Annotated in this window: 55 protein-coding genes and 1 pseudogene (1 of these 56 running past the window's edge); 38 read left to right on the top strand and 18 right to left on the bottom strand. The window is 59.6% G+C overall.

The genetic code is table 11. The annotated features are described in order from the left end of the window. From C5L10_RS10120 to C5L10_RS10095, 6 genes are all read right to left on the bottom strand, one after another. Window positions 1-1,463: the 5' portion of an alpha-N-arabinofuranosidase gene (locus tag C5L10_RS10120; protein ID WP_371411932.1), read on the bottom strand. 85 nt of this gene lie to the left of the window's left edge; the window shows 1,463 of its 1,548 coding nt (coding positions 1-1,463); the start codon lies at window positions 1,461-1,463; its stop codon lies off the left edge, out of view. A 45-nt stretch (window positions 1,464-1,508) separates the two neighbouring features. After that, window positions 1,509-2,405: an ABC transporter ATP-binding protein gene (locus tag C5L10_RS10115; RefSeq protein WP_105429549.1), complete on the bottom strand. Its 897-nt coding sequence runs from the start codon at window positions 2,403-2,405 to the stop codon at window positions 1,509-1,511. After that, window positions 2,402-3,391, bottom strand: a complete 990-nt coding sequence (locus C5L10_RS10110) for an ABC transporter ATP-binding protein (RefSeq protein WP_371411930.1) — start codon at window positions 3,389-3,391, stop codon at window positions 2,402-2,404. Before C5L10_RS10110 ends, C5L10_RS10115 begins: the two co-directional genes overlap by 4 nt. A gap of 77 nt (window positions 3,392-3,468) precedes the next feature. Then, window positions 3,469-4,329, bottom strand: a complete 861-nt coding sequence (locus C5L10_RS10105) for an ABC transporter permease (protein ID WP_105429547.1) — start codon at window positions 4,327-4,329, stop codon at window positions 3,469-3,471. Continuing rightward, a complete protein-coding gene (locus C5L10_RS10100; protein WP_105429546.1) occupies window positions 4,326-5,333 on the bottom strand; it encodes an ABC transporter permease in 1,008 nt (335 codons plus the stop codon). Before C5L10_RS10100 ends, C5L10_RS10105 begins: the two co-directional genes overlap by 4 nt. Window positions 5,334-5,397: 64 nt before the next feature. After that, window positions 5,398-7,296, bottom strand: coding sequence for an ABC transporter substrate-binding protein (locus tag C5L10_RS10095; protein ID WP_105429545.1), 1,899 nt, complete (start codon window positions 7,294-7,296; stop codon window positions 5,398-5,400). Between the two features lie 303 nt (window positions 7,297-7,599). Here C5L10_RS10095 and C5L10_RS10090 point away from each other — a divergent pair, with 303 nt between their 5' ends. Then, entirely contained in the window at window positions 7,600-9,696 is a 2,097-nt protein-coding gene (locus C5L10_RS10090; protein ID WP_105429544.1) for a carboxy terminal-processing peptidase, read from the top strand. A gap of 83 nt (window positions 9,697-9,779) precedes the next feature. Here C5L10_RS10090 and C5L10_RS10085 read toward each other — a convergent pair whose 3' ends face one another. The 3 genes from C5L10_RS10085 to C5L10_RS10075 are packed head-to-tail and all read right to left on the bottom strand — an operon-like array spanning window position 9,780 to window position 11,487. Next, window positions 9,780-10,220, bottom strand: coding sequence for a lipocalin-like domain-containing protein (locus C5L10_RS10085; protein ID WP_105429543.1), 441 nt, complete (start codon window positions 10,218-10,220; stop codon window positions 9,780-9,782). 37 nt (window positions 10,221-10,257) lie between these two features. Then, window positions 10,258-10,722 carry a cyclophilin-like fold protein gene (locus tag C5L10_RS10080; protein WP_105429542.1) on the bottom strand — a complete coding sequence of 155 codons (465 nt, stop codon included), beginning with the start codon at window positions 10,720-10,722 and terminating at the stop codon, window positions 10,258-10,260. A gap of 18 nt (window positions 10,723-10,740) precedes the next feature. Next, window positions 10,741-11,487, bottom strand: coding sequence for an SDR family oxidoreductase (locus tag C5L10_RS10075; RefSeq protein ID WP_105429541.1), 747 nt, complete (start codon window positions 11,485-11,487; stop codon window positions 10,741-10,743). 176 nt (window positions 11,488-11,663) lie between these two features. On the opposite strand from C5L10_RS10075, the gene C5L10_RS10070 reads away from it, so the two are divergent. The 12 genes from C5L10_RS10070 to C5L10_RS10015 all read left to right on the top strand — a co-directional run bounded on the left by C5L10_RS10070 (window position 11,664) and on the right by C5L10_RS10015 (window position 22,742). After that, complete coding sequence (locus C5L10_RS10070; protein WP_105429540.1) at window positions 11,664-12,563, top strand: LysR family transcriptional regulator; 900 nt, start codon at window positions 11,664-11,666, stop codon at window positions 12,561-12,563. Between the two features lie 184 nt (window positions 12,564-12,747). Beyond that, window positions 12,748-13,515, top strand: coding sequence for an SDR family NAD(P)-dependent oxidoreductase (locus C5L10_RS10065; RefSeq protein WP_105429539.1), 768 nt, complete (start codon window positions 12,748-12,750; stop codon window positions 13,513-13,515). Between the two features lie 9 nt (window positions 13,516-13,524). Next, window positions 13,525-14,763: a D-arabinono-1,4-lactone oxidase gene (locus tag C5L10_RS10060; protein WP_105429538.1), complete on the top strand. Its 1,239-nt coding sequence runs from the start codon at window positions 13,525-13,527 to the stop codon at window positions 14,761-14,763. 250 nt (window positions 14,764-15,013) lie between these two features. Continuing rightward, on the top strand, window positions 15,014-15,673 hold the full coding sequence (locus C5L10_RS10055) for a transcriptional regulator (protein WP_105429537.1): 660 nt from the start codon (window positions 15,014-15,016) through the stop codon (window positions 15,671-15,673). A gap of 132 nt (window positions 15,674-15,805) precedes the next feature. Further along, window positions 15,806-16,366 (top strand): hypothetical protein, encoded by a 561-nt coding sequence (locus C5L10_RS10050; protein WP_105429536.1) that lies wholly within the window; start codon window positions 15,806-15,808, stop codon window positions 16,364-16,366. 369 nt (window positions 16,367-16,735) lie between these two features. After that, complete coding sequence (locus C5L10_RS10045) at window positions 16,736-17,185, top strand: acetyl-CoA carboxylase biotin carboxyl carrier protein subunit (RefSeq protein WP_105429535.1); 450 nt, start codon at window positions 16,736-16,738, stop codon at window positions 17,183-17,185. Further along, on the top strand, window positions 17,185-18,564 hold the full coding sequence (accC, locus tag C5L10_RS10040; RefSeq protein WP_172716980.1) for an acetyl-CoA carboxylase biotin carboxylase subunit: 1,380 nt from the start codon (window positions 17,185-17,187) through the stop codon (window positions 18,562-18,564). The genes C5L10_RS10045 and accC overlap by 1 nt, the downstream gene beginning before the upstream one ends. Continuing rightward, on the top strand, window positions 18,561-18,986 hold the full coding sequence (locus C5L10_RS10035) for an acetyl-CoA carboxylase (protein ID WP_105429533.1): 426 nt from the start codon (window positions 18,561-18,563) through the stop codon (window positions 18,984-18,986). Before accC ends, C5L10_RS10035 begins: the two co-directional genes overlap by 4 nt. Then, entirely contained in the window at window positions 18,983-19,690 is a 708-nt protein-coding gene (pxpB, locus tag C5L10_RS10030) for a 5-oxoprolinase subunit PxpB (protein WP_105429532.1), read from the top strand. The genes C5L10_RS10035 and pxpB overlap by 4 nt, the downstream gene beginning before the upstream one ends. Then, a complete protein-coding gene (locus tag C5L10_RS10025; protein WP_105429531.1) occupies window positions 19,687-20,682 on the top strand; it encodes a biotin-dependent carboxyltransferase family protein in 996 nt (331 codons plus the stop codon). Before pxpB ends, C5L10_RS10025 begins: the two co-directional genes overlap by 4 nt. 27 nt (window positions 20,683-20,709) lie before the next feature. After that, window positions 20,710-21,477, top strand: a complete 768-nt coding sequence (locus C5L10_RS10020; RefSeq protein ID WP_105429729.1) for a 5-oxoprolinase subunit PxpA — start codon at window positions 20,710-20,712, stop codon at window positions 21,475-21,477. 59 nt (window positions 21,478-21,536) lie between these two features. Beyond that, window positions 21,537-22,742, top strand: coding sequence for a pyridoxal phosphate-dependent aminotransferase (locus tag C5L10_RS10015; protein ID WP_105429728.1), 1,206 nt, complete (start codon window positions 21,537-21,539; stop codon window positions 22,740-22,742). A 46-nt stretch (window positions 22,743-22,788) separates the two neighbouring features. Here C5L10_RS10015 and nac read toward each other — a convergent pair whose 3' ends face one another. Then, on the bottom strand, window positions 22,789-23,694 hold the full coding sequence (gene nac, locus C5L10_RS10010; RefSeq protein WP_105429530.1) for a nitrogen assimilation transcriptional regulator NAC: 906 nt from the start codon (window positions 23,692-23,694) through the stop codon (window positions 22,789-22,791). Window positions 23,695-23,925: 231 nt separating this feature from the next. Here nac and C5L10_RS10005 point away from each other — a divergent pair, with 231 nt between their 5' ends. From C5L10_RS10005 to C5L10_RS09965, 9 genes are all read left to right on the top strand, one after another. Continuing rightward, entirely contained in the window at window positions 23,926-24,708 is a 783-nt protein-coding gene (locus C5L10_RS10005) for an SDR family oxidoreductase (protein ID WP_105429529.1), read from the top strand. Continuing rightward, window positions 24,705-25,412: an amino acid ABC transporter permease gene (locus C5L10_RS10000; protein ID WP_105429528.1), complete on the top strand. Its 708-nt coding sequence runs from the start codon at window positions 24,705-24,707 to the stop codon at window positions 25,410-25,412. Before C5L10_RS10005 ends, C5L10_RS10000 begins: the two co-directional genes overlap by 4 nt. After that, the gene (locus C5L10_RS09995) at window positions 25,409-26,167 is read left to right on the top strand and encodes an amino acid ABC transporter permease (RefSeq protein ID WP_105429527.1); all 759 of its coding nucleotides are present in this window, start codon (window positions 25,409-25,411) and stop codon (window positions 26,165-26,167) included. The genes C5L10_RS10000 and C5L10_RS09995 overlap by 4 nt, the downstream gene beginning before the upstream one ends. After that, window positions 26,164-26,931, top strand: a complete 768-nt coding sequence (locus tag C5L10_RS09990; protein WP_105429526.1) for an amino acid ABC transporter ATP-binding protein — start codon at window positions 26,164-26,166, stop codon at window positions 26,929-26,931. The genes C5L10_RS09995 and C5L10_RS09990 overlap by 4 nt, the downstream gene beginning before the upstream one ends. Before the next feature lie 31 nt (window positions 26,932-26,962). Beyond that, window positions 26,963-27,799, top strand: coding sequence for an ABC transporter substrate-binding protein (locus C5L10_RS09985; protein ID WP_105429525.1), 837 nt, complete (start codon window positions 26,963-26,965; stop codon window positions 27,797-27,799). A gap of 93 nt (window positions 27,800-27,892) precedes the next feature. Further along, entirely contained in the window at window positions 27,893-28,567 is a 675-nt protein-coding gene (locus C5L10_RS09980; protein ID WP_105429524.1) for a 4-carboxy-4-hydroxy-2-oxoadipate aldolase/oxaloacetate decarboxylase, read from the top strand. A 56-nt stretch (window positions 28,568-28,623) separates the two neighbouring features. Next, the gene (locus C5L10_RS09975; protein ID WP_105429523.1) at window positions 28,624-29,391 is read left to right on the top strand and encodes an SDR family oxidoreductase; all 768 of its coding nucleotides are present in this window, start codon (window positions 28,624-28,626) and stop codon (window positions 29,389-29,391) included. Window positions 29,392-29,450: 59 nt separating this feature from the next. Further along, on the top strand, window positions 29,451-30,398 hold the full coding sequence (locus C5L10_RS09970) for a 2-hydroxyacid dehydrogenase (RefSeq protein ID WP_105429522.1): 948 nt from the start codon (window positions 29,451-29,453) through the stop codon (window positions 30,396-30,398). 10 nt (window positions 30,399-30,408) lie between these two features. Beyond that, entirely contained in the window at window positions 30,409-31,440 is a 1,032-nt protein-coding gene (locus C5L10_RS09965) for an L-idonate 5-dehydrogenase (RefSeq protein ID WP_105429521.1), read from the top strand. A 166-nt stretch (window positions 31,441-31,606) separates the two neighbouring features. Here the strand turns inward: C5L10_RS09965 and C5L10_RS09960 are convergent, their stop codons facing one another. Continuing rightward, window positions 31,607-32,890 (bottom strand): aromatic acid/H+ symport family MFS transporter, encoded by a 1,284-nt coding sequence (locus C5L10_RS09960; RefSeq protein ID WP_105429520.1) that lies wholly within the window; start codon window positions 32,888-32,890, stop codon window positions 31,607-31,609. A gap of 198 nt (window positions 32,891-33,088) precedes the next feature. Continuing rightward, the gene (locus C5L10_RS09955) at window positions 33,089-33,544 is read right to left on the bottom strand and encodes a MarR family winged helix-turn-helix transcriptional regulator (protein ID WP_105429519.1); all 456 of its coding nucleotides are present in this window, start codon (window positions 33,542-33,544) and stop codon (window positions 33,089-33,091) included. Between the two features lie 206 nt (window positions 33,545-33,750). Here C5L10_RS09955 and C5L10_RS09950 point away from each other — a divergent pair, with 206 nt between their 5' ends. Genes C5L10_RS09950 through C5L10_RS09930 form a run of 5 tightly spaced genes read left to right on the top strand, consistent with a single transcriptional unit; the run spans window position 33,751 to window position 38,518 of the window. Continuing rightward, the gene (locus tag C5L10_RS09950) at window positions 33,751-34,290 is read left to right on the top strand and encodes a flavin reductase family protein (protein WP_105429518.1); all 540 of its coding nucleotides are present in this window, start codon (window positions 33,751-33,753) and stop codon (window positions 34,288-34,290) included. A 10-nt stretch (window positions 34,291-34,300) separates the two neighbouring features. Further along, window positions 34,301-35,533, top strand: coding sequence for a flavin-dependent monooxygenase (locus C5L10_RS09945; protein WP_105429517.1), 1,233 nt, complete (start codon window positions 34,301-34,303; stop codon window positions 35,531-35,533). A 46-nt stretch (window positions 35,534-35,579) separates the two neighbouring features. Next, window positions 35,580-36,560: a gamma-resorcylate decarboxylase gene (tsdA, locus tag C5L10_RS09940; protein ID WP_105429516.1), complete on the top strand. Its 981-nt coding sequence runs from the start codon at window positions 35,580-35,582 to the stop codon at window positions 36,558-36,560. 31 nt (window positions 36,561-36,591) lie between these two features. Beyond that, complete coding sequence (locus C5L10_RS09935) at window positions 36,592-37,650, top strand: maleylacetate reductase (RefSeq protein WP_105429727.1); 1,059 nt, start codon at window positions 36,592-36,594, stop codon at window positions 37,648-37,650. Between the two features lie 19 nt (window positions 37,651-37,669). Beyond that, window positions 37,670-38,518: a dioxygenase gene (locus C5L10_RS09930; RefSeq protein WP_105429515.1), complete on the top strand. Its 849-nt coding sequence runs from the start codon at window positions 37,670-37,672 to the stop codon at window positions 38,516-38,518. A gap of 135 nt (window positions 38,519-38,653) precedes the next feature. Here C5L10_RS09930 and C5L10_RS09925 read toward each other — a convergent pair whose 3' ends face one another. Next, complete coding sequence (locus tag C5L10_RS09925) at window positions 38,654-40,648, bottom strand: PhoX family phosphatase (protein WP_105429514.1); 1,995 nt, start codon at window positions 40,646-40,648, stop codon at window positions 38,654-38,656. A 333-nt stretch (window positions 40,649-40,981) separates the two neighbouring features. Then, on the bottom strand, window positions 40,982-41,872 hold the full coding sequence (locus tag C5L10_RS09915) for an alpha/beta fold hydrolase (protein WP_105429512.1): 891 nt from the start codon (window positions 41,870-41,872) through the stop codon (window positions 40,982-40,984). Between the two features lie 197 nt (window positions 41,873-42,069). On the opposite strand from C5L10_RS09915, the gene C5L10_RS09910 reads away from it, so the two are divergent. Then, entirely contained in the window at window positions 42,070-43,623 is a 1,554-nt protein-coding gene (locus tag C5L10_RS09910; protein ID WP_105429511.1) for an MFS transporter, read from the top strand. A 580-nt stretch (window positions 43,624-44,203) separates the two neighbouring features. On the opposite strand, the gene C5L10_RS09905 is transcribed toward C5L10_RS09910, so the two are convergent. Next, window positions 44,204-44,422: a hypothetical protein gene (locus C5L10_RS09905; protein WP_105429510.1), complete on the bottom strand. Its 219-nt coding sequence runs from the start codon at window positions 44,420-44,422 to the stop codon at window positions 44,204-44,206. Between the two features lie 86 nt (window positions 44,423-44,508). Between C5L10_RS09905 and C5L10_RS09900 the strand changes: the two genes are divergently transcribed. Together C5L10_RS09900 and C5L10_RS09895 are read left to right on the top strand one after the other, a co-directional pair. Beyond that, window positions 44,509-45,120, top strand: coding sequence for a TetR/AcrR family transcriptional regulator (locus C5L10_RS09900; RefSeq protein ID WP_105429509.1), 612 nt, complete (start codon window positions 44,509-44,511; stop codon window positions 45,118-45,120). 148 nt (window positions 45,121-45,268) lie between these two features. Further along, window positions 45,269-45,628, top strand: coding sequence for a VOC family protein (locus C5L10_RS09895; protein ID WP_105429726.1), 360 nt, complete (start codon window positions 45,269-45,271; stop codon window positions 45,626-45,628). Between the two features lie 108 nt (window positions 45,629-45,736). Here C5L10_RS09895 and C5L10_RS09890 read toward each other — a convergent pair whose 3' ends face one another. Beyond that, a complete protein-coding gene (locus tag C5L10_RS09890) occupies window positions 45,737-46,387 on the bottom strand; it encodes an MSMEG_1061 family FMN-dependent PPOX-type flavoprotein (RefSeq protein WP_105429725.1) in 651 nt (216 codons plus the stop codon). Window positions 46,388-46,730: 343 nt separating this feature from the next. On the opposite strand from C5L10_RS09890, the gene C5L10_RS09885 reads away from it, so the two are divergent. The 8 genes from C5L10_RS09885 (at window position 46,731) to C5L10_RS09850 (ending at window position 55,507) form a co-directional block, all read left to right on the top strand. Next, complete coding sequence (locus tag C5L10_RS09885) at window positions 46,731-47,702, top strand: tripartite tricarboxylate transporter substrate binding protein (RefSeq protein ID WP_105429508.1); 972 nt, start codon at window positions 46,731-46,733, stop codon at window positions 47,700-47,702. Window positions 47,703-47,755: 53 nt separating this feature from the next. Beyond that, entirely contained in the window at window positions 47,756-48,229 is a 474-nt protein-coding gene (locus C5L10_RS09880; protein ID WP_105429507.1) for a tripartite tricarboxylate transporter TctB family protein, read from the top strand. Between the two features lie 12 nt (window positions 48,230-48,241). Continuing rightward, on the top strand, window positions 48,242-49,741 hold the full coding sequence (locus C5L10_RS09875) for a tripartite tricarboxylate transporter permease (RefSeq protein ID WP_105429506.1): 1,500 nt from the start codon (window positions 48,242-48,244) through the stop codon (window positions 49,739-49,741). 87 nt (window positions 49,742-49,828) lie between these two features. After that, window positions 49,829-50,716, top strand: a complete 888-nt coding sequence (locus C5L10_RS09870; RefSeq protein ID WP_105429505.1) for a GntR family transcriptional regulator — start codon at window positions 49,829-49,831, stop codon at window positions 50,714-50,716. 109 nt (window positions 50,717-50,825) lie between these two features. Beyond that, window positions 50,826-53,453, top strand: a complete 2,628-nt coding sequence (gene acnA / locus C5L10_RS09865; RefSeq protein ID WP_105429504.1) for an aconitate hydratase AcnA — start codon at window positions 50,826-50,828, stop codon at window positions 53,451-53,453. An 839-nt stretch (window positions 53,454-54,292) separates the two neighbouring features. Then, the gene (locus tag C5L10_RS09860; RefSeq protein ID WP_105429503.1) at window positions 54,293-54,604 is read left to right on the top strand and encodes a hypothetical protein; all 312 of its coding nucleotides are present in this window, start codon (window positions 54,293-54,295) and stop codon (window positions 54,602-54,604) included. 530 nt (window positions 54,605-55,134) lie between these two features. Beyond that, window positions 55,135-55,311, top strand: coding sequence for a hypothetical protein (locus C5L10_RS33590; RefSeq protein ID WP_172716978.1), 177 nt, complete (start codon window positions 55,135-55,137; stop codon window positions 55,309-55,311). A 4-nt stretch (window positions 55,312-55,315) separates the two neighbouring features. Then, a complete protein-coding gene (locus C5L10_RS09850) occupies window positions 55,316-55,507 on the top strand; it encodes a hypothetical protein (protein ID WP_105429501.1) in 192 nt (63 codons plus the stop codon). A gap of 243 nt (window positions 55,508-55,750) precedes the next feature. Here the strand turns inward: C5L10_RS09850 and C5L10_RS34275 are convergent. Together C5L10_RS34275 and C5L10_RS09840 are read right to left on the bottom strand one after the other, a co-directional pair. Further along, window positions 55,751-55,984 (bottom strand): annotated as a pseudogene (locus C5L10_RS34275) (endonuclease/exonuclease/phosphatase family protein); the annotation flags it as partial. A gap of 30 nt (window positions 55,985-56,014) precedes the next feature. Beyond that, the gene (locus C5L10_RS09840; RefSeq protein WP_105429500.1) at window positions 56,015-56,461 is read right to left on the bottom strand and encodes a pyridoxamine 5'-phosphate oxidase family protein; all 447 of its coding nucleotides are present in this window, start codon (window positions 56,459-56,461) and stop codon (window positions 56,015-56,017) included. Between the last annotated feature and the right edge of the window lie 370 nt (window positions 56,462-56,831).

Genomic DNA, 56,831 nt, shown 5'->3' with positions numbered 1-56,831 from the left:
CTCAGATCGTGAGGAGCCACCTTGTTCGGCTCATTCTTGGTGTTGCTCGCCTTGAGGTCGTGGTGATGCAGCGAATGTGCTCGCTGCAGCTTCAACCCGCCAAAGCCGGTTGCTGCGACGTCAATCTGCATATCGTCGGAAAGGTGCCGGTTCAGGATGAAGAGTGTGACCGTCTTGTTCTCCTCCGAATGCACTGCCGAGAACTTGAGGTAAGGAACGGGATCGATCTTGTCGTACAGGTCTTCCGTGTGCGTGGGGTCGTAGTAACGAGTGGCATAGGTCGGCGTATCGACGCGGGTCCTGAGGACGCTGCCCCTGCCAAGATTGCTGAAGTCCGAGAAGGGCCAAAAGATCGTCTGCCGCCAGGCCGGACCACCGGTTTCCGTCATGATGGGCGCGATGGCGTTTACAAGCTGGGCGAGGCATCCGGCCTTGACGCGATCGGCGTGATTGAGAAGTGAGATGCATGCGCCGCCGAAGGCAAGCGCATCCTGCATGTCGTATTCCTCCTCCAGTATGGGTGGGGCAACAGGCCAGCCTTCCTTGACGCGGTTCTGTTCGCCGCGCCGGGTGCGATACCAGACATTCCATTCGTCGAAGCTCAGCATGATGCGCTTGCGGGAGCGACGTCGCGCCGCCACGGCGTCAGCAATCGAAACCACCTCTTCGATGAAGCTGTCCATCAGGTCGGGACTTGCCAGGAACGACGGCGTGTCATCGGCATAGTTGTTGAGATAGGTGTGCAGCGATATGAACTCGACATGATCGAACGTGTGTTCGAGGACGATCCGCTCCCATTCGCCATAGGTCGCCATTTTTCGCCCCGACGATCCGCAGGCCGCCAGTTCGATGGTCGGATCGGTCATCCGCATCATCTTTGCCGTCTCGGCCGCGATCCGGCCGTATTCCTCGGCCGTTTTGGCTCCCATCTGCCAGCCGCCGTCCATCTCGTTGCCCAGGCACCAGAATTTGATGTCGTGCGGTTTCTCCCAGCCATGCTGCTGGCGAAGTTCGGAAAGGTGGGTGCCGGAAGGATGATTGCAATATTCAAGCAGATGGCGGGCTTCGTCCGGTCCGCGCGTACCGAGGTTGACAGCCAACATCGGTTCGATACTGGCAACCCGGCACCAGTCCATGAATTCGTTGGTTCCGAAATGATTGGTATCGACGGATTTCCATGCCAGGTCGAGGCGGCGTGGGCGCTGCTCGACCGGGCCTACTCCATCCTCCCAATTGTAACCGGAAACGAAATTGCCGCCGGGGTAGCGCATGATGGTGGGATTGAGCTCGCGCACGAGCTCCAGAACATCCCGCCTGAACCCCTTTTCGTCAGCCGTTGGATGGCCCGGCTCGAAAATGCCGCCATAGACGCAGCGGCCAAGATGCTCGATGAATGCGCCGAACAGACGGTTGTCGGTTTCACCAATGATAAAGTCCCGGTCGAACCGGGCTTGGGCCTTGATCATCTCTCAAATCTCACTTTGCTTCAGGAAACGGGTAGTTCGCCGCTAGTGCGACTGCAGCTCTGTCTCTTCGATCGACGGATGGGGTGATGCACGCGCTTGCTGGGACGCGGCGCTGTCGCCGGTCAGCACGCCGCGCCGGTTTGGGTCGGGAGACAGGATGGCGGATTTCAGGAGTTGCGAATACGGATGCTGTGGGTTGTCAAGGACCGGGCGCGCCTCGCCGCTTTCGACGATTTCACCCTTGCGCATGATGATGATCCTGTCGCTCACGTAATAGGCCGTTGCAAGATCGTGCGTGATGTAGATGATCGAAACCTTGAGATCATCGCGCAGGGCACGAAACAGATTGACGATCGACATTCTCAGCGAGGCATCGACCATCGAAACCGGCTCGTCCGCGACGAGCAGCGACGGGCCGGGGATCAATGCCCGGGCGATCGCCACCCGCTGGAGCTGACCTCCCGACAGCTCATGGGGAAACCGGCCGCGGACTTCGGCAATCGACAGGCCGACATTGTTCAGCGCCCTGTCGGCAGCGGCTTCCAGCTGCGCGGGTGACTGGGCGTCCGTGAAGTTTCTTGCCGTCATGAACAGATAGCGATCGACGCGCTTCAAGGGATTGAACGCCTCGAAGGGGTTCTGGAAGATCGGCTGGACCTCTTTCATGAACCTTCGCCGCGCTCTAGGTCCACGGATCGAAGCCAGGTCGCCGCCCTTGAAGAAGATCGTTCCCGCGCTTGGCCGGACCATGTTGAGGATCATCCTCGCAAGTGTCGTCTTGCCGCTTCCGGATTCGCCGATGATCGTGAAGACTTGAGGTTCATCGCCCTCCAGGCGGAACGATACATTGTCGACGGCCCGGAATTCCTGACGGCCAAGCAGGCCGCCTCGCTTGTAGACCCTGGAGACGCCGTCGAGATGCAGAAGAGGAGCCGTCATCGCTCTATCTCCAGTTCCTCGGGCCGGTTCGGTTTCCCATCAGGTGTCGGCAGGACGTCCGAACTCGCTGCGAAACATGCCACCCTGTGATCTTTGGCGAGGGTGGTAAGGGCGGGGTTCTCATGTCGGCAAATCTCCATCGCCAGTGGACATCGCGGATGGAAGCGGCACCCTTTTGGAGGATCGGCCAGGTTCGGCGGGGTTCCATGAAGCCCATCGCGCGTATGCCTGTCGCCGATCGTCGGCAGGCTGGCGATCAGATGGGCGGTATACGGATGCAAAGGATTGGCAAAAACGTCAGCCGTTCGCCCTTCTTCGACAAGCCGACCGGCATACATGATGCCGAGCCTGTCGGCGATGTTTGCATGAACCGTCAGGTCGTGGGTAACGAAGATCATCGACGATCCGAATTCAGTTTGTGTTTCCCGGATCATCGCCAGGACGTCTTTCTGAACGACGACATCGAGCGCGGTCGTCGGTTCGTCGGCGATGATGAATTCCGGCCTACAGAGCGTTGCGAGGGCGATGCAAACGCGCTGTCGCATCCCGCCCGAGAGTTCGTGCGGATAGGAGCGGAGGATCTCAGCAGGAAGGCGCAGCCGCTCCAGATGGCGCCGCACCTCCTGGTCGAATTCGGCGCGTGGCAAATGCATGTGCCGGAACGCGAAATCCTCGAACGTTTTGTGAATGCGACGAACGGGGTTGAGCACGTTCATCGAGCCTTGCAGGATGTAGGAGAGGTGCCGCCAGCGTATGGCTGTACGCCGTGCCGGGGGCAACGCATAGAGATCATCGTCGATGAAGCTGTAGTTCACCTGACCGCCGACAATCTCCAACGGAGGCCTGATCGCAGCCGCGATCGCTTTGATGAATGTGGTTTTGCCGCAGCTGGATTCGCCTGCAATGCCATAGATCTCGTGCTTGCGCACATGCATCGAGATCCCGTCGACAGCCCTTACTTCGCGGTCGATCCCGAAATATTTCATCCGGTAGTAGGCGCGAAGATCGCTCGTTTCCAGGACATGCGCGTTCTCGCGACCGGCTGAGGCTGAGATTTGCGTCATCAGGAATTCCCCATCCGATCGAGCCGGCTGCGCGGGTCAATATATTCATTCATCGAGATGGCCAGCAGGAAGAGCCCAATGAACGTCAACGTCACGAAGAGGGTGGGAAAGAAGTACCACCACCAGACTCCGGACACCATTGCGCTGTGCTGGTTGGCCCAGAAGATCATGCCGCCGATGGTGGGGGTGTCGACATCTGTGAACCCCAGGACAGCAAGCGTGACCTCGAGGCCGATCGACCAATTCATGTTGTTCATGAACGTCGAGAAGACGATCGGCAGCACATAGGGCAGATGTTCCTGCGTGACGATCCTTGGCATGGACATGCCCGAGAAAACGCTGGTGTTGGTGAATTCGCGGGTTCTGAGGCTGATCATCACTGATCGAATAAGCCGCGCATCATAGGCCCATCCGAGGCCCGCCATGACCAGCGCAAGCACGAACCAGGTCATGTCGTCCCGCAACACGAAATAGAGCAGGACCAGAAGCGGGAAGAGCGGAATGACGATGAACGTATCGTTGATCGACATCAAGATGCGGTCGACGATTCCGCCGACATAACCGGAGATCAGCCCGATCGCCAGGGCGAGTATTCGGCTGATGAGCGCCACGATGAAGCCGAAGGCGAGGGTATTGCGAATCGCAAAGGTCAATTGCCAGAAAATGTCCTGACCGCGCGAATTGGTTCCGAATACGTATTCCAGCGACGGTGGCGCATCCAAGGCCACAAGGTAGGAGTCGATTGGCTCGTAGGGCGAAAAGAAGGAGGCAGCGGCGATGCCGAGGATGATCGCCATGATCATGCATCCGATCGCGAACTCGCCGTTATAGCGGAACAGGTCTCTCAGGACGGCAATCATTGGCTCACCTGTACGCGCGGGTCGATCAGGGGATAGATGATGTCGATGATGAAGACGGCTGCCGAGACTGCGATGATGGCAATCGACGTGATCCCCAGAACGAGCGAATAATCGGCCGCATGAACTGCCTCGACCAGGAGGCGGCCGATGCCCGGGTATCCGAAAACCTGTTCGGTGATCACCGCGCCGTTGAAGATTGCGCCGATCGACATCGCAAGGCCGGTGATCTGCGGCAGGAAGGCATTGCGCATGACGTAGGACGTTACGAGCTTTTTGTCCGGCACGCCGGCGAGTGCGGCGTAGGTGACATAGTCGTCGGTAACGATATTCGAGACCAGCGCCCGCATTCCCATGAACCAACTGCCGACGCCGACAAGGATGAGGGAAAGCGATGGCAGAATGGAGTGCAACAGTACGCTGCCCACAAATTGGGGCGTCCAGCCGGTCGCCTGGTTCATCTCATAGCCGCCGCTGCTCGGCAGGATCGGCAGGAGGAATGTGAAGACGATCAACAGGACGAAGGCAACAATGTAGTAGGGCACCGGATGGAGCCCCATCATGATCATGCCGAGGATCCGAAGGATCCGATTGCGGCTGTAGTAGCCCGCCAGTCCGCCAAGGATATTGCCGACAAACCAGCTCAATATGGTGGATACCGTAAGGAGACCAATCGTCCAGGGGATGGCTCTCCCGATCAGTTCACTGACGGGCGTGGGAAATGCCGATAGTGAGGGGCCGAAGTCGAGCATGGCAAGCCGTCGCCAGAAAATCAGATACTCCTCCCACAGATTGTCGCCGACGCCGTAGAGTTCCTTGAGGGACTGCCGAAGAAGCTCGATGGATTCGGGGCTGGAAAAGCCGAATGTGCTCACTTGTGCGACGGCATGCTCGACCGGATCTATCGGCGTAAGATGCGTGATCAGAAACGTGATGCTGATGCCGACGAAAACGACCAGCGCGAACTGCAGGACGCGCTTGGCCACGTAGATGGCGTAGGATCGCATTGATGCCTCGTATTTCGGGATGAGGTCTCCGCCCGGTGCCTTGGAGACGCCGGGCGGCAGTTTCTCACTTTGCCGGCTTGGTCGGCTTCAAATTGACCATCATGTATTTTGTATTACCCCAGTTGGAGACCGGGTTGGTATAGGGCTTGGTTGCGAGGCTCGGGAAACCGGTCCAGTAGGTCGTGTCCATGGTCGCGAAGACGTTGTAGGCCATGAGCGGAATGATCGGCATCTCTTGGGCGGCCAGCTTAAGATAATCGAGACCAAGCTCGACCCCACGCGGATCGTCGAAGTCGATCGTACGGATCTCCTCGATGATCTTGTCCAGCCTCGGTTCGGCCCATCGCTGCCAGTTTCTCGGCGGTTGCACCTTGCCGACATCGACAACGAACTGGGAATGCCAGCTGTCGAGGAAGAACGACAGGTCGGGGTGGCCTCCCCAGGTCTCGACGCTCCACCCTATGAATGTGTCGAAGTCGCCGACGCCTCGCCGGTCCAGCATTGTCCCCTGGGCGACGTCGATATTGGCATCGATGCCGAAACGCCGCCATTGTTGCGCGATGATCGATCCGGCGCGCGTCATGACGGGCCGGAGGTCGCCTTCCACCATGACCTTCACGGAGAATGGCTGTCCGTTCGGCTGGTGCCAGCGCTCGCCCTGTTTGGTGAAGCCGGCTTTCTGAAGGAGTTCGGTTGCCGCTTCCGGATCGGGTTTCCACCATCCCCTGCCAAACGCGGTCGCAATATCCGCCGGGTCCGTTGGTATCTGGTCCTTGAGGGACGGACGCAGCATTTCTGCGATCTGTTTGCCGATCGTCGGATCGTAGGGCTTGATCTTCCGCTTGCCCGTGTCGAGCTCGAAACCAGTCAGCCACTGCTCCATGGGTTCGAAATAATATTTCGGATAAAGTCCGGTGGGCGGCACGCCGATCGCGGAGATGGTTGCTGCGCCTCGATAGGAGGCCATGCTGACAGCCTTGATGTCGATCAGCAGCGCCAGCGCCCAGCGCACGTCCTTGTTCTGGAATTTTTCCAGCCGATTGTTGAAGATGACCGAAGGCAATGTCGGATCAGGATGCGCATAGGGGAACCCCTTGAACCAGCTGACCGACGAGGGCGAGTCCCTGGCGAGCGTGAACATGCCCTCAGGGGATAGGTCGTGGATGACGTCGAGACGATGATTGAGCTGCTCGATAACCCTTTTTTCGGGCGGTCCCGGGTCAATATAGGCGAGGTAACCGGGGCCGGGTTCGCCGAACCGGGCGACCGAGGTACGTTTCCAATCCTCGCGTTTCTTCCAGATGAACCATTTGCCACCGCGGTCGAAATTGTGGAGCGTATAGGCACCCAGCCCGACTGGCGGGTTGAAGTCGAACTTGAGAACGTCGCCGACCTTCTCAAACACGTGCTTTGGCATCATCCACATGGCGTTCCAGCGAACCGTAAACAGTGCATGGAAGCGTGAATTGGGCTTTTTGAGCTTGAAGAGCACTTCCGTCGGGCTCTTCTTCTCGATGGCCGCGACGTTGATCTGGACCGGGGCGCTCCAGCGCAGGCCGCTGGTCTTCATGTGGGTCTCGATCGTGAACACCACGTCGTCCGCGGTGAACTCGATGCCGTCGCTCCAGAAGACGCCGGAGCGGAGCTTCACGGTCATCTCCGTGAAATTGTTATTATAGATCGGCTTTTCGGTCGCAAGGGAATTGTCCCAGACACCGTCGATGCCGTGATCGGGGTCGATGTACCAGAAAGTGTCCATCACGTTCTGATGGAGACCCGTCGACTGACCGCCGGCATTGATGGCCCAGATGTTGAACCATCCGGCGTTTTTGATCGTCCCTTCCGGGTTTTCGAGAATCAGTAGCTGTTCTCGGGGCAAATCGTTGCTCGGCACTTGCCCAAGCGCCGGCCTGGTCGCGAGAAATGTCCCCGCGAGCCACATAAACGTCCTTCTCGAAAGCATGCCGTTATCCTCCCAGTTCCAGCGTGCTAATCGGCTATCCGAATGGTCTCGATACTGCCTGAGCGACTAAAAATGTCAACCGGATTTGTGATCTATATCATGTTTGCGGATATAGTTACGTCTGCAGGGCAGAATTCATGAATGGGATGGAGGGGATGAGCAAGAAACCTATGGCCAAAGGCAGGGTCTCATTTCCATCATGAACACGAGATGTTGCTTGTTCATCTGGTTGCCAAGACGGCATCATTGTTGCACCAACATTGCGTAGTATAGACTCGATTTTGCAAATGGGATCAAAGCTGAATGCGCATACGATATGGTTTCCTTGGCCTGTTCCTTGCAATCGCACCGTCGGCCTACGCCTTGGAGCTTGGACCGCCGCCGGTCCTGTCGCCACTGCAGGAGCAGGCGCAAGCCGCGCATTTGAGTGCTCAATTCCTGACGCGATATGCTTACAAGCCTGTCCCGCTCAACGATGCCTTGTCGGCTAAAATCATGGATCGGTTTATCGAGTCTCTGGATTCGGACCGGAGCTTTTTCCTGCAAGCCGACATCGACAAGTTCGCGGCCGACAGCACCAAGATCGATGATGCCATCGTCGGCGAAGACCTGAAGGTTCCATTTTCGATTTTCAACGTCTATTCGCAGCGGGTTGTGGACCGCATGACGTATGCGCGCAACCTGCTCAAACAGGACTTCGATTTCAGCGTGCGGGAAGACTATTCCCTGTCGCGCGACAAGGAGCCCTGGCCGAAATCCGAAGAGCAAAGCAATGACCTCTGGCGCAAGCGCGTCAAAGGCGATTGGCTGCGATTGAAACTGGCAGGCCAAGCCGACGCAGCTATTCGCGATACCCTCGACAAACGTTACAAAAATATCCTGGAGCGCGTTTATACCTACAAGAGCGACGACGCGTTCCAGTCATTCATGGGCGCCTACACCACGTCGGTTGATCCGCACACGGACTATTTTGGTGCCGCCGCCTCGGCCAATTTCGACATTTCGATGAAGCTCTCACTGGTCGGTATCGGCGCGGTACTGCAGGAGCGCGATGGTTACACGACGGTCCGTGAGCTCGTGCCGGGTGGGCCTGCGCAATTGTCCGGAATGCTGGCTGTCGGCGACCGCATTGTCGGTGTCGGTCAAGGCGATGATGGCACCATAAAGGAAGTCGTGGGCACGCGCCTTGATGAGGTCGTGCAAATGATCCGCGGGGCGAAAAATTCCGTTGTGCGCCTGGATGTCTTGCCGGCGGAGGCCGGAGAGAACGGAAGCCGCCGCGTCATCAGCCTGGTGCGAGACAAAATCAGCCTCGAAAAACAGGCTGCAAAAAAGACCATCCTGCCCTTGGAGGACCGAGGTGTCGCGCGCAGAATTGGTGTGATCACCTTGCCGGCGTTCTATGAGGACTTCGAAGCGCGGCGAAAAGGCGAAAAAGACTACAGAAGCGCAAGCCGAGACGTTGCCAAGCTTCTTGGCGAACTGAAACGGGAAAAGGTCGACGGCGTCCTGATCGACTTGCGCGACAACGGTGGGGGCTCGCTGGCCGAGGCGATTGATTTGACAGGCCTGTTCGTCGGGAAAGGCCCTGTGGTTCAGCAACGCGACGCCGATGGTAAGATCAAGGTGGAAAGCGATGATTTGCCTGCGCCTGCGTGGGCGGGTCCGCTCGGGGTGTTGATCAATCGCGGCTCAGCATCGGCCTCGGAGATTTTCGCCGCAGCGATACAGGATTACGGTCGCGGCGTGATCGTCGGCGAACCTAGCTTCGGTAAAGGTACCGTGCAAACGGTCGTCGATCTCGATCAGGTGGCCCACAACAGCAAACCAAAATTCGGCCAATTGAAACTGACAATCGCCCAGTTCTTCCGTGTCGACGGCGGAACGACACAGCTGCGCGGCGTGACACCCGACATCAGCTTGCCGGGCCTCTCGGACCCCAACACCCTTGGTGAAGCAAGTTATGACAATGCGCTGCCTTGGGGTCAGATCAAGCCTGCGAATTATGCGGCCGCAGGCAACAGGAGCGGATTGTTGCAGCAACTGCAAAGCCGGCATGATACTCGGGTACAAAGCGATCGGGATTTTCAACGTTTCGCAGAAGACGCCGCAGAGCTGAAGGTGCAACGCGAAAAGCGTGTCATCTCCCTCAATGAAGTTGAACGTCGGAACGAACTCACTGCCCTTACGACCCGTCTCAAGGCGCGCGAGCAGGCAAACGATAATTTGGTTCCCGATAAAGACGATGGCCTGCAAGCAAACGAGCGGAGCCTGAATGCTGATATCGCCATTGAAAATGCCCGCAAGAACGCCAAGGACGTCTTGAGAAACGAAGCAGCCTCGATTGTTGCCGATCAGGCCGATTTGGCGGAAAATGCGCGAAAGACCGGCACTCGATAGATGGGGAATGCCGACGGAAAATAGTTCTGTCGGCGATGTCTATGGCGACTGATGGGGACCAACCTCGCGAGCCCTTCCACCTCTCAGAGCCGCTTATAGGTCACGCGCCAGCCTTCCTTCGGATCCGAAGGAGTGATCGTCAGCTGATCGGCAACGACTTCGAACATGCGTTCCATGCGTTGGCCGATGAGTTTGCGGACAAGGGACGATTCAACGGTGATGGTGAAGGTTTTCTTGGCTTCGTCGACTTCAACCGGGCCGTAATATGCCTCGTAGCCATTCGCGGTGTAGGGCGTCGGTTCCGCAGCGGCGTCCGGGTTCATCGCCTGGACGGAAAGCGTTCCGCCTTGGGAGAAGATCACCTGACCGGAATAGGGAATTGTGGTCCGGCTTCCGTTGGCGCCGGTGACCTGCAGAGATGTCATGCGCCACGCTCCGATAACCGAAGACTTGCTGTCGTCAGCGAGGACGGGAGAGGACGCAGCCAGCGTCAGCGCCACAAGCGCGATCCTGAGGTTCTTCATAGGGTCGGTCCTTTCAAAGGGGAGGAGGTGAGATGGTTCATATTCGTTCGATGCGCACAGGATACTCGCCGCGAACAAACAGAGGCTCGATGCCTCCATCGAAGCGGCCGAGACGGATCAGTCCGTCCCAGCGGTAATCGCCGTAGAACAGGGCGAGGTTGCCCCACGGTTCGAAATAGCAAAGATCGCCGGGCCGCTCGTTTCCGAATGGCCCACTGCCATCCTCCGTCAGCTTGCGAGGCAGGCGGACGATCTTCTCGTTCCCGCCGTAATCTTCGATCTTGAGGTGCAAAGGAAGCATCGTGATCAGATCGCGGGCAGATGGATTGTCGTAGAGCGTTGCGGTCATGCTCAGGTCGTTGAACGTGATCTTTATCTTCACGTTCGTCGGCTCCTGGTTGGCGGGATCGCTTCCCGCCTGTCCGTGTGCCGCGGACGGCAATGCCCCGGCCGCCAATGCTCCACTCATGATCGTTCTTCGGGTGAGAAGCGGCGATGACATCGACTTACCTCCCGCCTTTCAAACCTGTTGCGCTGTGGGCCGGAACAGGATTTCGTTGATGTCGACGTGGTCAGGCTCATTCACTGCGAACGCCACCGTGCGGGCGAACGTGTCCGCGCCGACGGCGATCTTGCTCACGAATTCCTTTGTTCCCGCCTGGATGTCCCTCTCGCTGATGTGCTCGAGCAGCTCGGTGCTTACGGCTCCGGGGGAAATAATGGTCGTCCGGATGTTGTACGGCTTCACTTCCTGGCGCAGCCCTTCGGAGAGCGCGCGGACCGCGAACTTGGTTGCGCAATAGACCGTGGCACCCGGATCGACGACATGTCCGTAGACCGAGGAGACGTTGATGATGTGGCCCGACTTCTGCGCCTTCATGTGCGGCAGCGCTGCGGCGATCCCGTAGAGCACGCCCTTGATATTGACATCTATCATCCGGTCCCATTCATCGACTTTGAGCCGCCCGAGCGGGGCAAGCGGCATCAGTCCAGCATTGTTGAGCATGACATCGATGCGGCCGAACTCCTGGACCGCCGTATCCACGAGGTTCTTGACCTGCTGCTTGTCCGTCACATCGGTCTGGACTGCGCGCGCCTTGTAACCCTTCGTTGTGAGTTCGTCGGCCAGCGCGCTGATGCGGTCGCGTCGCCTGGCACCGAGCACGACGGTGGCGCCTCGCTCAGCGAGATGGCGTGCCGTTGCTTCTCCCAGTCCGCTGCTCGCGCCGGTGATAACGACAACTTTGCTTTCTATTCCCTGAGACATGAGGTTCTCCCGTTCCGACATTCTGGAGGTCTAAGCGCGGCGGCTGGCCGGTGTCGCGAACAGAGCCGAGCCTGTGAGGATGGCCGCCACCCATGCGGTTGCCGCAATAGATAGCCAGATAGGTTCGGGTGGACTAGAAGGTATAATCAGCATGCCGAGGTGAGGGAGATTCAACAATGCGGCGGGACGAGTTCACCGAGATGAGAGCTTTCCTCGAGGTTGCCCGGGAACGAAGCTTCACGCGCGCCGCCGCCAAATTGGGGGTCACGCGATCTGCCCTGAGCCACACCGTCAGCGGACTTGAGGAACGACTTGGAATCCGGCTGCTTTCCCGCACCACCCGGGATGTCGCGCCAACCGCGGCCGGGGAGCGGCTCTTCCAAAGCATCCAGCCGCACTTCGAGAGCATTGCCGCCGGGGTGAGTGCGATCAGCGCGCTACGCGACGAGCCATCGGGTCACGTCCGCATCGTTTGCCCAGACGACGCGGTTGAACTCGTCTTCCGCCGTAGGGTCTCAGCGTTCTTGCGGGATTTCCCCGATGTCACGGTGGAACTCATCGTCGACAACGGCTTCACGAACATCGTCGAGCGGCAGTTCGACGCGGGCGTCCGGCTCGGCGAGGCCGTGGCTCGCGACATGGTGGCACTGCGCGTGGGTCCCGATGTCTCTTACTCCGTGGTCGGATCAGGCGAGTATTTCGAGCGCCGCCCACGGCCGACGAAGCCGCAGGAACTGACGGATCATGATTGCATCAACCTGCGGCTTCCCACATCGGGAATGCTCTATGCCTGGGAGTTTGAACGGGATGGGCATGAATTCAGCGTGAGGGTCGAGGGTCCGCTCATCTTGAGCAACATCGCGCCTGCGGTCGACGCCGCGCTGGATGGCATCGGCCTGGCCTACGTGCCCACCGACCTCGTTCGATCGCATGTGGAGAGCGGGCGGCTTCTGCCGGTGCTTTCGGACTGGTGTCCGACCTTCCGGGGCTATCACCTCTACTACCCCAGTCGACGGAATCCATCGCCAGCCTTCGCGGCATTCGTCGAGGCATTTCGGTACAGATCCCGACGATGACAAACGGTGAACGGCCGGCGCGACGACTGGGGCCAAGTCAGCAATGGACCACGGCGCAAAATTAGGCCAGTTTGCTGCTATCAAGCAGGAGCATAGCCGCCCTTCATCGGCCGGAGAACAAGAGGCTCGAAAAGAGCCCCGTTCAGCCATCGATCGGCCGTTATCAGCAATCGTTGGAGGTTGAATGGCTGGTCGTCTGGACGGGAAGGTCGCGCTCATCAGTGGTGGCGCGGGTGGGTGCGGCCTTGCCGCCACCGAGCTTTTTGCGCGAGAGGGGGCGGCGGTGGGGATTGTCGATCTCCCGCATAGCCAGGGGGCGGCTGTCGCCGCCCGGCTGCGTGAAGAAGGCCTGGAGGTAGCATTTGCACCTGCCGACGTTTCTGACGAACTGCAGGTGAATCAGGCGGTAGACGCAATTTCCAGTGAACTCGGACCGATAACGGTGCTGTTCAATCATGCCGGAACGATTGTCGTCCGGCCTTTCCTCGAAACTTCGGTGGCGGACTGGGACCGGTTGATGGCCATCAATGTCCGCAGCATGTTCCTGATGACCCGTGCGGTCCTGCCGCACATGATCAAGGCTGGCGGCGGGTCCATCGTCTGCACATCGTCGATCTCGGCGGTCGCGGCGACACCGATGGAAGTTCTCTATGATACGACCAAGGGCGCATGCCACATGTTTGCCCGGGCGATTGCGGTCGAGTTTCGCGACCGCAACATCCGCTGCAACGCGGTTTGCCCCGGCTTCATCCAGACGCCACATGGCCAGAAGGAGGTCGAGGAATTGACCCGCTACGGAGTGGACGTCTCGGATGCAGCGATCGCAGCTCAGCAGGGCAGGATGTGCCGGCCGGACGAGGTCGCCAAGGCGGCGCTCTACCTGGCGAGCGACGACGCCAGCTTCGTCAGCGGTACCCATCTGTTTGTTGATAATTGTTTTACAGCGATGTGAGGGGAAAACATGGCTCTGGAAAAAGGCGGCCTGTGGCGCAACTGGGTCGGCAATCAATATTGCGTTTCACAATTCAAGGCTTCGCCGGAAACGGAAGCTGAAGTGGCGGAGCTTGTCCGCGAAGCCGACAGGCGTGACCTGGCAGTGCGTGTTTCAGGCTCGGGACATTCCTTCACACCCGTCGTCGGCACCAACGGGCTGTTGCTGTCGCTCGCAAACCTGCGCGGCGTGCAGAACATCGACCGTGATCGAAAACTGATCACCGTGGCAGGGGGAACACGCATCAACGAAGTCGGCAGGACGCTGAAAGAACACGGCCTTTCATTGATCAACCAGGGCGACATCGACAGCCAGGCTGTTGCCGGTGCATTTACGACCGGAACCCACGGTACCGGGATCAAGCTTGGAAACCTCGCCTCATCGATTGCTGGAATGCGTATCGTCACCGCGACCGGAGAAATCCTCGATATCGACGATCGCGACAGCGACAGGCTGCATGCAGCCCAGGTCTCGGTGGGAACGCTCGGCGTTATCTCGTCGCTGACGCTCAACGTGATGGAGGCCTATAATCTGCACGAGCGTCTCTGGCGGGACGATTTCGAGACCTGCATGGAGCGTCACGACGAGCTGGCTTCGAGGCACCGCCATTTCGGCTTCTTCTGGTGCCCGACGCCGGAAAGCCGCCATCTGTACTGCCTTCCCGACACGTCTGCGGTGTCGAGCACGAACAAGCTGGCTGATGTTTGCGAGATGAAGGTGATGGATATCACCGACGCCGCTCCGATGGAGAGCGAATTCGAAAAGATCGCCTACAGTTCTGAGGTCTATCCGATCGAATACGTGCCGAATTTCGTCGAACTGGAATATGCCGTTCCCCTCGAACACGGCAAGGCCGCGATAAGGGCGGTTCGGGATCTGATGCTGAACAAGCACACCAACTGCATCTATCCGATCGAATACCGCTTCACGGCCGGCGATCCGGCATGGATGAGCCCCTTTCATCGCCAGGACAGCATCACCCTGTCGGTGTCGGGTGGTCCGGGTATCGATTACTGGCCCTTCCTGAAGGACGTGGATCAAATTCTAGGCGGATACAGTTCTCGCCCGCATTGGGGAAAGATGCATTTCCTCGACACGGACGACGTGACAAGGCTTTACCCTCGCGCCAAAGAGTTTCGCGCGTTGAGACGGGATTTGGATCCGAAGGGCCGGTTCCTGAACGATCATTTGAAGATGTTGTTTGGATAAGCGCCAAGCAAGACGGGCCTCGACTTGGCGTTTCGACCCACTATCGTGGCACATCTCATCAATGCAACAGGCTCAGAGTTCGATCCGACCGGCCAACGATCGACCAAGCTGGCGGCTTCATCCGGAACCGCGTTCGGGCCGGGCATCGCCATGGGTCTGGACCGGCGGGGCGATTGGGGTTATCTGCAGGGCTTGTCGCGATGCTGAAGCGTCGCCGAAACATCACCGCAGACACCCAAGGCCTCTTAAAGTGAAAAAAGTCCAGCGCAGTTTTGCCGTCGAGTACAGATCGGGTCGGCGAAAACTCAATTCCAATCCGAACTCGATCTGGGGAGACGTGGATCTCAAGTCCGTTGCGCAGGATCTGCAGGACGAGGCAATGCCATTCCTTGCGGAAACGTCCCAGGTTAACAGTCCCGGAATGTCTTTCGCCGGCGAACAACAGGCGGCGGCGTTGTTGACACCGTCGATTGAGCAGGAGACAAATGCAGCGGCTTTACAGGAGACCATAATGGCCGACGATATGAATACGATGACTGATGCTGAGACGCCGACGGTTGCGGCGCCCGCACCGAAGAAGGAGCGCAAACCTCGCGCCAAAAAGGCGGCCGCTGAAACGGCCTCAGCCGCAGTTTCGGCGCAACCGGCAGCGGCTTCGAATGCCGCAGCGGTCAAGCCGAAGAGAGGACGCAAGGCAAGGTCCGACGAAGGTGCGCCAAGCGCCAAACGTGCGCCTGTCAAACGTGCTGCGAAGGCGGTGCAGGCAGCGACCGCTCCGTCGGTGGCGGCAGTTGACGAGTTTGCGGATCTCCTGCAGCTGGAAGACGAAAACCAAAGACTGCGCAAGCAGCTGGCCGAGAAGCTGCGTGCTGAAAATGCCGATCTGCGAAAGCGGCTCAACCTCGGTTGATCGGCAGCCGTCGGTCAAGCGCCGGCCGCATTCTCAAGGCTATATCGAGACGAATATCTTGGCGGCGGCTAGTCCCGCCGCCAAAGCTTTTGCTCGCAGCCTGCATGCGAGGTAGAATACGAGGTCGAATAGATGGCGTCTCCCTGGAAACTTCTTACCCGGCTTGTGTCGCCGCGACGTCAGCAGCGCCACGAACAGGGCCGGACCGATGACGTGAAGCCGGACGTACTGGCCATCGCCAAACCGACCGAAACGGTCGCCGACAACGGATTGAACGCCGTCGATCCTCCGGTCGACGAAAAGCCGGTCGCCTACGAACAATCGGAGGTGGTGTCAGCGGCCCCGGATCATTCCGAAGAAACGGCAAGCGCTGTTGACGGCACGGCAGATATCGAAGGCGCCGGGCGCGTGGAGGCGGCTGATCCGGCCTTGTCCGGTAACGCCAATTCGGCCGTGCACGACGCACCGAAACCCACGCAGACTGGCGAAGGTGCAACGCGAAAGCGCCGCACGCGGGGCAAGACAGCGGCAGGGGGTGAAGCCGTTCCGCCACCCTCTCCAGGCGTTCCCGCCGTTTCCGACGCCGCAATCCGCCTCGATGAGGAGATCAGGCTGCTGCGGGACCAGCTGGCGCGCAAGCTTCAGCTGCAAAATGCGCAACTGAAGAGGATGCTGGAGCGGTTCGAACGCTGAACGTGCCATTAGGCTTTCGAAATCCTCCGAAGACATCGTTCATGCGTTTGGCCACGGCCATGTCGGCCTTGCAGCCGGGCCGGTTAGCGGCGCGCTTGTTGCAGGCCTGATCGCCGGGCGCGAATGCGCCATCGATCTATCAGCGTTGTCTGCCGCCCGTTTTCGCTCATCTGCAACGGCTGACGCGCCATGAGCAACGGCCGGAACTCGACGTGCTGCCCGATCGTCCGCACGGATTCCGGAACTGAGCCGGTCCATCAAAAGTTCGTCTGACCCCATCGGCGGCGCGATCGTGTTACGCAACGTTACCGTATCACGCGACCTAATCTGCAAAAGCGTGCGGCGGCATTCGAAATACCGAGCGCGAATATGGACCTCTCGAAGATCAAGACCCTGATCGACTTTGTCGGACGATCGAGCATCACCGAACTCACCGTGACCGAGAAGGACCTGACGGTTCGGATCTTCCGGTCGCAGCCAATGGCGGGGGAGGCCTCCGTTGATTTGGCACGGGGGCAACAGCCGGTTACGGGTGCGTCGATCACCCTGGGACCTGATGAGCGGCCGGCTGTCGGCCACGCGCCGGCCATTCTCGTAAAAGCGCCGGTCTCCGGCGTGCTGCATCGCAGTTCGGCACCGGGCGAGGGGCCGTTCGTCAAGCCTGGAGATGAGGTGACGGAGGGGCAGACTCTCTTCATTATCGAAGCGATGAAGGTCTTCAACAAGATCGCCGCATCGCGGTCCGGGCGCATTGTCAGCCTGACCGACATCGACGGCGGCGAAGTCGAGACGGGTGATCTGCTCGCGGAGATCGCGTGATGCCTGAGACATTCGACAGTCGCCCGCGTTTCGATACGGTTCTGATTGCCAATCGCGGAGAGATCGCAACCAGGATCCAGAAAGCCTGCCGGGAATTGGGTCTCAAGACCGTCGTCGTCTATTCCGAAGCGGATCGGCAGGCGCCCTATGGCAAGACCGCCGATAGCGCCTTGTGCATCGGCCCTTCGAGCGCGGCAAAAAGCTACCTCAACAAGGATGCTCTTCTTCTGGCGGCGCGCTTGACTGACGCCGGGGCCATCCATCCCGGTTATGGGTTTCTCTCGGAAAATGCCGCATTCGCCGATGCGGTCGAAAAGGCCGGACTGACGTTCATCGGTCCGAGCGCGTCGTCAATCGAGGCGATGGGCGACAAGATCTCGGCAAAGAGGGCAATGATCGCAGCCGGAGTTCCTTGTGTCCCGGGGCCGGATACGGCGCTTGCCGACGATCCGGCAGCCGTCGAGCGCCTGGCCCGGGAGATCGGTTACCCCGTCATCATCAAGGCTGCCGGTGGCGGCGGGGGGCGGGGCATGCGTGTCGTGCCGGAGGCCGGTCTGCTGCAAGAGGCGGTCGCGCTCACCCGGGAGGAGGCGCGGCAGGCTTTCGGCTCGCCGTCGCTCTACATGGAAAAATTCCTCCAGCACCCGCGCCATATCGAGATCCAGGTCCTTTGCGACACCCATGGCAACGCAGTCTGGCTCGGGCACCGGGATTGCTCGATGCAGCGCCGCCATCAAAAGGTTGTGGAAGAGGCGCCGGCACCCGGGATATCACCGGATGTGATCCGGCCCGTCGGAAGAGCCTGTGTCGAGGCCTGCCGCCAGATCGGCTATCGGGGCGTCGGAACCTTCGAATTCCTCTACGAGGACGGCGCCTTCTATTTCATCGAGATGAACACCCGGCTTCAGGTCGAACATCCGGTCACCGAAATGACAAGCGGGATCGACATCGTCCAGGCGCAGATCAAAGTGGCTCAGGGCGATCCGCTCGAACTGGCCCAGGCTGACGTTAGATGCGAGGGGCACGCTTTCGAGTGCCGCATCAATGCCGAGGATCCCGATACTTTCCTGCCGTCAGCCGGCATCATCACCAGTCTCGCCTTTCCCGAGGGGACCGGTATCCGGGTCGATACCCATATCCATGCGGGGTACAAGGTGCCACCCTATTACGACTCGCTGATCGCCAAGCTGATCGTTCATGCGCCGACGCGGGCGGAGGCGATGGCAAGGATGCGCGAGGCGCTTGTCGAGACGCGGGTGGACGGAATTTCCACGAATATTCCCTTCCTGCGTGCGCTCTTCGAGGACGGCGCGTTTGCGCGCGGCGAGACGGATATCCACTATCTGGAGCAATGGCTGAAACAACGGAGAGCGCCATGAGCGGGATCGATTTCAGCGCCCCCGCGACGATCGCGTTCCTCACCGAGGCGCTGACGGAAGCCGGGGTAAGTGGCCTGGAAATCTCCTGGCCCAGCGGACAGTTACGCATCGTCATTGCCACGGGGAATGAAGCCGGGATCGATGTGTCCGTGACCTCTCGGCCGGCCCCGACGGCTCAGCCGCTGGTGGTCGTCAAGGCGCCGATGGCCGGCCACTTTTGCCCGGGCAGCCCATCGCGGTCGGCAACCGCCGACCGTCTGCCATCGGTTTTCGCCGCAGACATCCTCGGCTTCCTTCGCGTCGGCCCCGTCCTGCTTCCACTTTGTGCCGGCCGCGCGGGTATTCTGACCAAGCAGCTTGCCGAACCCGATGCGCTGGTCGGCTTCGGCGATCCCCTGTTCGAGATCGAGCCTCAATCATGATTGCCACAATCAACAGCCATGCGCCGCTGCGCGAAATCTTACCCGCCGCCCGCGGCTGGGCGCGGGTTTCCTCGATCGGTGCGAGGTCCTTCCTGCTCGAGGCGCCGGGAGAATTTGATCTCGCGGCACAGCGCCGGATCTGGGCGCTCTCCCAGGCGGTCCGAGGCTGGCCGGATATCGCGGAAATCGTTCCGGGAATGACCAATCTTCTGACGATATTCCAGGAGGCGCCGCAGGATCCCGATGCCGTCGTGGCGCGGCTGCTGGAGGCATGGGACAACGCCCGCAGCATCGATCTGGACGGAAAGACGATCGAAATCCCCGTTCACTACGGCGGGGAGCATGCGGCGGACCTGCCCGCGCTTTGCGACCTTGCCCGGCTCAGCGACCGTGAGATCGTCCGTATTCATCACGAAGCGACCTACCGTGTTTTTGCCCTGGGCAGCGCTCCAGGCTTCGGTTACCTGCACGGCCTCGATCCGCGCATCTACATGCCGCGAAAGACCGTGCCGTCGCTGAAGATGGCGAAGGGCTGCGTGACCATTGGCGGTATGCAGACCGGCGTTGCCATGCTCACCGGCCCGAACGGCTGGAATTCCATAGGTTTCGCAGAACTGCAGATGTTCGATCCGACGTCGCCCACACCGGCGATGATGGCGCCGGGCGATACGGTGCGGTTCGTGCCGGCAGGGATAGAGCTATGATCGAAATTGTGGAAACCGGCCCGTTCAATACGGTGCAGGATCTCGGGCGACCGGGTTATCGCGATATCGGCGTTTCGGCCAGCGGCGCAATGGATCCGCTTGCCATGAGGATCGGCAATATCCTTGTCGGGAATGAGGAGGGTGCGGCCGGGATAGAGGTTCAGACCTTTCCGTTCAGCCTGCGTTTCGACCGGCGGACCGTCTTTGCGGTCACGGGCGCCGATGGCGATCCGATACTGGACGCGTCGGAATTGCTTCCCTGGTGCGCCTATACCGCCGAGGCCGGGCAGGTGCTTGAGCTGAAGCATCCTCCGACACTCGCGCGCGCCTATGTCTCTGTCGGCGGGGGCCTGGATGTTCCATCGGTCATGGGGTCGCGCAGCACATCCTTGCGCGGCAGCTTCGGCGGCAATGCCGGGCGGCCTTTGGTAAAAGGTGATCGGATCGCGCTCGGTAACAGCGCCGACTTTGCCCCGGTGCCTGCCAGCGGCCTGGCTGTCATCGAGCCCGCCGTGGCGCTCCGGGAGGTCTTTCCGGGTTTCGCCGACGGCGCGCTGCCGGTCCGTGCCTTGCCCGGTGGCGAGCATGCCCTGTTTCCCAATGACGGCGACGCCTTCTGGAGCCAGACATGGAAGATTTCTTCCCGCAGCGACCGCACGGGCTATCGTCTGTCGGGCGAGCCCATCAAGCCGACGGCGACGGTTGAGATGCGTTCCCATGGGATCGTGCCCGGTGTGATCCAGGTCCCGCCCGGTGGGGAACCCATAGTCCAAATGAGCGATGCGAACACGGCGGGTGGCTATCCGAAGATCGCCGGCGTGATCGAATGCGACCTGTGGCGGCTTGGCCAGGCACGCATAGGCAGCCGCTTGCGGTTCGTGCGGTCCACGCATGCGGAGGCGCGCGCAGTGGAGCAGGCGGTCGCCCGTTATGTCGAAGACGTCCGGACCACATCTGAGATGGTCAAGCGCGCCTTGAAGGCGATGGCCTGAAATACGATCGGTCAAAGGGAGTTGCCGGTGAAAATCGATCTGAATTCCGACATGGGCGAAGGGTTCGGCCCTTATCGGCTGTGCGACGACGAGGCGATGATGAAGGTCGTGTCGTCAGCCAATATCGCTTGCGGTTTCCACGGTGGCGATCCGGATACGATGGCGCGCATGGTGCGGCTTGCCAAGGCGAACGGGGTTGGCATCGGGGCACATCCGGGCTTGCCCGACCGGCTCGGCTTTGGACGGCGCGAAATGCCCTTCCAGGCGGATGAGTTACGCCAGCAGATGCTCTATCAGCTCGGCGCGCTGATGGCGATCGCCGCGAGCGAGCGTGTCACCGTCGGCCATATCAGCTTTCACGCCGCCATGGGCAATATGGTCAACCGCGACCCGGTGCTCGCCGATCTGATGATGGATGCCATTGCGACGGTGGAGTCGGGTCTTGTCGTGTTCGTGACGCCGGACAGCGAAATAGAGCAGGCCGCCAAGCGGGCGCGGCTGAAGACGCTGGCGCTTTTCCTGGCCGACCGGGCCTATGATGCCGAAGGCAGGCTTGTTGTCCGCGGCCTACCGGGCGCCGTGATCAAGGATGAGGCTTCGGTGCGGGCAAGGGTGCGCCGCTTTCTTCTCGACGGAACCGTCGAGACTATCGATGGCGACACCATTGCCATGCCCGCTCGGTCAATCCTCGTCCACAGCGACACGCCGGGTTCCCTTGGACTTGCGCGTATCGTCCGAAGCGAGATCGAAGCCGCCGGCGCGATGCTCGCGCCGGCGGCCGAACTCGCTCTTTGACTCACCGGGCTGCCTGGTCAGCTGTCTCCCGTCCCAATCTTCGTCGAAAGTTAATGCCGATGTCTTCTACAGCCGATCGCCTGAAAAACGTCTCCATATCCGCTTCCGCTGCCATGACCCAACGTGCCCGGGAACTGGCGGCAAAGGGTATCAAGGTTGTCAGCCTCTCTTCCGGGGAACCGGATTTCCCGACGCCGCTGCATGCGATCGAGGCGGCCCATGCCGCAGCGCTTGGCGGTGATACGAAATATCCGCCGATGGACGGTACACCGGCGCTCAAGGCGGCGATCAGCGGGAAGTTCAAGCGGGACAACAATCTCGACTATGATGCCAGTCAGATCATCGTTTCAGCCGGCGGCAAGCAGGTGATTTTCAACACGATGCTCGCCACCTGCAATCCCGGCGACGAAGTTGTCATTCCAACGCCCTCCTGGGTCAGCTATGCCGATATCGTCAAGTTCGCCGGTGGTGTTCCGGTGGCGGTACCCTGTTTCGAGCAGGCTGGCTTCAAGTTGCGCCCGGAGGATCTGGAAGCCGCGATCACGCCGCGCACCAAATGGCTGATCCTGAATTTTCCCAGCAATCCGACCGGCGCGGCCTGCTCCCGCGCCGAAATGGCCGCGATCGCGCAGGTCATGCTGCGCCATCCGGATGTGTGGATCCTGACTGACGATATCTACGAACATCTGGTCTATGACGGTTTCGAATTCTGCACCATCGTCGACGCGGAACCCCGGCTCTATGATCGTGTCCTGACCATGAACGGCGTCTCGAAGGCTTACGCCATGACCGGCTGGCGGCTCGGCTTCTGCGCCAGCGGCTCCAAGGAACTCATTGGCGCGATCAGCAATGTCAACGGGCAGAACGGCGGCGGCATCACCACGGTGACGCAGGCAGCGGCCATCGCGGCGCTGAACGGGCCACAGGATCTCCTGAGGGAGCGGGCCGCGATCTACCGCGAGAGGCGCGACTTCGTCCTCGATCGCTTGTCGGCGGTGGAGGGATTGCGTTGCCACAAGCCCGAGGGCGCGTTCTATCTCTATCCCAACATGTCCGGCTTGATCGGCAAGACCAGCAAGGGCGGGCGGAAGATCGAGACCGACGTCGATTTCGTCATGGCTCTCGTGGACGAACATCATGTGGCGACGGTGCAAGGCGCAGCTTACGGCATGAGCCCCCATTTCCGCATTTCTTATGCAACGAGCATGGAAATGCTAGACGAGGGATGCGCGCGGATCGCCCAGTTCTGCAGGGACATGCGTTGACGCGTCATCGATGATTTGGCGTGGCTGCGTCGTGCCGGAACTCGCCTTATGCTCTCAGCCGCGCGGTCAGCTCGAGAAGGATATTCTTGACCGCCAATGCCGGCTCGGACAGCGAGTTCTGTTCGGCAATGCAGAGCGACAGGATCTCCTCGATCCGCGGCGAAACGAGTCGACAGATCAGCGGTTCGCTTGATTCCGTCACGATACGGTCGGCGATGGCTTTCGGCATGATGGTCGCTCCGAGACCGCTGCCCACGGCGCGTGCCAATGTCCTGACGATTTCAACTTCCGCCACGACTTTCAGGTTGATCCGGCTGCGCGTGAACGCGGTGTCGACCGCACGGCGAACGAAGTTGTAAGCGGGCGGCATCAGAAGCGGCAATCCATCGAGGGCGGTTACCGGAATGGGCTTGTTATCCGCTTCAATCGCAAAATCGCGGTGGGCGACGAGATAAAATTCCTCGCTCAGGATCGGCTCGAACCGCACGCCCTTGATCGGCCCAGCTCCGTGGATCAGCGCCATTTCGAGACGGCCGTTCATGATCATCTGACTGTAGGTTTGGCCGACGCTTTCCGTGAGATGGAGCAGGATGCCCGGATGGCGCCTGCGCGTCTCGGCCAGCAGGTCGACGGACAGCGTGGCGGCGCTGCTGAACGGCACGAGCCCCACGGAAACGCGCCCGGCAAGTGAGTTGCCGGCAGCGGATGCATCAGCCTGCGCCTGTTCCATCTGGCGGAGAATGATCTGCGAATGGCGGTACACCGCATGCCCCGCATCGGTCATGCTGACGCCCTGCTGGCTGCGGATCAGCAGCTTCTGACCGAAATGCTCCTCCAGCGCCGCCAGCTGCTGACTGAGCGCGGGCTGCGCGATATGCAGCAGGTCGGCGGCGCGCGTGATGCTGCCGCTGTCGACGATCACGATGAAGGATTTGAGGCGTCTGATGTCCATTCGGATTTTTGTCTTTTTGTCTTGAGCAGACGTATGTTTGCAGACGCGATCTTCTTTTGCAACGCTGCCGATCGCGATCGTCGCCCGAGGATGGTCTCGCCCGATGATGATCCCCTGCCGACATGGTGGAGCCGAGCCTCCATAGCCGTTGCTTATTGCTCCACAAATAATCGGTCTTAGGCAAGAGATTAAAGGTTCGCTACTGTCTGCAGCAACAACAAGGGGATCCGAATGCCATTCTCCGATTACAAGACCGCACTGGTTACCGGCGCCTCCTCCGGTATCGGCGCCGCTGTGGTGGAGCGGCTTCGGCGTGAGAGTATCGAGGTCCACGCGATCGCACGCAGCGGCGACGCTCTGCAGGCTCTGGCCAAACGCACGGGCTGCATCGCTCATGTGATTGACGTCACCGACCGCCCCTCACTCGCCGAACTGACCGGTCGCGTCGAGTTCGATATCCTCGTCAACAATGCCGGCGTCGATCGGCCGAAGAAATTTCTGGAAGCGGACGAGAGCGATATCGACCTGCTCGTTGATGTCAATCTCCGTGCCGTCCTGCACATTTGCCGTTTGATCGTACCCGGAATGGTCGCCCGCGATCGGGGCCATGTCATCAACATTTCCTCGATCGCCGGCAACTACAATTTCGGCGGCAACTCCATCTATCACGCAGTGAAAGCCGGCGTCGCCATGCTGTCGAACCAGCTGCGCATCGATGCCTTCGGCAAGCGCGTGCGGGTGACGGAAATCTGCCCCGGGCGCGTCGCGACGGACATTTTCAATCACGTGCACGGCGACGATCCCGGTATTCGCGAACGGTTCATCGATGGTTTCGAGCTGCCGCAGGCAGCCGATATCGCCGAAGCCATAGCATTCGCGATCGCCGCGCCGGTCGCGGTCAATATCGGGCATATGGAAATCACGCCAACTTTGCAGGTGATGGGCGGCCTGCAGACAGCCCGGCCGCAGCCGGCTCCCGCAGGTCCGGACAGTTCCAAGGAGCCGGGGCGGTGAACGGATTCGATCTCTGGGCCATCCTGAGGAACCCCGAATATACCGCGATGCTTTTGCACGGCATCGAGATGACCTTTGTCATATATACCGGGTCGTGGCTGCTCGCCATGACCCTCGCGCTGCTGCTTCTGTGCATCCGGTTTTCGCCGCTCCGCTTCGGCGACAGGGCCGTGGCCGCCTATGTCTCCTACCATCGCAACGTGCCGACCCTCGTGCAGCTGATGCTGTGGTATTTCGGCATATTCACCCTGTTCCCACCAGGCCTGACGTCGTGGCTCGCGGCCCACAATGCCGAAACGATCTTCGCCGTCATCGGCCTCGGCCTCTGCCAGGCAGCCTATTTCAGCGAGGACTTGCGGTCCGGCCTTCGCTCCGTAAGCCCGGGCCAGATGGAAGCCGCCAAGGCTCTCGGGCACAGCTATGTCTCGGCGATGCGCTTCGTAATCATGCCCCAGGGCGTGCGCAATGCACTTCCACCGCTCATCAACCATAGCGTTTCCCTGTTCAAGAACAGCAGTCTCGCCATCGTCATCGGTGCGTCCGAACTGACGCACGCCGTGAAGGAAGTCGAAAACCTGAGCTTTCGCACCTTCGAAATCTACCTGGTCGGTACGGCTCTCTACCTGTTCTTCTCGCTCCTGATCATGGGCGCCGGCGCCTATCTCTCGATGCGCGCCGATCCGGCCCGGAGTGCACGCGCATGATCAACGATGTCGTTGCCATCATCCAGGACTACTGGCTTCTGCTGCTGATCGGTCAGTATCCGAATGGGCCGCTCGGCGGGCTTGCAAATACGCTGATCCTGTCGGCGCTCAGCATCATGCTCGCCTTCCCGGTCGCCATCCTGTTTGCACTCGCACGACTTTCGAAATGGCGACTGCTGCGGTGGCCGGTCACCGCACTCGTCTACATAACCCGCGGTGTGCCACTCCTGATGCTTATCCTCTGGAGTTACTTCCTCGTGCCCCTCTGGACAGGCGCAGACGTTCCGAGCTTCGTGACGATGCTGACCACGCTCGTCGTTTACCAGGGCGCCTTCCTGAGCGAGGTCGTACGCGCCGGCATTGTCGCACTCGGCAGCGGCCAGATTGATGCCGCCCGCGCGCTCGGGCACAGCTCTCTCGGCGCGATGCGCTTCATCATTCTTCCGCAGGCGCTCTACAACATGATTCCGAGCATCATCTCGACCTTCGTCTCGACGATAAAGGACACGACGCTCGGATATGTCATCAATGTCCCGGACCTCACTTTTGCGGCCAGCCAGGTCAATAACCAGCTTCTGACGCAGCCCTTCCAGGTCTTCTTCATCCTCGCGGTCGTCTACTACGCGATCTGCTGGAGCCTGACGCATGTCGCCAACATACTCGAGCGCCGCATCACGCGCCGCCGCGCGGGGCTCTCCGGCGGCGCAGGGCCGGTGGCCCTCGTGCCGGCCAAAATCTTATCGGAGCAGCTATGAGCACCTCAGCCGCGCAGACCCAGCAGTTGCAGACAATCCACCTTTCGGACGTCTGCAAGAGTTATGGCGATTATCCGGTCCTCAAGAACATTGACGCCGAAGTTGCCCGAGGCGAGGTCGTGGTGATCTGCGGCCCCTCCGGTTCGGGGAAATCCACCCTGATCCGTACGATCAATCGTCTTGAGGAGATCAACAGCGGATCGATCACCCTGGATGGTCAGAACATCCATGCGGCAATGCGGGCGAGGGAGCTCAACCTGCTGCGCAGCCGGATCGGTTTCGTATTCCAGAACTTCAACCTGTTCCCGCACCTCTCCGTGGTCGAAAATGTGGCGATGTCGCCGATCCGCGTCAAGGGCGTGGCTGCGAATGTCGCCCATGAGAAGGCGCTGAAGCTTCTCGATCGCGTTGGGCTCGCCGACAAGGCGCGGGCTTATCCCGGCCAACTGTCAGGCGGGCAGCAACAGCGGGTGGCAATAGCGCGCGCACTCGCCATGGAGCCGCCAGTCATGCTGTTCGACGAGCCGACCAGCGCCCTCGATCCGGAAATGGTCGGCGAGGTGCTGGCGGTCATGAAGAGCCTGGCATCGGAAGGCATGACCATGATCTGCGTTACGCATGAAATGGGCTTCGCGCGCGATGTCGCCGACCGCATCTGGTTCATCGATGCGGGACAGATCCTCGAAACGGCCCCGCCCGACGAGTTTTTCAAGACCCCCCGCCATCCCCGTGCTCAGCGGTTCCTCGCCGATCTGCGACACTGACACTCACCACCAATAACAAAGGAGAACAGCAATGAACTGGAAATACGCAACTCTTACCGCCGTGCTGGCAGGTGTCTCGGCGGCCTTGCCGGCAAAAGCGGATCAACTCGACACGATCATGTCGGCCAAGACGCTTCGCTGCGCGACGTTTGCCGACGTGGTGCCTTTCGCGGCACCCGATCCTAAGACCCGCGAGATGGCCGGCTTCGACGTCGACCTCTGCAATGCGATCGCCAAGGAGCTGGGCGTCAAGGCCGAAATCAAGCCGGTCTCGGTCGAAGCGCGCGTGCCGGAAGTCAAGCTCGGCCGCGTCGACATCACGGTTGCCAATCTGGCCTATACGCTGAGCCGCGCTGAACAAATCCAGTTCAGCGATCCCTACTACCTTGCCAAGGAAATGCTGATCGTTCCGGCTGACGATCCCGGCAAGAAGAAGGTCGATTACGAAGGCCAGCGCATTGCCTCGACCAAGGGCTCGACTTCCGAGATGTCGATCAAGCTCAACAAGTCCGACCCGCTGACCTTCCAGGATACCGCGTCCGCCTATCTTGCCGTCCAGCAGGGCAAGGCGCGCGGAATGGTGGCCAACACGATGACGACGACGAAATTCGTCAACGAATCCAAGTCCAAGGGCAAGGAAATGCGGATGATCGAAGATCCGATGCTGTTCCAGCCCATCGGGATTGGCATGGCAAAGGACAATCCCGCGCTGACGGCCAAGATCAACGAGGTGCTCCGCAAGCTCGACACCTCCGGCGACCTCAACAAGATCTGGGACAAGTGGCTTGGCCCGAATACCGAATACAAGATGACGCGTAACGACAAGGTCGTGCCACTCTCCGAACTGAAGTTCGACCCGATCCCCTGAGGCCTTTGGTCCGGGTACTCCATCCAATTGCAAATCATCGAAGACCGCAGGCGGCGGGACGTCCCCGCCGTCGGCCTAACCGTGGGAGTTTCCATGATCCACATTAAAGACATCGCCGAACGGCCGAGCAAAGCCGACATCGAGGTACTTTCCAAATTTTCGCCGGCGACCATCCACGAAGCGCAGGGACGCCGCGGGGCGCTCTCCTCACGCCTGAAGCCGGTGGATTACCGGATGAAGCTGTGCGGTCCGGCCTTCACGGTCAAATGCGCGCCGCGTGACAACATCATGCTTCAACTCGCGATCAACTATGCCAAGCCGGGTGACATCATCGTCGTGTCCGCTGGCGAATACGAAGAGGCTGGCTCGTTCGGTGACGTACTCGCCAATGCCTGCCTGGCAAAGGGCATCGGCGGCCTGGTGACCGATACGGGGGTGCGCGACACGCTGCAACTGAGGGACCTCGGTTTTCCCGTCTTCTCCCTGAGCGTCTGCATCAAGGGTACCGTCAAGGAAACCATTGCGGCGGTGAACGACACGATCATCGTCGGTGGCGAAACGATCAATCCGGGCGACATCATCGTTGGTGATGCCGACGGGCTGGTCGTTGTCCGCCGCGCTGAAGCACAGGAAGCCGCCGTGCTTTCGCAGGCCCGCGAGGATGCCGAAGCCGGCTATATCGCCGCCTATAAGCAGGGCAAGTCGGTGATCGAGGTCAGCAAACTGGAGCCGGTGCTGAAAGCCAAGGGCCTGGCCGTCGATATCTGAGCCTGGCCGCAATTGTCGCGCCAAGCGACGGTCTTTCTTTTCGTAAAGAGGTTTGAATGACCTTCCCATTATTTGATCTGGCCGGCCGGCGTGCGTTGGTGACGGGCTCGTCGCAGGGCATTGGGCTGGCGCTTGCGCGGGGGCTTGCGCAGCATGGCGCTTCCGTCGTGCTGAACGGCCGCGACCCCGTGAAGCTTCAGGTCGCGACCGATAGCCTGGAGAATGAAGGTTATGAGGCGAGGGCGGCCGACTTCGACGTTACCGATCCCGATGCCGTCAAACGCGGGGTCGAGGCGATCGAGCGCGGGATCGGGGCGATCGACATCCTGATCAACAATGCCGGAATGCAGTTCCGCTCGCCGCTCGAGGAGTTTCCGGCCGATCGCTGGGAGCAACTCATGAAGACCAACGTCTCCAGTGTCTTCTATGTCGGCCAGGCAGTGGCGCGCCATATGATCGGCCGAGGGCAGGGGAAGATCATCAACATTGCCTCGGTGCAGAGCGAGCTGGCACGCCCGGGCATCGCTCCCTACACGGCCACCAAAGGCGCGGTGAAAAACCTGACGCGCGGCATGTGCGCGGATTGGGCAAAACACGGCCTGCAAATCAACGCGATCGCACCCGGCTACTTCAAGACCCCGTTGAACCAGGCACTGGTCGATAACCCGGAATTCTCGTCCTGGCTGGAGAAACGCACACCGGCAGCCCGCTGGGGCGATGCCGAAGAGCTCGTCGGGGCAGCAGTGTTTCTCGCCGGCAAGGCTTCCTCCTTTGTGAACGGGCACACGCTTTATGTCGACGGCGGCATCACAACCTGCCTTTAGGTAAAGCCCGCCACACGGGCAGCGACAAACCATCATCTACATCGCAATGGAGGAAACCAATGGCCAAGCCGGACATCCTGCTCGTCGGGCCTTACCCGGAATGGGATCTCGAAGAGCTGGAAGCGCAGTACAACGTGCGCAAGCTCTACGAGGCTGAAGACCGCGATGCTTTTGTTCAGGACCACGCCGCCGGTATCCGCGCCATCGCCACGCGGGGCGAGCTAGGCGCTTCCGCCGAAATGATCGCCAGGCTGCCGAAGCTGGAGATCGTCTCGGTCTATGGTGTCGGCTACGACGCGGTCAATCTGGACGCCTGCCGGGCGCGCGGCATCCGGGTCACCAATACGCCCGATGTGCTGACCAATGACGTGGCCGATCTCGGCGTGGCGATGATGCTGATCCAATCGCGTGGCATGATCGGCGCCGAGGCCTGGGTCCGGGACGGAAGTTGGGAGACACAAGGCCTCTATCCGCTGAAGCGCCGCGTCTGGGGCCGAAAGGCCGGCGTGCTTGGCCTCGGCCGCATCGGCTTCGAGGTCGCCAAACGCCTCAAGGGCTTCGAGATGGACATCGCCTATAGCGACGTTGCCGAGAAGCCGTTTGCCGATGGCATGACGTTCATCGCCGATCCGGTGGAACTTGCCCGGCATTCGGACTTCCTGTTCGTGACGCTGGCGGCCTCGACTGTCACGCGCCATATCGTTTCGAGGAATGTGATCGAAGCGCTCGGGCCCGAAGGCATGCTGATCAACATCTCGCGCGCTTCCAATATCGACGAGAAAGCGCTGCTCGCCGCACTCGAAAGCGGAGGGCTCGGATCTGCGGCACTCGACGTGTTCGAAGGCGAGCCGAACCTCGATCCGCGTTTCCTGACGCTCGGCAATGTGCTGGTGCAACCGCACCATGCGTCCGGCACGATCGAAACCCGCAAGGCGATGGGCAAGCTGGTGCGCGACAATCTCGCCGCCCATTTTTCAGGCGCCGCCCTGCCGACACCCGTTCTCTAAGGATAAGTCCATGAAAGCCGTCGTCATTCATGCCGCCAAGGACCTGCGCATCGAGGAAAGGGACGTGGAAGACCTCGGTCGCGGACAGGTGGAGGTCGCCATAGAAGCCGGCGGCATCTGCGGCTCCGATCTGCACTATTACAATCACGGCGGCTTCGGTACGGTGCGCGTGCGCGAGCCGATGATCCTCGGCCACGAGGTTGCGGGTACGGTCAGGGCACTGGGGGCGGGCGTTTCCGGACTGGCCGTGGGCGACCGGGTGGCGGTGTCGCCGAGCCGTCCCTGCAATGCCTGCGATTACTGCTTGAAGGGGCAGCAGAACCATTGCCTCAACATGCGCTTCTACGGTTCGGCGATGCCGATGCCGCACATCCAGGGTGCATTCCGCCAGCGTCTGATTGCCGAACAGTGGCAATGCCACAGGATAGCGGACGGCGTCTCGATCAACGAAGCGGCGATGGCGGAGCCGTTCGCGGTCACGCTGCATGCGGTGGCCCGCGCCGGCTCGCTTGCGGACAAGCGCGTGCTGGTCACCGGCTGCGGTCCGATCGGTGCGCTGGCGATCATCGCTGCCCGTGCCCATGGTGCCCGAGAGATCGTCGTGACCGACGTGATGGGTGCGGTCCTCGAGAAGGCGCTGGCGGTTGGCGCCGATCGGGTCATCGACGTCGCCAGCAATCCGGAACAGCTTGCCGCCTATTCCGCAAACAAGGGCTATTTCGACGTACAGTTCGAGGCTTCCGGCAACGAACGCGCCGTCCGCGCCGGCCTGGAAGTGCTCCGGCCCCGCTCGACGGTGGTCCAGCTCGGTCTCGGCGGCGACGTCGCCATCCCGCAGAACATCGTGGTCGCCAAGGAAATCGAGATGAAGGGCACCTTCCGTTTCCACGAGGAATTCGGTCTTGCCGTGGACCTTATGGGTAAGCGTCGCGTCGATCTGAAGCCGCTGCTCACGGGCATCTTCCCGATCGACAATGCCGTGGAGGCTTTTGAAGCCGCCGGCGACAGAACCCGGTCGATGAAGGTGCAACTGGCTTTCTAGCAATCGAACCAGGGCCGACAGGATTGGCATCAGAGGCATTGAAACCGTACCTCTGCCCGGACAACAAGAGTAAGAGGCGGCTTTGTGAAAAGCCGCCTCCTAGATTCTCGGGTTCAATACCTGCAGATTTGGTTGTCCTTGACCTGCCAAGGCCCGGGGCGAGAATTCAAGCCGTCTTTTTCTTGTACAGCAGTGTCGTCAGAGCGAGAACACAGCCCACCGCACCGACGGTCGCGAAGATGTAGAAGTTCCATTGCGGTGCAAGGCCTGCTCCCAGGACGGCACCGCCGATGGCGGGCCCGATCATTCCCCCGACGCGACCGATGCCGAGCGAAAAGCCAAGGCCGGTGCCGCGAATCTCGACCGGATAGAGATTGCCAACCAGGACATTGGCCAGAATCTGCGTTCCGATCGTTCCGGTTCCAGCCAGCGCGACCAGACCGTAGACCTGAAGGCCCTGGCCTACCTGGGTCAACATCCAGATCGAGCATGCGCCGAGGAGGAACATTGCCGCCACGACGATCTTGACGTTGCCAAGGTCGGCAATTCTCGCACCGATCAGCAGACCGACCGCCGCGCCAAGATTGAGCGTGACGGAGAAGAGAAGGGCGGAACCGAGGTCGTAACCCATCTTGTTCATGATGGTCGGCAGCCAGTTCACCATGCCGAAAGTAAGCAGAAGCGAACAGAAGTGGATGCCCCAGGCGTTCAATGTCGGCAACAGGCGGCCTTCGGAAAACAGCGACTTGATACCTACCTGACGCAGAGCAGCAGCCCTTGGATTGGGATTGGGCAACCCATACTGATCAGCTATCCGATTGGCTTCTGCCTGGCGGTTCTTAGTCGCCAGCCATTCCGGCGATTCCGGAAGGAGGCGCAGGAACAGCGGAAGAAGCAGTATGGGCGCGCCACCGATGATCATAAGCACGCGCCAACCGTAAGTCTCGATCAGCATAATGCCGAGAATGCCGGAGATGATGCCGCCAGCGAGATAACCGAGAAGCGCCGTCGAGTACGCCATGGCTTTCCGCTTTGGCGGGGAGAACTCGATGATCAAGGCAGTTACCGTCGGAAACAGCGCGCCCAGGCCAAGACCGGCAAGAAAACGGGTTCCTTCGAAAATCAGGAAGCTCGGAGCCAAACCGCTGCCGATCATCATCACCGAAAAGCTCAGGAGGCTCCCGATTATGACTTTGCGGCGGCCAATCCTGTCGGCAAGGGTCCCGGCAATCAGGGCGCCGAGCAGCATGCCGAACAGGGTGATTGACGCGGCTCTTCCGACCATGCCGGGCGTCAGAGCCCAGCTTGCTTCTCGAAGCAGTGAAGGTGCAACCGCACCATAAACGATAAGGTCGTAACCGTCGAAAAGGATCAACAGGCCGCATAGGGCGATGATCATATTCGGGCTGCGGACGCGTTCCTTGGCGATAGCGACATCTTGTATGGTCATTTTCCCTCCCCACACATTTGAGTACAGGAAGTACGCTCCCGCCATCGGCAGGCCAGCATCGATCCATGTACAAATCCTCCGGATCGTCGTCGGCGTGTTTCCTCCCACACCGGACCCTCATCCCGAAGAGAGATGATGCCAGGACAACGATTGACGCGCCATTAGATACTTGCAGATAAAATATTTGCAAGTGCAAATTTACTGGTCGCTGGTTTTCCCTTTACCGGACAGGGCCGGCAGATTGCTGTGCATCCGCCTCAACGCACTTTTCAGCGCGGTGACCTCCTCTTTGGACATGCCCTGTACAGCCGTGGCCTCGAGTTCCATGGCAAGCGGCATCAGCTTTTCGGTCATTGCCTCTCCCTGCGGGGTCAACCGAACGATGACGATACGGCCATTGTCCTCGGGACGGGTTCTCGAGACCAGCTTGCGTTTCGCCAGAGTGCCGACGAGCCGCGAAAGGGTGGAGATCTCAACCGAGACGACGTCGGCAAGGTCCCCAAGCGTGCTTTCCTTGCGCTCCCTCAACATGGCCAACACTCGATACATGGCAACGCTGAGATCGTTCTCGGCAATTCGTTGTGAGAAGACCTCGGCGATACGCACGCCCGCACGGTTGAGCAGGTAGGGAACTGAATCGGTAAGTTTGTACATGTCTCAGTCTGCTGGCGAAATCTCGTGTGCGGCTGACCGCGGCTTGTTCCGACATGCACCTAAATGGCCCAAATGACAACACGAGCCGCTGGATCACTTCACAAAAAGGATGGACATCGAACGAGAAACTGCCCGCAGTCAAAAATTTGCATTGACAATAGTTGCGTTTGCAATAATTTGACGGCAAGGAGACTCGGGAGGAACTCATGTCTGCCACAGCTGCCGCCGGCCTCATACCGGCAATTCCGCCTATCAGCGATGCGTTTCGCGCGACCATGCGCAGGTTTCCGGCGACGGTTACCGTGATATCCGCCTGTCGCAATGGAGCCGACCACGGCATGACCGCAACGGCGGTGACATCGCTTTCCATGGATCCGCCGTCGCTGATCATCTGCCTGAACAACCGCACTTACCTGCACGACATGCTGCTGGAAGTGCCGGAATTTGCCGTCAGCGTTTTGACGCACGAACAGGTTTCCGTATCGGAAGGGTTCAGCGGAAAGATCGCTCCGGAACGCCGGTTCGAAGCGGCCGATTGGGTTCGCCACGAACGGGGCATGATGGTCCTGGATTCGGCTCATGCCGCCGTGATTTGCCGTCGCATGGGTGCCGTTCCCTATGGAACCCATACGATCTTCATCGGCCAGGTGATAGACACCCGTCTTTCCAACGATACCACCCCGTTAATGTACGAAAATTCGAATTATTGCGCGCCACAGCACGCGCCTTTTACCTCCCATAACTGAGGGCAGTTCCATGAACAATACAGCAGCCTTGTTTCCCGCTTCGATGCGGGCAGAAAACCCATGTCTTGCCAAGCGCATCGCGCCGGTTCTTGATGAGATCCGCGCCGCTGCTCGTGATACCGAGAAGGCGGGGCGGGTGCCGGCCCGCAATATCGACCTGCTGCGCGGCGTCGGGTATTTCGATATTCTCAAGCCGGGCCGTTTCGGCGGCGACCAGGGCTCCTTTGCAGAGTTGGTCGATGCCAATATCGAGCTGTCATCGGCTTGCGCCTCGACCGGCTGGGTCGCGGGACTTCTCTCCGCGCATCAGTGGCTTCTTGCGATGTTCGACGAACGGGTTCAGCAGGAAGTCTGGGGCACGAACGCCGATGCACTTGTATGCGGTTCCTATGCGCCGACACGCATGGCGGAGCGCGTGGAGGGCGGATTTCGCCTTTCCGGCGACTGGGCCTTTGCGAGTGGTTGCGAAAATGCGCAGTGGGCATTGTGTGCTGCCATCATCCCGCCAAAAGTCGAAGGAGAGTGCGCCGTCCCGTCCTTTCTCCTGGTGCCTGCAAGCGATTACACGATCGCCGAGACCTGGGATGTCGTCGGTCTGGCCGGTACCGGTTCCAAGAGCCTGATCCTGAAAGACGTCCACGTGCCCGAGCACCGTATCCTGGCCTTCCCGGATGCGACTACGGGCAGAACGCCGGGCGGGAGGGGATATGAGGGCATCGGCCTTTTCAACATTCCGCTCCTCATGGGGATTCCGTTTTGTCTCGGCAGCGCTGCCATCGGCGCCGCGAAAGGCGCGTTGACAAGCTATCTCGACCATATGGGCACGCGGATCACGCGCGGCGCAGTCGCGGGGGGTAACAACAAGATCGCCGAGTTTCCGACCATCCAACTGAGGGTAGCAGAGGCATCGGCATCGATCGATGCAGCACGCGAAATCATGCTGCGTGACGTGGCGTGGGCACAGCAGCTGGCGCAGGCACGCGAAAACGGCACGGTCGAGATCACCGATGAAGACAGGATTCTGGCGCGGCGCACGCAGTCCTTCGCCGTCAGCCTGTCCCTTCAGGCGGTCGTAGCCTTGAACGCCTCCACGGGCGGTCTCGGTCTTCAAATGGCCAACCCCGTCCAGCGGGCATGGCGGGATGCGAATGCCGTCGGACGCCACATTTCGATGAACTGGGACGCCGTTGGGACCATGGTCGGCCAGCATCTCTTAGGCCTGCCGCCCAAGGGTCAGTACTGATCCGTACACGTCCATTCTAGATTTGAGACACGAAAGAGAGAGTATCGTGCAAGGTAAAATAGCGCTTGAAGAACACTTCGCCATTCCCGACACGCTGCAGGATTCGGCGGGTTTCGTGCCCGGAGACTACTGGACGGAACTATCGGCCCGCCTTCTGGACATACAGGACAAGCGCCTGCAGCTGATGGACGCCCAAGGCATCGACAAGATGATCCTTTCGCTGAATGCTCCGGCTGTGCAGGCGATCCCGGACAAGACCAAGGCGCTGGAAATTTCCCGCCGCGCCAATGATTTCCTGGCGGAGCAATGCCTCAAGAACCCCAACCGCTTTCTGGGTTTTGCGGCGCTGCCCCTGCAGGATCCGGATGCGGCGATAGAGGAACTTCAACGCTGCGTGACGACGATGGGGTTCGTCGGCGCGCTGGTGAACGGGTTCTCGCAGGAAGGCGACGGCTCGACTCCGCTTTACTACGACCTGCCGCAATACCGCCCGTTCTGGGCGGAGGTGGAAAAGCTCAACGTTCCTTTCTATCTCCACCCGCGCAATCCGCTGCCACAGGACAGCCGGATCTATGCCGGCCACTCGTGGCTGATGGGCCCGACCTGGGCCTTTGCACAGGAAACCGCCGTGCATGCGCTGCGGCTCATGGGGTCAGGTCTCTTTGACGAGCATCCCGGTCTGCGCATCATTGTCGGTCACATGGGCGAGGGGCTGCCCTATATGATGTGGCGGATCGACAACCGAAATGCTTGGGTCAAGGTCGAAAAGAGCTATCCTGCCAAGCGCCGCATTGCAGATTATTTCAACGAGAACTTCTACATCACCACGTCGGGAAATTTCCGCACCCAGTCGCTGATCGATGCCATGCTCGAAATCGGCGCTGACAGGATCCTGTTCTCGACCGACTGGCCGTTCGAGAATATCGACCACGCCGCCGACTGGTTTGATAGCGCCACGATCTCCGAGGCAGATCGCCTGAAGATCGGCAGGACCAATGCACTTTCGCTGTTCAAGCTCGATCGTTGAACATGGCGCAACGAAGACGGAGTTGATGGGTGTGGTAGCGTCCTTCCAATATAATATCGGTCCTGCAAGGGTCATTTTCGGGCCTGGCTCGCTTGGCCAACTCGCCGACGCAATCACGGGGCAGGGCTGCAAGCGCGCCCTGATCCTGTCCACCCCGCATCAAAACACGGAAGCCAAAGGTGTTGCCGCCACCCTCGGCCCGCTTTCGGTCGGGCTGTTTACCGACGCCACGATGCACACGCCGGTCGATGTGACCGAGCGGGCGATGGAAACTTATCGTGCCGCCGGAGCCGATTGCGTCGTTTCCTTCGGGGGTGGATCGACGATCGGGCTCGGGAAAGCGATCGCCTATCGCAACGATGCGCCTCAGATCGTGGTAGCGACGACTTATGCCGGCTCGGAAGTGACGCCGATCCTCGGCCAGACGGAAAACAGTGAAAAGACGACCGTCCGGGCGGCCAGCATACTGCCCGAGGTGGTCATTTACGATCCCGAATTGACCATCGGGTTGCCGGTCGCCATGAGCGTGAGCAGCGGTCTCAATGCGATGGCCCATGCCGTAGAAGGTCTTTACGCACGGGATCGCAATCCGATCTCCTCGATGATGGCAATGGAAGGTCTGCGCGCTCTGAAGCAGGCATTGCCACGGATTCTGAACGACCCGCAAGATCTCGGCGCGCGCGGGGACGCACTCTATGGAGCCTGGCTTTGCGGAACGGTGCTTGGAACCGTTGGCATGGCCCTGCACCACAAACTCTGCCACACGCTGGGTGGCAGCTTCGACCTGCCGCATTCAGAAACCCATGCGATCGTGCTTCCGCATTCCGCCGCCTATAACGCCCATGCAGCCGCAAATGAACTGAAGTCGGCGGCCGACCTCTTCGGTGGCTCACTAGGAGCCGGTCTCTACGACTTTGCCGGGTCGATCAACGCTCCTACGGCGTTGAGAGATCTCGGTATGAAGGAAGCCGATCTTGACCGTGCGGCCGATCTGGCCACCCGCAACCCGTACTGGAACCCGCGTCCCATAGAGCGCCAGGCGATCCGCGCCCTGCTGCAAAACGCCTGGGAAGGCGCGCTGCCGCAATAACGCATTCGGAGGAGTTTCAATGTCTCGATATTTCAGCGAGGAAAAATCCGCAGAAGCGGTCAACGCACGTATGGCTCAGGACATTGCGCCACGACTGGTCGAGGTCATGGCATCGCTTGTCACGCATTTGCATGCCTTTGCAAAGGATGTCAGCCTTACCCAGCAGGAGTGGGAGACGGCAATCAGCTTCCTCACCCGGACAGGCCATCTTTGTCACGACGAGCGGCAGGAATTCATCCTGCTGAGCGACGCCTTGGGTTTTTCCATGCTGGTCGATGCCATCAACAATCGCCGGCCCGACGGGGCAACGGAAAACACTGTATTCGGGCCGTTTCACGTCGAGGGAGCGCCAGTGCGCCAGATGGGGCAGACGATCTCTCTGGACGGCAGGGGCGAGAGTTGTCTTTTCACCGGCTGCGTGCTGGATCTTGACGGCCACCCTGTTGAGGGTGCGCTGATCGATGTCTGGTCGGACAATTCCGATGGGTTCTACGACGTCCAGCAGCCGGACATTCAGCCAAGATGGAATAATCGCGGGGTCTTCGTGACGGGCGCTGACGGCGCCTATAGTTTCGTCGGCATCAAGCCGGTTTCCTACCCGATCCCCGATGACGGTCCGGTCGGCCAGATGCTGAGATCGCTGGGCCGCCACCCATATCGCCCTGCCCATACCCACTATCTGATCACTGCGGAGGGATACCAGAAGCTCGTCACCCACACGTTTGTCGGCGACGATCCCTATCTGGAGTCGGATGCGGTCTTTGGGGTGAAAGACAGCCTGATCGCTCCCTTCGAGCGGATCGATGAAGCGACGATCTGGCGCTCCGATTTCAATTTTGTCCTGACGCCCTTGGATTACCGCCGATGAACTCTCCAACTTCGTAAGGCGGATAGCCTCCGTCTGCTGCGAGCCGGGATGATGCACTCACCCCGGCCGGCATTCATAGCCAGGCGGCAGCCTCGCTGCCGCTCTGGTTGCGGTTCGATACCGCGTTGATAAGTGTCAGACGGCAATCTTGCCGCCGCCCACCTTGGTGATCGCAACGACTGCAGGTCGCACCGGCATGTCGGGCTTGAAGTCCGGCCAGCGGGTGGAAAGGTCCTCGTAGTAGGAGGGGCGGCCATGGCCCGGCCAGTCCTCGCCGCCATCGGCCGGATGCTGGACGGCGACGAAGGCGGTTTCGTCATTCGGGGTGAAGAGCGGCCCGCACATCTCGGCACCGACGGGAACGCGGAAGAAGAGCTTGGAGGTGGCGCGGGCTTCACCTTCCGTATCGACGGCCCAGAGACCGTCCGTTCGGCCGGTCGCCTTGTTGTTGTTGCCGTCGGTCGAGACCCAGAGCCGGCCGGCGGAATCGACGGCGCAGTTATCCGGCATGCCGAACCAGCCGTTCTTGGTGGTCTCGGTGGAGAAGGTCGCGCCGACCGCCGCAACGGAAGGATCGCCGCACTTCAGAAGCACTTCCCACTTGCCGGAGGTCGCGGTGAAATCGCCGTCATTTTCGGCGATCTCGATAATGTGGCCAAAGGCGTTTTCTGCGCGCGGATTGGCGGCATTCACCTGGTCGCCCTTGCGGCGGGTGTTGTTGGTCAGCATCACGTAGACCTTGCCGTTGACGCCGTTCGGCTGGACGTCCTCTGGCCGGTCCATTTTCGTGGCACCGAGCACGTCGCCCGCGCGCCGACATTCGATCAACACGTCCGCCTGGCTGTTAAATCCGTTAGCGGCGGTCAGCGGCCCCTGGCCGTGGATCATCGGCAGCCACTGCATGGTGCCGTCTTCGTTGAACTTGGCGACGTGAAGCGTTCCCTTGTCGAGAAGGTTCATGTTGGCCGCGCGGTCGTTGGGGTTGAACGTGCCTTCGGTCACGAACTTGTAGACATAGTCGAACCGTTCGTCGTCGCCGAGATAGAAGACGACCTTGCCGTTCTTGGCGACGATCGACTCGGCGCCCTCGTGCTTCGTACGGCCGAGCGCGGTGCGCTTTTTCGGCGTTGAGGCCGGGTCCATGACGTCAACCTCGACGATCCAGCCGAAGCGGTTCGGCTCATTCGGTTCCTTGGCGAGATCGTAGCGGTCGTAGAAATTGGCCCACTCATAGCCACCTTCCGGAACGCCGTAACGCTTGTAGTTGGCGGCCTCCTTATGGCCTTCCGGCAGCGTGCCGGAGAAATAGCCATGGAAATTCTCTTCCGCCATGATGTAGGTGCCCCACGGCGTGACGCCCCCGGCACAGTTGTTGATCGTGCCGATGGCGCGCGTGCCAGTCGCATCGACATTGGTCTTCAGGCGATCGTTGCCAGCGGCCGGGCCGGTAATTTCCATGGGAGTGTTGGCAGTGATACGGCGATTGTATTTGCCGTCGGTGACGACCTGCCACTTGCCGCCGGCCTTGCGGATTTCGACGATGGTGCCGCCATGGGCCGCCATTTCGACATCCACCTGCTCCTTGCTGAGCGCGCCCTGCTTGATCTTGCCATCCACGACCTTGACGAGGCCCGGGAACATCAGGTGCGGGTTGGTGTATTCGTGATTGACGACGAGCAGGCCGTGCTCGCTTGAACCTTCTAGCGGAATGTAGCCGACATAGTCGTTGTTGTAACCGAACTGCTTGCTCTGCGCGTCAGCCGTCTGCTTGGCCGGATCGAATGTCGGCGCGCTGGGCAGGACAGCATCGCCCCAGCGCAGAAGGATATCGGCGTCATAACCGCTGGCCACGTGGTGGTTGGCATCAACGCCCGCTTCCACTTCGGCGAACTTGAAGGCGGAGCCGCTCTTATCCTGGGCACGCGCCTCGTCCGCGCTCATCAGGGCGACGGGGCTCACCGTGGCCGCGATTGCTGAGACGGCAAGCGAGCCCTGCAGAAAATTCCGGCGCGAGAAACGCTTGCCGATGATTTCACCCATGGTCGGGTTAACGCTTGTGTTGTGGCCATCGCCATTCGCATCTTCAAGCTGAGTCGTTCGGAATATTTTCTGGGAAGTGTGCTCGTTCATTGGCTCGCCTCTAAGTTCGGATTTGCCCCAAGTCTGGAGCCGTTCTAACCTAAGGTTACACTATTACAGGTATGCGACAGCCATCCCCGCGCCGGCCATCTCTTGTCTCAGAGGCTCCGAATCTTTTTGGAGCCGGCGAAACCACAGGTGTCACCGCTGTGCGTGAGGCCTTCAAGGAAGCGAACGCCAGGGGAGGGCGGAGCCTGCCGCGAGGTAAGCAAGTTGTCGATACAGCAGTCTATGCCGAACAGCTCCGCAGCCACCGTCCTCAGCGCGGTCGGGGCGAGAAAAATCGAAACCGGTCGGTTCGGCCCCATCTTGATCTCGGCCGGCCTATGCCCCCTTGGGCATTGTGCTCCATGAATTTACAATGAACTCGCACATAAGAGCGGCGCATTCCTGATGATGCGTCTCAAGCAGAAGGTGCGCCCCATCAAAAACGTGCATATCCAACCGGTCGAGTTCGCGGGCATAAGCCAATACCTCGTCGAGCTCAAAATATGGGTCGTGCCGCCCCCAGACTAGTAGCGCCGGCGGCTGATGATCGCGATGATAGGCCGAAATCTCCGGAAAGCGGGCGACATAGCGGCCATAGTCGCTGAAGATGCGAAACTGTATTTCGACCAGTCCGGGGCGGGCCATCCGTTCCCAGTCAAGATGCCAGCCTTCTGGCGCGAACTGCGGTTTGAGCCTATCCGGGATGTCGCCGACATATGTGTGCCGCACTCCTTCGAAATTGAGCCATTCGGGCAGGTTCGCGCGGTTCTCCAATGTGGGTTCCGCCCAGTAGGCTTTGCTGGCCCCCCAAACTGGACCGAGGCCTTCCTCATGGGCATTGCCGTTCTGAATGATGAGCCCAAGCACGCGGTCGGGGCGGGCCAGCGCCAGATAGTAGGCCACCGGTGCCCCGAAATCGTGGATGTAGAGGAAGAACCGCTCCAACCCGATCTCCCTCGTCAAGGCATCGACCGTCCGCGCCATGGCGTCGAACGTGTACTCATAGTCATCGGGCGCCTCCGTGAAACCGAAGCCGGGGAGATCGGGTGCAACGACCCGGGCCACGCTGGCCAAGGGGCTGATAACGTCGCGGAAACTGTAGGATGAGCTGGGTTGGCCATGAAGCAGCAGCAGACCGGGCGCGTCGCGTCGCCCTGCCTCGCGATAGAACACGTCGACCCCATCTACTTTGGCTGTCTGATGCCTGGCCTTTTGCACGTCAAGCATGCTGACCTCCTCGTTTTTCGGACCAACGTGTCAACCTTCGAGGAGTGAATTGGTTCACCTGAAAATCCTGCCTACCGCCCGGTCGTAACCGCGTCGGGCTGGCTCGGGCGTATCTCAAACCGGACGCTCAAAAGTTGGAGCGTTGCCATTTTTCATCCGGCGCGTCACATTGCCGCCTCCACTATAGGAGGAGTTCGATGCACACCGGAAGTGCCAAAGCAGGCCGGAACCTTGCCGGACGCAGGGAATGGATCGGGGTGTGCGTGCTCTCGATCGCTTGCCTCATCTATTCGATGGATCTGTCCATCCTGTTCCTGGCCATTCCCGCAATCGTCGCAGATCTCGACCCGTCGGCCTCCGAACTCCTCTGGATCAACGACATCTACGGCTTCATGGTTGCTGGCTTCCTGGTTACGATGGGCACGCTGGGAGATCGGATCGGTCGTCGCCGCGTGCTGCTGATCGGAGCCGCCGCCTTCGGCGTCGCCTCGGCGTTTGCGGCCTTTTCTACCACCGCGCAACAACTCATCGTGTCGCGGGCGCTTCTCGGCATTGCCGGCGCGACGATTGCACCCTCAACTTTGTCGCTGATCGTCAACCTGTTCAGCAACGAGGCGGAACGTAACCGGGCCATCGGCATTTGGGGCACGGCTTTTGCCCTCGGTGGCCTGATCGGGCCGCTGCTGGGCGGCTTTCTGCTGCAATATTTCCACTGGGGCGCGGTGTTTCTCATCAACATCCCGGTCATGCTCATCCTGCTGATCGCGGCTCCCATCCTGCTGCCGGAATACAAGAGCGCGGACGGCGCCAGGCTTGACCTTCTGAGCGTGCTGCTGTCGCTCGCGACCGTGCTGCCAATCATCTACGGCTTCAAACATGTGGCGGCAGACGGTTTTGACATTCGTCATCTGCTGCCCATCGGCGGCGGGCTCGTTGTCGGCTGGCTGTTCGTGCGCCGTCAGAAAACCCTGGCGGATCCTCTGATCGATCTGAAGCTCTTTGCTCTGCCCGCCTTCACGGCGTCGCTTCTGGTAAACCTTGCGGGGATGTTCTTCGTGTTCGGGGTTTTTCTCTACCAGAACCTGTTCCTCCAGTTCGTGCTGGGCCTCACACCGCTCGAGGCGGCTCTCTGGTCGGTTCCCTCGTCGATCGTCTTCACTGTCATGTCCTTGCAAGCCTATCGGTTCACCAACCGTTTCGGCCCGGTCCGGACCGTATTGCTGGGCCTGGTGATAAACTCGGCGGGCATGTTTTTGATGTCGATCGCCGCCTATTGCGAAAGCCTGTTCGGAGTTCTCGGCGCAACCATGGTGATCGCTATCGGTTTCGTGCCGGTCGTTCTGACGACAACCGGCCTGATTGTCGGAAGCGCGCCGCCGGAAAAGTCGGGCTCCGCCTCGGCGATTTCAGAGACAAGTGCCGAATTCGGGGGCGCCCTCGGCATTGCATTACTCGGCAGCCTCGGCACCTTGATCTATCGGATGCTGATGGACGGGGTGAATGTTGCCGGGCTCGATGCCGCTGGGAGGGCAGCGGTCAAAACCACGATCGGTGGTGCGGTCGAAACCGCAAGGGCTCTTCAAGAGAGCGTTGTGCCGGCCTGGCTTGAGGCGGCCCGCCAGTCTTTCTCAACCGGCTTTGCTAGCTGTTGCCTAGTTGGGATGGTGACGCTGCTCGTGCTAGCAATCATCGCCCGAAAGATTTATGCTCGCGCAAATATCGACGAGCAGGCCGTTGCGTCTGCCCATTGAGGAAAAGGTCGGTTGCCCTCGCCGCCACACCGCAATAGGGCTTCCTCGAAAGTCCGTGATCATTCAATAGCCGATAAATCGCGTTACACGGCGACAGCCGACTTTTCCGCAACCTAAGAAAATGACCGGCAGGTGGTCGTTTTCCATGCAGTGGTCGGGGGCGCGCTGGACCTGAGTTACGTATCAGTTGCAGGTCGAATTCATTACGTGGGCTTCATCGACTGTCCGATGAGCTGGATGTCCGGGCTCCGAAGTCTTCTCCAGGTCCTCGCCCGCTGTCGTACGTTCAACTCGGCGACACAGCCGAATTCGGCGAGAGTTCGGAAGAGGCATAACCGCCATCTCGGTCTCTCTGCCGAACAGTTTTGTTTTGCCGCCCAGAAATCAAAGCTAAAGGTCAGGTGGCGGGCCGTCAGAACAGGCCGCTAAACCTACCATCTTCGTCTAGCACAACGCTCACCAGAAGTGACCGTTCTCAAAAAACCCCCATCATATAGGTCCCATCCCTCCTTTGTTGCTTTCTTGAACGTTACGTTCTTCAGTGCTCCGGCCATGAGTTCAGAGCTGCGCGAAAAGGGAGCTAAATGGCGCAGCACCCTGCCTCAAGGGGACGGCCGTTTCGCTGCGAAACTCGGGCTGCGGTGGCATCGAGGTCGCTTGGCCCACGCTTCAGCTCTTGTGATGCCCAGATCATCTCGTCTCGAAACTCGGCCGTCGACCATCCGTCCGCGCGAGCCAATAAGAGGATCATCGGGTCGGAGAGGATTTCGTTGAGCGTCAGATCGTCATGCCGTGCCATTTCCAATCCTCTCGCGATCCTTGACTGAGCTACGGTGGGGTGTTACCGGTAAGTAACAGATAAAGCGTTACCGACCGGTCACACCCATGTCAAGTTCGAAATTTCCAGATAAAGCCGCCGATCATTCCTCCCCGGCGGCCATTCCTCCCCGTGACCGCATCGTGTCGTCAGCAGCCGACCTTTTTCGAAAATTCGGGATTCGAGGGATCGGCGTCGACGCCATTGCGGAGGCCGCCCAGACGAACAAGATGACGCTCTACCGAAAATTCGGTTCAAAAGACGAGCTTCTTTGCGCAACTCTGCGCCAGGTGACGCAACGGGCGGGGGCCATCTGGGACGAGCTGGAGAGAGATTTCTCAGGAGACGCTGCCGCGCAGTTGAAGCGATGGGTCGAATTCCAGGTGGACCGTCTGGAACAGGAACCCGGCGGTTGCGATCTGGCAAACGCTGCCGTCGAGTTGCGTGACAGCGATCACCCAGCCCACGCGGTTGTTCAGGAATTCAAGAATTCCCAGCGCAACCGACTCGCGGCGATCTGCGAGGCAGCAGGTTCGTCGAACCCCCAGCTGCTGGCGGACACGTTATCCCTTCTGCTTGAAGGCGCTCGCGTGAGCGTCCAGACTAGTGGGCCTGAAGGGTCGAGCAGACGGTTCAGGGAGTCGTGCGAGGCGACCATCGCGGCTTTTTCATCGAAGTAGCGGTTGCTGTTCCCGCAGCCAATCACGTTGGGGATTCCAGGCAAATCCGCCGCAGCCCAGCATATGCTTAGACCGCATTCTTGCGATTTTTGACTTGTATGCCGGCTTCGCCAAGGGCATCGTCGTGCCCCATGTAGAGGGAACTGCCATGCCGAAAGTTGTTGGAATTGGTGGTGTATTCTTCCGGGCAACTGACCCGACCGGGCTTGCCGCGTGGTACGAGAAGCATCTTGGAATTGATGATCTGCACAAGTCCGTATGGCAGCAAGAGACGGGAGCAACAATTTTTGGTCCTTTCTCCAAAGACACCAAATATTTCGGCCGAGCGGAACAGCAATGGATGATCAACTTTCGGGTCGATGACCTCGATGGGTTCATAACAGAGCTGAAAGCAAGCGGGATCGCGGTGGAAACTCGTGTCGAGTGGGATTCGGAAGTTGGTCGCTTTGCTCGCATTTACGATCCGGAAGGCAATCCGATTGAGCTGTGGGAACCGGCTAAGGCATGATAGCAAAAGGAAGCGTGGCTTTCGCGAGCCACGGCAGTTCGATGGACGTCCGATGGTGCTTGGTCAGAGCTGGAAAGCGGACCGCATTGGCGCTCCGACACATTCCGTCTAGTAAAGTGTCCTTTGGTAGTCTTGTTCGAGTTTTTCATCCATCTTTCGCATTTCGTCCCCATCTTTCGGCGCGCCTGTCGTCTCATCCAGAATGATTTTTACGAGCGAGGGCATCTCAGTGCGGTCCTGGAAATGATCAGGACTCCACAAGCGGGACCGCCTGAACGCCTTGGCGCAATGCATGAAGACTTCGCTCACTCTTACGATGATAGCGAGCTTCGGGACCCGATCAGTGATGCTCATCCTCTTCAAGAGTTGAGGGTCGTTGGTGAGAGTTGCGCGCCCGTTCACGCGCAATGTATCGTCGAAACCGGGAATGACGAACAACAGCCCGACGCTTGGGTTGGCGATGATGTTGCTCAGTGTATCAAGGCGATTGTTGCCAGGTCGATCCGGGATCGCAAGGGTGCGCTCATCAAGAACCTTGACGAATCCCGGAGGATCACCGCGGGGACTGACGTCGGCCTTTTCCTCCAAGTTCTGGGTGCCTATGCACAAGAAAGGCGAGCGCCGAATGAACTCTTGCGCGTGCTCGCCAAGGGATTCCTGACTCTTCAGTATTGCCAGGGAATGAGTTGGGTCGAAAAATCTCCGAAGCGACTCCTCGTCCGCGATGGCGAAATCTGGATTGAGTTGCAAGCCCGTCATCATCACCTCCTGGAACTGCCCTTGATCCCTGTCGCCGAACCGTAAAGTCTGAAATTTAATCGATCTCGGTGACGCACCTCCGCTCGCACCAAGAGTTAAATGAGGTACGTACCTCATAGCCAGGAATACATCAGTTTCTCCAGGATCGCAATCCCTAAGGCTAAATATGCGTGAAACGCCGACTTGCCCCAAGGGGTGTGCGGTGGAGCCCCGGAATTCCGTTGCAGAGGGGGTAGTCGAAAAAAGCGCGACGAAGACGGTATTTACTTTTATAGTTATATAATGCAAATTGCCTTGTCCGGCTCAGGAGGTGAGCCTTTTTCGATGCGAGGAGGGATGTTCCATGCGCACTTTCATGAAATACGGCCTGTTGGCCGCCGTAGTCGGCAGCGTTGTCGGTTTGGCTAACGTTCAGGCCTCAGCCCAGGATCTCGAACTGACCATTACTGCGCCCGCCGGAGCGGGGGGCGGTTGGGATTCAGCGGCTCGCTCGCTTCAGGAAGCGATGCGAGCCAGCGGCAATGCCAAGAGTGTGCAGGTCGTCAACGTGCCCGGTGCGGGCGGTACGGTTGGTCTGGCCCAATTTATCGGATCGGCCAAAGGCAGCCCCAATCAATTGCTGGTCGCTGGAATCACCCTGGTCGGTGCAAGCATCTCGAACAAGTCGCCTGTCAATTTGACCAAGGTCACCCCGCTGGCGCGTTTGACCGGCGACCCGCTGGTGATCGTCGTGCCGAAGGCCTCACCGATCAAGACGATTGCTGATCTCCAGGCAACCATCAAGAAGGACGTCGCCAGGACGATCTGGGTCGGCGGTTCGGCTGGTGGCGCAGATCACATCCTTGCAGCGCTTGTCACCAAGGCCTCCGGTGCAGACCCCAGCAAGGTAAACTACGTGGCCTATTCCGGCGGCGGCGAGTCACTCGCAGCCATGCTCGGCGGACAGGCAACCGCTGGTGTTTCGGGCTATGGGGAGTGGGAGGGTCAAATCAAGTCGGGTGACCTGCGGGCGTTGGCGATCTCTTATCCCGAACCCATCCATGGCATCGACGCCAAACCGCTCAAGGCCCAAGGGCTCGACATCGAACTGGTTAACTGGCGCGGCATTTTTGCTGGCCCAGATGTTCAGGGTAAAGACCTCGACGCTCTCAAGGCTGCGATCGACAAAACTGTAACATCCGAGCAGTGGAAGACCATCCTGAAGACGCGCGGCTGGAGCGATTATTATGCACCGGCAGACGAGTTCAAGACTTTCATCGCGTCGGAGACTGACCGTGTACACACGGTTTTGAAGTCCATCGGCCTGGCCGATTGATCTTGCGGCAAAGGGGGAGGAGCCTGGCTCCTCCCGTTCGCAATGAGGAAAACATGCCCACCAAAGCCCCGAGTTCCTTAAACCGCACCCCGGCGGTAATTGCAGTCGTACTGTTTGCCGTTGCAGCGATCACCTGTTGGGATGCCAGTCAGATGACGACGCGGGCGACGTATGGAATGAGCGCGAGTGGCGCATCCTATTTCGTTGCATTGCTATTTCTTGTCCTTGGCATTGGGCACCTCGTCTCCGCCTTCAAGCCATCTGATATCGAGATCGAAACGGCCGACTGGAAAGCTGTGGCCTGGATCGGGTTGGCCCTCGCAGGGTTGGTCGCCTCGATATGGCTGGGTGGTGGCTTCATTCTTGGTTCAACGCTGCTTTTTGCTTTCACCGCTCGTGCCTTCGGGCGCAAGGCACTGCTCGTCGACGTTTGTCTCGGGGCGGTCATTGGCATGTTCGTGTTTCTGCTTTTCAACAAGCTTCTGACCCTCGCGCTGCCACAAGGCCCGCTTGAGCGGCTGCTCTAAGGACAACAATTCATGGAATCGATGTCGTTCCTGATCGACGGCTTCTCGCTGGCGATCCAGCCCGGTAATCTGCTCTACGCCGCCATCGGCGTCATCATTGGCACTGCCGTGGGCGTGCTTCCCGGTATCGGTCCGGCGTTGACGGTGGCGTTGCTGCTGCCCGTGACATTCAAGCTGGACCCCGGCGGCTCAATCATCATGTTCGCTGGCATCTATTATGGTGGCATGTACGGTGGGTCGACGACGGCCATTCTCCTGAATACACCTGGGGAGAGCGCGTCGGTGGTGACGGCGCTGGAAGGAAACAAGATGGCGCGGGCTGGTCGTGGCGGGCCGGCGCTTGCCACCGCTGCCATCGGATCGTTTGTTGCCGCTCTGATTGCCACGTTTGGCCTGGCGTTTCTTGCGCCCATGCTGGTCAAGGTCGCCGTGCAATTCGGCCCATGGGATTATTTTGGATTGATGCTGATCGCCTTCGTCACCGTATCGGCGACATTCGGCTCTTCTCCGCTGCGAGGCCTGACGAGCTTGGCATTCGGATTATGGCTCGGTTTGATGGGTATCGATCAACTCACCGGGCAGGCGCGCCTCACATTTGGCGTGCCAGAACTTTTGGACGGCGTCGAGGTAACGACCCTTGCCGTCGGCCTCTTCGCCATAGGTGAAGCCCTTCTGGTGGCGTCCCGACACTTTCATAAACCGGAACAGCCCATTGCCGTGAAAGGCTCGATCTGGATGACAAAGGAGGACTGGAAACGGTCCTGGAAGCCTTGGCTGCGCGGCACTGTCATCGGCTTCCCGATTGGCGCTCTTCCGGCAGGAGGGGCGGAAATTCCGACCTTCCTGAGCTACAACATCGAGCGTAAACTTAGCCGCAGACCAGAGGAATTCGGCAACGGAGCCATCGAAGGCGTTGCCGGGCCAGAAGCCGCCAACAACGCATCGGCCGCGGGAACACTTGTCCCGCTGCTCACCCTGGGACTGCCGACATCCGCGACCGCCGCCGTGATGCTGGCAGGGTTCCAGCAATACAATATCCAGCCGGGTCCACTTCTCTTCACACAGCATGCCGATCTGGTCTGGGGACTGGTGGCGAGCCTGTTTATCGCTAACGTCATGCTGCTGGTGCTTAACCTTCCGCTGGTTGGAATATGGGTGAAGCTGCTCAAGGTTCCTTTGCCCTGGCTTTATGCGGGTATTCTGGTGTTCGCATCCATGGGAACGATTGCAGCGAACCCATCCGTTATCGAACTGCTCCTTCTGGCTGGCTTTGGCGCGGTCGGATTCCTGATGCGGCGGTATGACTACCCCATCGCGCCTGCGGTGGTTGGCCTTATCCTCGGGCCGCTCGCAGAGAGCGCCTTGCGGCGGTCGGTGCAGATGAGCCTTGGCGACCCGATGATCCTGTTTCAGCATCCAGGTTCGGCAATCATGATCGCCATCGCAACGATTGCCCTTGTCGCACCATTCATCTTCCGTGGTTTGTCACGGTTTCAACAGGATGAGGATTGACGTGACGAGCATTGTCGCGAACTTACTTTGAAGCTTCTCTGCAGCCGACAATCTTAGGACGCAGGGCGAAAGGAATTTGACACCGGCATGGCCAGAAACAGCCTCTCCCCCCAGATCAGCATCGAGATCATCGAGTTCGTGAGAGCACACGAAATGCGGAAAGGCGAGCATCTGCCTCTGCAGAAACTCGCCGACACGTTCCGGGTCTCTCGCGCGCCGATTATGAGTGCGTTGCGCAAGCTTGAAGAGCGCGGGATCGTTAGGGCGGAAGCCAATCGCGGTTATTTCCTAGATATCGACAGCCACAAAATCGATGTCGCCAGTAAGGCTGAGGGCGACCAAGGGGGCGACCGTGAGGAGCCGGTCTATTTCAGAATAGCCGAAGATCGGCTGTCCGGCGTCCTACCGGAGAGGGTCAGCGAGAGCGAGCTGATGCGCATTTATGACTTGCCGCGCACGAAGCTTCTAAAAATCCTTCACAGGATTTCGGACGAAGGTTGGATCGAAAGACTGCCAGGCAACGGCTGGACCTTCCGCCAGACCCTGACATCGAGAAAGAGCTACGAAGAAGGCTATGTGTTTCGCGCCGTCATCGAGCAACAGGCAATGTTGCTGCCGAGCTTCGAGCCGAATTACGAAGGTTTTTTGAAGGCGCGGGAGGTGCAGGCTGCACTCGGCGATGGCGGGTACCAGCATTGGTCGCGCGCAGAGATATTCAAGGCTAACAACGACTTTCATGAAATGCTCGTGGCCTGCTCCGGTAACGAATTCTTTCTCGACTCGATCAAGCGCATCAATCGGTTGCGACGGCTTGTCGAATACCACGTCACCATTGATCGCAGCCGCCTTCCCAAACAGACAATCGAGCATCTTCACATTCTGGATTTGCTGGAAACGGACCGGCGCACGGAGGCCGCCGCCTTTCTCTACACGCACATCATGGGTGCGGGACGGATCAAGACACCTCAGCTCTAAGTCCGAGCGAAGTCCACCTCGGCTGGATACAACACGTTCGGCACAATTGCATTTTATGGCTATACTATGTAATTATGGGATGGAGCCAAAGCTTGAAGCAAATTGCCAAATGACAGTGATCAGCAAGTTCACGATTGGAAATACCGAATACGAGATCATTGATCTTCCAAGGGTGGCGGGCGACGATCTCGCGCGACTGCCTTACATTCATCGCGTCCTGTTGGAGAACGTCCTGCGTACGGCCGGATCGGACGCACCGAGAGCCGCATCCGCCATCCTGGGGTGGCTCGCAACGGGTACTAGCGAGCTGGAAATCCCGTTCCTGCCGAACCGCGTTCTGATGCATGACACGACCTGCGGTCCGGCCCTTGTCGATATTGCCGGAATGCGATCTTCTTTGGCGGAGGCGGGAGGTGACCCCGCATTGCTCAATCCCGTTGTCCGAGTCGATGTATCGACGGATCATTCGGTCGCCGTGGATTTCTTCGGCGGTTCGGGCTCCCTTCGGAAGAACATGACGCGTGAGTTCGAGCGTAATGCCGAACGCTACCGGTTCATGAAATGGGCGACCACCACGCTCGCCGAGTTCCACATCCACCCGCCCGGCACGGGCATCATGCATACGCTGAACCTGGAGCGGTTGGCGACTGTCGTCAGCGTCGTTCGGAAGGATGGCAGGAGCTGGCTGGCCCCGGATACGTTGATCGGCACCGACAGTCATACGCCGATGATCAACGGGATCGGTGTTCTTGCCTGGGGCGTCGGCGGACTTGAGGCGGAAAGCGTATTCTTCGGCATGCCTGTAGCCCTGCGCGTGCCGGACGTTGTCGGTGTCCGCCTGACGGGGGTTTTGAGGGACGGCGTCCTTGCGACCGATCTCGCGCTGGCGGTAACACATATCCTCCGTAAAATCGACTTGCAGGACAAATACGTAGAGTTCTTCGGGCCGGGTGTATCGACGCTGACGGCCGGTGACCGGTCCGTGGTCGCTAATATGACCCCTGAGTTCGGCGGCAATAGCGGCTATTTTCCCATAGACCAGAGCACGCTCACCTATCTCCGCGCGACTGGGCGAACGGATGAACAGATTGATCTGGTCGAGAAGTATTCGAGACGAGTCGGTATCTGGTTCGATCCTGAAGCGAACCCCACCTACACAAATGTCGTTGACATCGACCTATCGAGCGTCGAGCCTAGTCTTGCCGGACCAACCCGGCCGCAAGACAGGATAGCCGTCAGCGCCTCAGCGGCAGCGATTGCGTCCATGAAGAAACCGGGCGCGCGAAATGGCTGTGCCGGGGAACCCAATGACGGTGCCGTTGCAATCGCCGCGATTACGAGCTGCACCAATACCTCCGATCCGAGACTGGTGATCGCCGCAGGACTACTTGCCAGGAACGCCAGAGCCTTCGGTCTTCGTCCGCCCCAGTGGGTCAAAACATCGCTCGCCCCGGGATCGCCAACTGCAGAGCGCTACCTGCGTCGGTCCGGTCTGCTGGAGGATCTTGAGGCGCTTGGCTTCGGGATCGTCGGTTTTGGCTGCACAACCTGCATCGGGAATTCGGGCCCCTTAACGCCACAGGTCTCGTCGGCTATACTGGAGAGGAATATCCTGCCTGTCGCCGTGCTCTCGGGAAATCGCAATTTTCCCGGCCGGGTCCATCCGGAGCTTGAAGCGGGCTTCCTGGCATCGCCACCAATGGTGATCGCGTTTGCCTTGGCTGGAACTGTCAACCTTGACATCCTGTCCGATGTGATCGGCATTTCCGACGCCGGTACGGAGGTGCGATTGCCGATGATCTGGCCAAGCAGTACAGAGATTGACGAGGCGCTCGCTCTGGCTTCAAGCCCTGGCGACTTTATGCCCGCCTACGACGATGCCGAAGCGAGCCGCGTCTGGCACGACCTCGATGCGCCAACGACGACGGTGTTCCCGTGGGATGAAAATTCGACCTATATCCGGCGGCCGCCATTCGCGGGCCTCGGCAAAGGCAGTCTGCTTGGAACCTATTCTGCGACGCCGCTGATAGTCCTTGGTGACGATATCACCACCGACCACATCTCTCCTGCCGGAGCAATTTCTGCGCAAAGTGAAACCGGGCGATACTTGGTAGAGCGAGGCGAAAGTCCGACGGACCTCAATGTACACGCATCGCGGCGCGGCAATTGGGAATCTATGGTCCGGGGACTGTTCACCAACCGCGCAGTCCGCAACCTGCTGAGGGACAATCTGCCCCCTGGCTCAACCATCCACTGGCCGTCGCGGCGGGTCGCTCCTCTCTGGAGCGCGGCCCATCAATACGCGGCGGACAGCCAGCCGGTGGTTATCGTCGCTGGCGAACGATATGGCATGGGATCGTCTCGCGACTGGGCCGCTAAGGGCGCATCACTTCTGGGTGCAAGAGCCGTCCTCGCTTTGAGCTTTGAGCGCATTCACCGCTCGAACCTGATCGGCATGGGAATTCTGCCCATGCGACTTCCTGCCGATTGCGGGCCCGAAGCTCTTAAACTTACACCTGGCGATCTAATTGAAATCATCGCCGACCCCGGCCTCATCGAGCCACGCTGTCCTATCACCGTCACCGTTGAGCGTAGCGAGGGAGGCATAATATCGTTCACAGCGACTGCTGCTATCGAGACAAGTGCTGAGGTGGCAATCTTGAAAGCTGGAGGAATTATCCCCCTCATTCTGGGGGACGTCCTCGCACGTTCCGCTCTGGCGGGTTCCTCATCTTAGTGCCAGTTCATTTCTTCAGTGTCATTGCAGCTTTTCGCGCAGTGATCGAGGTCCATCGAACGCTATCGGCTCGAAGGAGATGAGCTATTCATCGGCCTGCCTTGCAACCGGAGCAACACATAACTCCGACACCAGGCGCTTTGCCTGGCGTTTGCGACCGGCTGCACTCGGGGGGCTTTGCGGCCACGCTTAGGCATTTGATTTCTCGAAGGGCAGGGGACTCATTCGGACGTGCCAACGTTCTTCCCTGGGATTGTAGTTTCCTGGAATAGGGTACATCGGTCGATAAACTCGAAATCGCGAACGTTCATCGTGGCAATGGGAAGTCGGTCAACGAGAGCGAGGCGGCGATATGGATATTCTGCCCAATCCTGGGTTTCTTCGCGTGCGCGTGTCCGACTACCAGATTGCGCAAGCGGAATCGGCCGCCAAGATACTTTCGATAAGCGTTAGCTCATTTGGGATGAGGAGAAGACGCGGGCTTGCCAGCATGTCTAAAGCTGCGAACGGCCGGCTTAGGCATGTTCGCCTGATTTGGGCGATGCTACGTGTAGAAACGCAAGTGAAATGACCGAGTACATCTAGCAGAATCAATGGGTTATGGAGAGATGAAAGTCACAGATGTCCCGAAACTCATCAGATTTTGTCCCAAAATGTAAGCAACTGAATTCGTTTTCTAATCCTGGCTCTCAGAGCGCAGCTTTTGTTGGTTGATCGGATAGATTTCAGACAGGTGCTCGCAACACACAAAGCCGGAATGCAAAACGCAAGCGGAAATCGACGCCTGCTGGAACTTACTCGGGAGCTGAAGCTTCTGTCCCTTGTCACAGGAGAAGCCGATGTCAGATAGCAGCAACAAAACCATCATCGCCACTTTCGAAACGCGTGAAGCAGCGGACCTTGCGGTCGAGCATCTGGTTCAGCACCTCGGCGTGGAAAGAACGGACATCTTCGTTCGGGCTGCCGGTCGAGAGAATTCATCGGGGGCAGGTGTAAGCGGCGGCGACGCTGCGGCGGTGAATGAAGATGCACGGGACGACGCTAGACTTGGTGGCGAGATTGAGGTGTCCGCAGACGTATCCGCTGACAAAACCGCCGCACTTCACCGCGCGTTTGGCGATCTTGGAGCACTACGCGTCACCGCAAAGTGACAAAGCCTCGGCGGGAAGCCGAATCCTACGGCCTTCAAGACGAGGAGGCGGCTTCCTTATCAGTCCGAAATTTTATGTTCGGGGTATGGTCAAACACTCGTGCGTCAGTGCGGGGTGCGTAAACTGCGGAGGCCCGCACGATGCGGTACAAAGCGAAGCTTGGCGGTGTCTGCTTGTTCGAGAACGAAAATGCGGACTACGAGAACGCCCCTGACCACCAGGGCTACTTCATAGCCCATCGAGATATAAGGGCGCAGGAGAAAGTGGAGTTCGCGGTCTGGGCAGGACGGCCGAACAGTCCGCGATCATTCGGTGGCCGTATTTCAGATAGTCTGACGGATCCAACGGTGCCCTCACCTGAGCCGTTGGACCTGTTCGGTAACCCAGTGGCCCAACCAACCAAACGAGAGAAGCTCGTTGCAGTCGGTCGAAGGGCCCCTGTTCAAGGAACAAGCACAACGATTGGCAGTTCCTCCCGTGCCAAACGAGCAGATGCGAGGATTCTGATGGAAAGTTGGAAAGTTGTATAGGTGGTCATCGAGGCAGAGCGCAACCGCCTCCCGGTGGGGATCATGAACGTCGAACAGGCGCTGGCCTTGCCAGGGGAATTGGACGCGAAATTTTCGCACACCGACCATGAGCCTGGTGTCACGAACCTTTTTGTCGACCGCCGGGAACTTGTTTCCAAAGTCTGCGACGGGAAGTGACGTAATGCAAGTGACCAACATCATCGTGGCGAAGACCACAGACAGCTCAATCACCGTCGAATTCAAAGGAGAAGGCAACGACCTAATAACTGTCCGACTTTCAGCAGATCCTAACCTCAGCGAGGAGGACGTTGTGCAAGTCGCCTTGACGATGGTTGAGGGAATGAGCCAATTCCGAAAAGCTGAACTGGAATGACGTGACAATGTTCGCTGCCTTTGGAGATGGCCTTTCAGTAGTGATGAAGATGGCGACCAGTTTGTAGTTGGAGCATCCGGCGGATCGCGGAAGGCGATATCTAGCTGGTGATATCTCGGCTTCAGAGGTGAGGACATCTTAGGTTGTAAGCTTAGGTTTCCGGGCCTAGAGGTCGGATCAGGGCCCGTCGAAGGCCGTGGCTCTGATCGTCAACTCTTTCCCAGCCGGGTTTTGGTGAAATATCAGCCCGCGCCGGGTGACCGGGGTCTGCTCCTTTCACGAGAATGGCGATACCGTTCCAGGACTTCTGACCATTCCACGCGGCTCCGTATCGGCCCGGGAGGGTTCCTTCTCAGGGATTGTTTTAGACTTCAGCTCCAGCAGGCAAACCACGTCCGGCCTGTCCTCCTTCAGCCAGCGCAACAGGATTTCGAGGCGCCCATTGATGCCATTGACGTTATAGGTTGCAATCGTCAAGGCAGCACCGAAGCTTTGATAGCGTCTCGATCATCGGCGCTCGGGGAGAGGAATTCGCCCGTTGTCTTCGCCGTCCCAGTATTGGATTTCACTCGCCGACACCTTGATGAGGACGATTCCAGGGGTATCGATCCCTTCGGGAAACCACCGATCGAGGTCTTTGACCCAGTGCGCCTCGAACTCGGATTTGTCGCGGATCAGGCTAGCGGTGCCGTCTACCGCCACGAAGATACCGGGCTTGCCGAGCAGACTTGGCGGTGCGGTGAACGTGAGGCCAACGCGGGCGTCTCGCACGATGTCGCTGACCTTACGGGTCTCCTCAAATGAGAAGAAGTAGGAATCGCCGTCGTATTCGACGTCACCATTGTTGCTCATCGGTCGGGTGCTGAAGGGGCCAGCGTCGCTGCTGGTGCTGAGCATGCAGAAGTCGATCTTCTGAAGCTGCCTTGACAGTTCTTCCAGGGGCTTCGTGGTCATGAGGCACTCCGAGGTTGGGACGTGCTTCGAGAACCCGCAGAAGTATTAAACGTTCCGCGCCTGGTCAGGTGTCTGGCGATTTCACCGCTCGAAGGTCTTCTGGTCGCCGTACATTACAGTCTTATCAAATATGTTTCCAAATACTGTTCAGTCGGGGCTGATCATAATTGGGCGTGGACGAGTTGAGTAACTGACAACAATGGAGCCTGCCATGTCCTCGCATACCGTGCTCGTCGCCGAAGAGATCGTGTCCCATGGAGTGGTGTAGCTGGATTTCATAGCCATCGGTGATTTCCGTTAGGGTCGGGTTGCTTAGAGCCAACCTGAAGGACACCACCGATGACCGACGACATGATGAACCTGCGCTCAC

Source organism: Neorhizobium sp. T6_25 (assembly GCF_002968555.1).
Taxonomy (GTDB): domain Bacteria; phylum Pseudomonadota; class Alphaproteobacteria; order Rhizobiales; family Rhizobiaceae; genus Neorhizobium.
Note: the sequence above shows the minus strand (reverse complement) of the source record. Positions and strands in the feature narration are given on the sequence as shown.

Excerpts from the sequence above, each read along its gene's own strand:
- C5L10_RS10115 (WP_105429549.1), bottom strand. The coding sequence starts at position 2,405 with ATGACGGCTCCTCTTCTGCATCTCGACGGCGTCTCCAGGGTCTACAAG.
- C5L10_RS10110 (WP_371411930.1), bottom strand. The coding sequence starts at position 3,391 with ATGAAATATTTCGGGATCGACCGCGAAGTAAGGGCTGTCGACGGGATC.
- C5L10_RS10105 (WP_105429547.1), bottom strand. The coding sequence starts at position 4,329 with ATGATTGCCGTCCTGAGAGACCTGTTCCGCTATAACGGCGAGTTCGCG.
- C5L10_RS10100 (WP_105429546.1), bottom strand. The coding sequence starts at position 5,333 with ATGCGATCCTACGCCATCTACGTGGCCAAGCGCGTCCTGCAGTTCGCG.
- C5L10_RS10095 (WP_105429545.1), bottom strand. The coding sequence starts at position 7,296 with ATGCTTTCGAGAAGGACGTTTATGTGGCTCGCGGGGACATTTCTCGCG.
- C5L10_RS10090 (WP_105429544.1), top strand. The coding sequence starts at position 7,600 with ATGCGCATACGATATGGTTTCCTTGGCCTGTTCCTTGCAATCGCACCG.
- C5L10_RS10085 (WP_105429543.1), bottom strand. The coding sequence starts at position 10,220 with ATGAAGAACCTCAGGATCGCGCTTGTGGCGCTGACGCTGGCTGCGTCC.
- C5L10_RS10080 (WP_105429542.1), bottom strand. The coding sequence starts at position 10,722 with ATGTCATCGCCGCTTCTCACCCGAAGAACGATCATGAGTGGAGCATTG.
- C5L10_RS10075 (WP_105429541.1), bottom strand. The coding sequence starts at position 11,487 with ATGTCTCAGGGAATAGAAAGCAAAGTTGTCGTTATCACCGGCGCGAGC.
- C5L10_RS10070 (WP_105429540.1), top strand. The coding sequence starts at position 11,664 with ATGCGGCGGGACGAGTTCACCGAGATGAGAGCTTTCCTCGAGGTTGCC.
- C5L10_RS10065 (WP_105429539.1), top strand. The coding sequence starts at position 12,748 with ATGGCTGGTCGTCTGGACGGGAAGGTCGCGCTCATCAGTGGTGGCGCG.
- C5L10_RS10060 (WP_105429538.1), top strand. The coding sequence starts at position 13,525 with ATGGCTCTGGAAAAAGGCGGCCTGTGGCGCAACTGGGTCGGCAATCAA.
- C5L10_RS10050 (WP_105429536.1), top strand. The coding sequence starts at position 15,806 with ATGGCGTCTCCCTGGAAACTTCTTACCCGGCTTGTGTCGCCGCGACGT.
- C5L10_RS10045 (WP_105429535.1), top strand. The coding sequence starts at position 16,736 with ATGGACCTCTCGAAGATCAAGACCCTGATCGACTTTGTCGGACGATCG.
- accC (WP_172716980.1), top strand. The coding sequence starts at position 17,185 with ATGCCTGAGACATTCGACAGTCGCCCGCGTTTCGATACGGTTCTGATT.
- C5L10_RS10035 (WP_105429533.1), top strand. The coding sequence starts at position 18,561 with ATGAGCGGGATCGATTTCAGCGCCCCCGCGACGATCGCGTTCCTCACC.
- pxpB (WP_105429532.1), top strand. The coding sequence starts at position 18,983 with ATGATTGCCACAATCAACAGCCATGCGCCGCTGCGCGAAATCTTACCC.
- C5L10_RS10025 (WP_105429531.1), top strand. The coding sequence starts at position 19,687 with ATGATCGAAATTGTGGAAACCGGCCCGTTCAATACGGTGCAGGATCTC.
- C5L10_RS10015 (WP_105429728.1), top strand. The coding sequence starts at position 21,537 with ATGTCTTCTACAGCCGATCGCCTGAAAAACGTCTCCATATCCGCTTCC.
- nac (WP_105429530.1), bottom strand. The coding sequence starts at position 23,694 with ATGGACATCAGACGCCTCAAATCCTTCATCGTGATCGTCGACAGCGGC.
- C5L10_RS10005 (WP_105429529.1), top strand. The coding sequence starts at position 23,926 with ATGCCATTCTCCGATTACAAGACCGCACTGGTTACCGGCGCCTCCTCC.
- C5L10_RS09995 (WP_105429527.1), top strand. The coding sequence starts at position 25,409 with ATGATCAACGATGTCGTTGCCATCATCCAGGACTACTGGCTTCTGCTG.
- C5L10_RS09990 (WP_105429526.1), top strand. The coding sequence starts at position 26,164 with ATGAGCACCTCAGCCGCGCAGACCCAGCAGTTGCAGACAATCCACCTT.
- C5L10_RS09985 (WP_105429525.1), top strand. The coding sequence starts at position 26,963 with ATGAACTGGAAATACGCAACTCTTACCGCCGTGCTGGCAGGTGTCTCG.
- C5L10_RS09980 (WP_105429524.1), top strand. The coding sequence starts at position 27,893 with ATGATCCACATTAAAGACATCGCCGAACGGCCGAGCAAAGCCGACATC.
- C5L10_RS09975 (WP_105429523.1), top strand. The coding sequence starts at position 28,624 with ATGACCTTCCCATTATTTGATCTGGCCGGCCGGCGTGCGTTGGTGACG.
- C5L10_RS09970 (WP_105429522.1), top strand. The coding sequence starts at position 29,451 with ATGGCCAAGCCGGACATCCTGCTCGTCGGGCCTTACCCGGAATGGGAT.
- C5L10_RS09965 (WP_105429521.1), top strand. The coding sequence starts at position 30,409 with ATGAAAGCCGTCGTCATTCATGCCGCCAAGGACCTGCGCATCGAGGAA.
- C5L10_RS09960 (WP_105429520.1), bottom strand. The coding sequence starts at position 32,890 with ATGACCATACAAGATGTCGCTATCGCCAAGGAACGCGTCCGCAGCCCG.
- C5L10_RS09955 (WP_105429519.1), bottom strand. The coding sequence starts at position 33,544 with ATGTACAAACTTACCGATTCAGTTCCCTACCTGCTCAACCGTGCGGGC.
- C5L10_RS09950 (WP_105429518.1), top strand. The coding sequence starts at position 33,751 with ATGTCTGCCACAGCTGCCGCCGGCCTCATACCGGCAATTCCGCCTATC.
- C5L10_RS09945 (WP_105429517.1), top strand. The coding sequence starts at position 34,301 with ATGAACAATACAGCAGCCTTGTTTCCCGCTTCGATGCGGGCAGAAAAC.
- C5L10_RS09930 (WP_105429515.1), top strand. The coding sequence starts at position 37,670 with ATGTCTCGATATTTCAGCGAGGAAAAATCCGCAGAAGCGGTCAACGCA.
- C5L10_RS09925 (WP_105429514.1), bottom strand. The coding sequence starts at position 40,648 with ATGAACGAGCACACTTCCCAGAAAATATTCCGAACGACTCAGCTTGAA.
- C5L10_RS09915 (WP_105429512.1), bottom strand. The coding sequence starts at position 41,872 with ATGCTTGACGTGCAAAAGGCCAGGCATCAGACAGCCAAAGTAGATGGG.
- C5L10_RS09910 (WP_105429511.1), top strand. The coding sequence starts at position 42,070 with ATGCACACCGGAAGTGCCAAAGCAGGCCGGAACCTTGCCGGACGCAGG.
- C5L10_RS09905 (WP_105429510.1), bottom strand. The coding sequence starts at position 44,422 with ATGGCACGGCATGACGATCTGACGCTCAACGAAATCCTCTCCGACCCG.
- C5L10_RS09900 (WP_105429509.1), top strand. The coding sequence starts at position 44,509 with ATGTCAAGTTCGAAATTTCCAGATAAAGCCGCCGATCATTCCTCCCCG.
- C5L10_RS09895 (WP_105429726.1), top strand. The coding sequence starts at position 45,269 with ATGCCGAAAGTTGTTGGAATTGGTGGTGTATTCTTCCGGGCAACTGAC.
- C5L10_RS09890 (WP_105429725.1), bottom strand. The coding sequence starts at position 46,387 with ATGACGGGCTTGCAACTCAATCCAGATTTCGCCATCGCGGACGAGGAG.
- C5L10_RS09885 (WP_105429508.1), top strand. The coding sequence starts at position 46,731 with ATGCGCACTTTCATGAAATACGGCCTGTTGGCCGCCGTAGTCGGCAGC.
- C5L10_RS09880 (WP_105429507.1), top strand. The coding sequence starts at position 47,756 with ATGCCCACCAAAGCCCCGAGTTCCTTAAACCGCACCCCGGCGGTAATT.
- C5L10_RS09875 (WP_105429506.1), top strand. The coding sequence starts at position 48,242 with ATGGAATCGATGTCGTTCCTGATCGACGGCTTCTCGCTGGCGATCCAG.
- C5L10_RS09870 (WP_105429505.1), top strand. The coding sequence starts at position 49,829 with ATGGCCAGAAACAGCCTCTCCCCCCAGATCAGCATCGAGATCATCGAG.
- acnA (WP_105429504.1), top strand. The coding sequence starts at position 50,826 with ATGACAGTGATCAGCAAGTTCACGATTGGAAATACCGAATACGAGATC.
- C5L10_RS09860 (WP_105429503.1), top strand. The coding sequence starts at position 54,293 with ATGTCAGATAGCAGCAACAAAACCATCATCGCCACTTTCGAAACGCGT.
- C5L10_RS09850 (WP_105429501.1), top strand. The coding sequence starts at position 55,316 with ATGCAAGTGACCAACATCATCGTGGCGAAGACCACAGACAGCTCAATC.
- C5L10_RS09840 (WP_105429500.1), bottom strand. The coding sequence starts at position 56,461 with ATGACCACGAAGCCCCTGGAAGAACTGTCAAGGCAGCTTCAGAAGATC.